Consider the following 56,164-nt stretch of genomic DNA (forward strand, 5'->3'; position numbering starts at 1 on the left):
CGCCCAGGAGTTGGGTGAGTTGAGCGTGAAGTGATGCTCATCGCTTGGGATGGCGTTCGGATCTTTCGCGCCCGGATCGAAGGCCCACAGCAGTTTACCGGTATTCACATCAAAGCCGCGGATCACGCCTGACGGCTCGCGGGTAGAGAAGTTATCGGTAACTGCGCCGGCAATGACGATGGTGTTATCGGTGATAATCGGCGGGGAAGTGGGTTCATACATGCCCGGCGTGGTCACCGGCATGTTGGTCTGCAGGTTGAGAATACCTTTGTTGGCAAAGGTTTCGCACAGCTTACCGTTGTCGGCGTTCACTGCGAACAGGCGACCATCGTTCACCGGCAGGATAATGCGGCGCGGACAGTCGGCGACGACGTCGGCAGGGGCGTTATCCGCTTTCGCTTCGTGATACGAGACACCGCGGCAGGTGACGTGCTGGAACGACGGGTCGGCGTTCAGCTGCGGGTCAAAATGCCACTTCTCTTTACCGGAGGCGGCGTCAAGCGCGAACAGACGCTGGTGGGCGGTACACAGGAAGAGCGTGTCGCCGACTTTAATCGGCGTCACTTCGTTAGTGATTTCACCCGGATCGTTCGGCTGTTTCAGGTCGCCGGTGCGGAACACCCAGGCTTCCTTCAGGTTCTTCACGTTGTCGGCGTTAATCTGCTTCAGCGGGGAGAAGCGCTGGCCTTCCTGGTTGCGGCCATAGGCCGGCCAGTCGCCGTCGGCAACGTTGGAGATCGGCGCCGCCGGGGTGGCGTCGGCGCTCAGAGTGCCGTTGATCTCCTGCGGGTCGTTAAAACCGGCCCAGGTCAGCATGCCGCCGCTGATCAGCAAGGCGACGACCAGCGCGCCTACGGCGCCAGCGGAAGGCACCGGCAGACGACGCCAGACAAAGGGCAGGATCAGCCAGATACCAAAGAAGATGAGGATATCGCTACGCGGCGTCAGCGCCCAGAAGTCGAAGCCGACTTCCCAGACGCCCCAGATCATGGTCGCCAGCAGCAGCGCGGCGTACAGCCACAGCGCAGCGCGCTTGCCGCGGAACAGCATCACGGTCACGCCCAGCATCACCAGACCGGCGACGGGGTAGTACCAGGAGCCGCCAAGCACGACCAGCCATGCTCCGCCGATTAAAAGATAGAGGCCGCAGAACGCTGCAAATAGCGCAGTCAGCGTCACCAGGAGCCTTGATTGTTGAGACTTTGTTTCAGCCATAGAAAGTTACTCATGTGTTTGTTAATTTTTTAACTGCAATTAATTATAGGATTTAACAAGTGTGATCGGAATCACAAATATGGCTTTATTAATCCCTGCACCGCAGATTTCTTTTTGCTGGTATACTGGATGGCTTGCCGGTCATCGTCGGGGCGAAAGCAGCGGCTTTGATGATTTATATTTAGAATCAAATGGTTAGTATTATGAAACATACTGTAGAAGTGATGATCCCGGAATCCGAGATCAAAGCGCGCATCGCGGAACTGGGTCGTCAAATCAACGAACATTATCAGGACAGCGGCAGCGAAATGGTGCTGGTGGGGCTGCTGCGCGGCTCGTTTATGTTCATGGCCGACCTGTGCCGTGAAGTGCAGGTGCCGCATGAAGTCGATTTTATGACCGCCTCGAGCTACGGCAGCGGCATGTCCACTACCCGTGATGTGAAAATCCTCAAAGATCTGGACGAAGACATCCGTGGTAAAGACGTTCTGATCGTGGAAGATATCATCGACTCCGGCAATACCCTGTCTAAAGTGCGTGAGATCCTCAGCTTGCGCGAGCCGAAGTCGCTGGCCATTTGTACGCTGCTGGATAAACCAAGCCGCCGTGAAGTGAATGTTCCGGTTGAGTTCGTCGGTTTCGCCATTCCGGACGAGTTCGTGGTGGGCTACGGTATCGACTACGCTCAGCGCTACCGCCATCTGCCGTATATCGGCAAAGTCACCCTGCTGGACGAGTAAGGGGATATCCCACTCTGGCGCGCGCGCCAGAGTGGCTAAGTCTGAAGGCTATTTGTGGTTGATGTGCTTGATCTTGAGGTTGGAGATCCCGTGGCGATAGCGCTGTTCAAGGGTTTCCCGGCTCACGGCGGTCACATCCAGATCGCGCAGCAGTCCGTCGTGAATGCCATATGCCCAGCCGTGGATGGTCACCTTCTGTCCGCGCTTCCACGCCGATTGCATAATCGTCGAATGTCCCAGGTTGTACACCTGCTCCATTACGTTCAGTTCACAAAGGGTATCCAGCCGGCGCTCCTCCGGCATTTCCCCCAGCAGCGAGCTGTGTTTAAACCAGATATCGCGGATATGCAGCAGCCAGTTGTCGATGAGCCCCAGCTCCGGGTTCTCCACCGCCGCCTGTACGCCGCCGCAGCCGTAGTGGCCGCAGATAATAATGTGCTCGACTTCGAGAACATCGACGGCATACTGCACCACCGACAGGCAGTTGAGGTCGGTGTGGATCACCAGATTCGCCACGTTACGATGCACAAACAGTTCGCCTGGCTCCAGGCCGGTGAGTCGCTCAGCGGGAACGCGGCTGTCAGAACAGCCAATCCACAGGAAGCGCGGTTTCTGCGTTTGCGACAGTTTCTCAAAAAAGCCGGGGTCCTCTTCCACCAGCATTTTTGACCATAGTGCATTGTTGCTGATGAGTGTATCTATATCATTCATGGACGTTATCGGCCTGTAACCAAGTAAGTGCGTTGCGCTAATATAGGGTAAGCTCACCTTTTTTAAAACCATCTTAACCCGTGATACTTCCGGCTGCAGATGCGCTGGCCGCGCCACTACAGCGCAAACGTCAGTCAGGCGGGTTAATGACGTGTCATGACACGAGAAGAGATATTTAATGACCATTGCTCTGGAATTAAAACAGCTCAAAAAAACCTACCCCGGCGGGGTTCAGGCGCTGCGGGGAATTGACCTGCAGGTTGAAGCGGGGGATTTCTATGCCCTGCTGGGCCCGAACGGGGCGGGAAAATCCACGACGATCGGCATCATCAGCTCGCTGGTGAACAAAACCTCCGGTCAGGTCAATGTCTTTGGCTACGATCTGGAGAAAGACGTCGTCAACGCCAAGCGCCAGCTTGGCCTGGTGCCGCAGGAGTTTAACTTTAACCCGTTCGAGACCGTGCAGCAGATCGTCGTTAACCAGGCGGGCTACTACGGCGTTGAGCGTAAAGAAGCCATCGCCCGCAGCGAAAAGTACTTAAAACAGCTCGATCTGTGGGAAAAACGCAGCGAACGCGCGCGGATGCTCTCTGGCGGGATGAAGCGCCGCCTGATGATCGCTCGCGCGTTGATGCATGAGCCGAAGCTGCTGATCCTCGACGAGCCGACCGCCGGCGTCGATATCGAACTACGCCGCTCGATGTGGGGCTTCCTCAAGGATCTCAACGATCGCGGAACCACCATTATTCTGACCACTCACTATCTGGAAGAGGCCGAAATGCTGTGCCGCAACATCGGCATCATCCAGCACGGTACGCTGGTGGAAAACACCTCGATGAAAGCGCTGCTGTCGAAGCTGAAATCAGAGACCTTTATTCTCGACCTCGCGCCAAAAAGCCCGGTGCCGAAGCTCGAGGGCTACCAGTATCAGCTGGTTGATACCTCGACGCTGGAAGTGGAGGTCCTGCGCGAGCAGGGGATTAACAGCGTCTTCGCGCAGCTGAGCGCCCAAGGGGTGCAGGTATTGAGTATGCGTAACAAAGCCAACCGTCTGGAAGAGCTGTTTGTCACCCTGGTGCATGAGCGAAAAGGAGAGTCAGCATGATGCAGCTTTATTGGGTCGCGCTGAAAAGCATCTGGACCAAAGAGATCCACCGTTTTATGCGCATCTGGGTGCAGACGCTGGTGCCGCCGGTGATCACCATGACCCTGTACTTCGTGATTTTCGGCAACCTGATCGGGTCGCGCATCGGCGAGATGCATGGCTTTACCTACATGCAGTTTATCGTGCCGGGCCTGATCATGATGGCGGTGATCACCAACGCATACGCCAACGTCGCCTCGTCGTTCTTCAGCGCCAAGTTTCAGCGCAACATTGAGGAGCTGCTGGTGGCGCCAGTGCCGACGCACGTGATTATCGCCGGCTACGTGGGCGGCGGGGTGGCGCGCGGGCTGTGCGTGGGTATCCTGGTGACCGCGGTGTCGCTGTTCTTTGTGCCGTTCCAGGTTCACTCCTGGCTGTTTGTCGCCCTGACGCTGCTCCTCACCGCAGTGCTGTTCTCGCTGGCCGGACTGCTGAACGCGGTGTTTGCCAAGACCTTCGATGACATCAGCCTGATCCCGACCTTTGTGTTGACGCCGCTGACCTATCTCGGCGGGGTGTTCTACTCGCTGACCCTGCTGCCGCCGTTCTGGCAGGGGCTGTCGCATCTGAACCCCATCGTCTACATGATCAGCGGCTTCCGCTTCGGCTTCCTCGGTATCAACGATGTGCCGCTGGTGACCACCTTTGCGGTGCTGGTGGTCTTCATCGTCGCCTTCTATCTTCTCTGCTGGTCGTTAATCCAGCGAGGTCGCGGCCTGCGTAGCTGATACTCATCACGGTTAGCGCTTCCGGACGCCAATACGCGAAGCGCTAACCGCTTATCTTTGACCCCCATCACCGATACGCCATCTTCCCCTTGCTACATTGTTGGCTGGCTAAGGAGGGAAGCATGCTTGGTTGGGTCATTACCTGCCACGATGAGCTGGCGCAGGAGATGCTGGATCGTCTTGAACAAAAATTTGGTCCGCTGGCCCAGTGCCGGGCGGTCAATTACTGGCGCAATCTCAGCAGCAATATGTTGAGCCGGATGATGTGCGATGCGCTGCATGCCACCGACTCCGGAGACGGGGTCATTTTCCTAACCGACAGAACCGGCGCGGCGCCTTATCGGGCCGCGGCGCTGATGAGTCACAAACATACCCACTGCGAAGTGATCTCCGGCGTCAGCTATTCATTACTTGAGCGAATGTATCTGCTGCGGGACACGTTAAGCAGCGAGGCGTTTCGCCAGGCTATCGTCAGCGCGGGCGGGCCGATGGTGAGCAGCCTGTGGCATCAGCAGCAGAAGAACCCCCCGTTCCGGTTGCGTCATGATACCTTTGGAAATTAAGCAGCGGGACAGATGCCGCTTTTGTTACAATAACCGCCGTTGATGGTTTACCGGTTCGATGCGCATGCTTGCCCGATTTTTTACTCTGCTTCTTTTACTGACCTCACTCAGCGCCTCCGCCAGTCTGCTTAGCCAGCAGGGCAAACCTGTGCGCTATATGCAAACCACCGAAGACGCGGTGATCTGGGCGCAGGTGGGGAACCATGTGGTCAGCGTGGGCAATGTGCGTGCCGGGCAGATCCTCGCGGTTGTCCCGACGGCGGCTGATTACTATGAGTTTCGCTTCGGCTTCGGCACCGGGTTTATTGACAAGGGCCATCTGGAGCCAGTGCAGGGGAAGCAGCGGGTGGAGGACCGTCTGGGGGATCTCAATAAGCCGCTGAGTAACCAGAATTTACTCACCTGGAAAGATACACCGCTCTATGACGCTCCCTCAGTGAGCAGCGCGCCGTTCGGCACGCTGGCCAATAATCTGCGCTATCCGATCCTCAGCAAGCTGAAAGACCGGCTCAATCAGACCTGGTTTCAGATCCGCATTGGCGATCGGCTGGCGTGGGTCAGCAGTCTGGATGCGCAGGAGGATAACGGGATCCCCGTGCTGACCTATCACCATATTCTGCGTGACGAAGAGAACACCCGTTTCCGCCATACCTCGACCACCACCTCGGTACGCGCATTCAATAACCAGATGACCTGGCTGCGGGATCAGGGGTATACCACGCTGACCCTGTATCAGCTGGAAGGCTACGTGCGCAATAAAATTAACCTTCCGGCGCGGGCAGTCGCCATTACCTTTGATGACGGTTTGAAATCGGTAAACCGCTACGCCTATCCGGTGTTGAAACAGTATGGCTTCCACGCCACCGCCTTTATTATCTCTTCGCGCATCAAGCGTCATCCGCAGCAATGGGATCCGAAATCGCTGCAGTTCATGAGCATTTCTGAGCTCAGGCAGATCCAGGACGTCTTTGACATTCAGTCGCATACCCACTTCCTGCACCGGGTGGACGCCGGCCGGCGGCCGATCTTATTCAGCCGCAATTACCATAATATTCTGTTTGATTTTGCCCGTTCGCGCCGGGCGCTGAGCCAGTTTAATCCACATGTGCTCTACCTTTCCTATCCCTTCGGCGGCTATAACGCCACGGCGGTGCAGGCGGCGAATGACGCCGGGTTTCATATGGCGGTGACGACAGTGCGTGGGAAGGTGAAGCCGGGGGACAATCCGTTTCTGCTAAAGCGGTTATATATCTTACGCACGGATTCGCTGGAGACGATGTCGCGGCTGATCAGTAACCAGCCGCAGGGGTAAACTTCGGCGCTGCGCCTGAGCGCTGCGCCGCGGTCATCAGGCGACCTGCACCGGAATCGCTTTCGCCTGGCGCTTCATTTCGTTGTCGCCTTCGAAGTAGGCGATGTTGGGCTGCCAGCGACGCGCCTCTTCGTCAGACATGGTGACGAAGCTGGCGATGATCAGGATATCGCCGACGCTGGCGCAGTGCGCGGCGGCGCCGTTAACGGAGATGATTCTGGAACCCCGCTCGGCGGCAATGGCGTAGGTGGAGAAACGGTTACCGTTGGTGACGTTCCAGAGGTGAATGGTCTCATTCTCCAGAATACCGGCCGCATCCAGGAAATCCTGGTCAATGGCGCAGGAACCTTCATAGTGCAGGTCAGCCTGCGTCACTTTTACGCGGTGGAGCTTGCCCTGCAGCATATTACGCATCATAACTTCTACCCTTCAACCTTAATGTAGCAGAGCGGACACGACGTCCGCCCTGAGAAAAGCCCGGGCAAGTATTGCCCGATTTTTACCCGCTGTCTACTGACCGAGCGTGACGATCTGGTTGTCGATCAGGCGGGCCTGACCGAGCCAGGCGGCCATCAGGATCACCGCGCGCTGGCTGGCGTCGGTCAGCTCAAGCAGGGTGTCGGCATCGCGGATCTGAATGTCGTCGGCACGGAAACCTTTCTCGTTCAGTTCCTGCTCGGCGATAGCGATGATCTCGTCGAGCTGACGGTCGCCGGCGGCCAGTTTTTCCGCCACCGCGCTCATCACTTTATACAGACCGGGGGCGATTTTGCGCTGGTCGGCGGTCAGATAGCCGTTACGCGAGCTCAGCGCCAGGCCATCCTTCGCGCGGACGATCGGCACGCCGATAATATCGATATCGTAGCCCATGTCGGCAACCATCTTGCGGATCAGCGCCAGCTGCTGGAAGTCTTTCTCGCCAAAGCAGGCGACGTCTGGCTGAACCAGGTTGAACAGCTTACTGACGATGGTCGACACGCCGCGAAAATGGCCCGGACGGCTGGCGCCTTCCAGCATAGTGGACAGGCCGGGGACGTCGACGTAGGTCTGGCCTTCGGTGCCCTGCGGGTAGACTTCCGCCGGCGTCGGCGCGAAGATAAAGTCGACATGACGCTTGTTCAGCTTTTCGCAATCATCCTGCAGGGTGCGCGGGTAGCGCGCCAGGTCATCGGCGCGGTCAAACTGCATCGGATTGACGAAAATACTGACCACCACCACGTCCGCGCTGGCTTTGGCTTCATCAACCAGCTTCATATGACCATCATGCAGGTTGCCCATCGTCGGGACCAGCGCGATACGCTTGCCTTCCTGACGCAGACGGCGGATATGCTGACGCAGCAGCAGCACGGATTCTATAATCAGCACAACAAGACTCCTTAATGGAAACTGTGTTCTTCGCCCGGATAGACCCCGGATTCGACTTCGGCAATATACTGCCGCACCGCGGCGCGGATGTCGCCCGCCTCGGCAAGGAAATTCTTGGCAAATTTCGGAATGTGGCCGCCGGTAATGCCGAAAGCGTCATGCATCACCAGGATCTGCCCATCGGTGACGTTGCCCGCGCCGATGCCGATCACCGGAATGGTCAGGGCTTCGGTGATGCGTTTCGCCAGGGCGACCGGGACGCACTCCAGCACCAGCAGCTGCGCGCCTGCCGCTTCCAGCGCTAACGCGTCTTCAAACAGGGTTTGCGCCGCATCGCCGCGGCCCTGCACTTTATAGCCACCGAATACGTTCACCGACTGCGGCGTCAGGCCGAGGTGGCCGCAAACCGGCACCGCGCGTTCCGCCAGCATCCTCACGGTCTCGGCCAGCCAGGCGCCGCCTTCGAGTTTGACCATATTGGCGCCGGCGCGCATCACGATGGCGGCATTTTCAAAGGTCTGTTCCGGCGTGGCGTAGGCCATAAACGGCAGGTCGGCGAGCAGCAGGCTGTTCGGCGCGCCGCGGCGGACGGCGCGGGTGTGATAGGCGATATCTTCCACGGTGACCGGCAGGGTGGAGTCGTGACCCTGCACCGTCATTCCCAGCGAGTCGCCCACCAGCAGCACATTAATGCCTTCATCGGCGAACAGCTTCGCGAAGCTATGATCGTAGGCGGTAATGGTGGCAAAGCGCTTCTTTTCCTGTTTGCATTTCTGCAGCAGGGCAATGGTGGTCGGTTTCATAACATTTCCTGATGATGAAAGTCATATTAACCGGCATTCTAACAGCAGCATTTAGAGGGGCAATGATTTTGGGCAACCGATTACGACGATCGCCGTAAATGCTAAAAAAGGAGAGGGAATTACCAGATAGCGGGCTTTGCCGCGCCGAGATCATCCAGTACGGTACGCAGCGCAGGGCCGTCAGGAAAGCGGAGGTTCGGGGCGATCTCGAACAGCGGCCAGAGCATAAAGCCGCGGTTTTTCATATCGTAGTGCGGAACGGTCAGACGCTCGCTGTTAATGACCGCATCGCCAAACAGCATAATATCGAGATCGAGGGTGCGCGGCCCCCAGCGTTCGGCTTTGCGCACCCGACCCTGCTGCAGCTCAATGCGCTGGGTGTGATCGAGCAGCGCCTCGGGGGCCAGCGTGGTTTCCAGCGCGACGGCGGCGTTGAGATAGTCCGGCTGATCCTGCGGGCCCAGCGGCGGCGTGCGGTAGAACGAAGAGACGTTCACCACGCGGCTGTAAGGTATTTCGCCCAGGGCGCGGATGGCCGCCTGCACCTGCGCCAGTGGCGAAGCGAGGTTACTGCCGAGGGCGATATAGACCAGGGTCATGCGTTACCCTGGCGCGGCGCGCGCTTGCGCGGACGGCGGTGGCGACGGCGCGGCGCCGGATCGTCCCCGAGGTCGTTGAGCATATCTTTTTGCGCCGGCGGCGCGGCGACCTGGAATTCGCCCCACCATTTGGTCAGACGCTGCAGTTCGCCGTTGTTTTCAGCGCCGGCGCGTAGCTCCAGCAGATCGTAGGCGGCGCGGAATTTCGGATGCTCCATCAGCTTCCAGGCGCGTTTGCCCTGGCGACGGGACATGCGCAGCTGCAGCTGCCAGATATCGCGGATCAGGGTGGTGATGCGCTTAGGGATCGCCAGCGTACGGCAGGCTTCGTCCAGTACGTCGTTCATCGCCAGCGCGAAGGCGTCATAGTACGCCAGACCGCTCTCCTGAGCGATTTTTTGCGCAGTTTCCAGCAGCGGATACCAGAACATCACCGAGAAGAGGAAGGCCGGATTGACGCGCATGTCGTTATGAATGCGGGTGTCGGTGTTCTTCAGCACCTGGTTGATGATCCGCTCCATCGGGCTATCGCCGCGCTCGGTAAAGTAGCGGGTGATGGTCGGGAACAGCGGCTGGAACAGGTTGTATTCCCGCAGCAGCAGGTAGGTCTGATAGCCATGCCCGGCCTGCAGCAGCTTGAGCACTTCTTCGAACAGGCGCGCCGGCGGCACGTCGTGGAGTAGGGCGGCCAGCCGCGGCAGCGGTTCGGCCGTTTCCGGGCTGATGGTCATATCCAGCTTGGCGGCGAAGCGCACCGCGCGCAGCATGCGTACCGGATCCTCGCGATAGCGGGTTTCCGGATTGCCGATCAGGCGGATCACGCCGTCCTGCAGATCCTTCATGCCGCCGACGTAGTCGCGCACGGTAAAGTCCGCCACGCTGTAATAGAGGCTGTTAATGGTGAAGTCGCGACGCTGGGCGTCCTCTTCGATCGAGCCGAAGATGTTATCGCGCAGCAGCATGCCGTTCTGGCCCCGCTGGGAGGTGACGCGATCGGTAGTGTGTCCTTCGTGATGGCCACGGAAGGTAGCGACCTCAATGATTTCCGGCCCGAACATCACGTGCGCGAGGCGGAAACGGCGCCCGACCAGACGGCAGTTGCGGAACAGCTTACGCACCTGATCCGGCGTGGCGTTGGTCGTGACGTCAAAATCTTTTGGCTTTTTGCCAAGCAGCAGGTCGCGGACGCCGCCGCCGACCAGCCAGGACTCGTAGCCCGCCTTGTTGAGGCGGTACATGACCTTGAGGGCGTTTTCACTGATATCTTTGCGGGAAATAGCATGCTGCTCACGCGGGATCACCGTCATAGGCGTTGGTTCGACGGCGGCTTCTGCCTCGCGCTCCTCACGGCTTAGCACCTTACGGCAAAAATTAGCGACTCGGGTAAAAATGGTGCACCTCGTAGTGTCAGACGGACTTCAGATCAACTGTACAGTGTAAAAATAGCGGCTAATCATAGCTCAGCGGGAGCCATTTGAGAATGCTCGATTTTCGCGGGCTGCCAGTTGGCGACGGCCTGGGCGAGTAAATCAGCGACGCTCAGGGCCTGCCACTCCCCGGCGATCTCCTGATTCAGAAAGCGGAGCGCGCGGACGATTTCGGGGCGCGGATCGCCTTCCGGCAGCGCCGGCGCGTGGTTTTGTTTAGAGAGCTTATTGCCGTCGGCATTGAGGGCCAGCGGCAGATGGAGGTAGTCCGGCGCCTGCCAGCCAAAATGCTGATACAGCGAAATCTGCCGCACCGTCGGCTCAATCAGATCGGCGCCGCGGACGATCTCGGTGATCCCCTGAAAGTGATCATCGACCACCACCGCCAGGTTGTAGGCAAACAGCCCGTCGCGACGGTGGATAATAAAATCTTCACGCGCCAGCGGCTCGTTGGCGACCAGCGTGCCGCGCAGGCGGTCGGTGAACTGCAGAACCGGACGGGTCTGGCGCAGACGCAGCGCGGCGTTTTCCGCCCCCAGGCCAAGGTCGCGGCAGTGACCATCGTAGATCCCGCCTACGGCGTGGATCCGCGCGCGGGTGCAGGTGCAGTAATAGCTCAGCCCTTGCTCCCCCAGCCAGGCCAGTGCCTCGCGGTAGGCTTCGTGCCGTTGCGACTGCCAGAGCACCTCGCCGTCCCAGTGCAGACCGTAGTGGTCGAGCTGGCGCAGGATGGTGTCGGCGGCCCCGGGGACTTCGCGCGGCGGGTCGATATCTTCAATACGAACGCGCCAGATACCCTGGTTCGCGCGGGCTTGCAGGTAGCTGCCGAGCGCGGCGATCAGAGAGCCGAAGTGGAGTTCGCCGGAGGGGGAGGGAGCAAAGCGCCCTATATAGCGTGAGTCAGTCATGATACGGACAACAGAACCAGGCGGGAGAGACTCCCGCCAGAGAGTGAGGCAGCAGGGGATTAGCCCGCCATCTGTTTTTCGCGAATTTCCGCCAGGGTTTTGCAGTCAATGCACAGATCCGCTGTCGGACGCGCTTCCAGACGGCGAATGCCGATCTCCACGCCGCAGGATTCGCAGTAGCCGAAGTCTTCATCTTCAACTTTTTTCAGCGTTTTCTCGATCTTTTTGATCAGTTTACGTTCGCGGTCGCGGTTACGCAGCTCCAGGCTGAACTCTTCTTCCTGGGCGGCACGGTCTACCGGGTCCGGGAAGTTAGCAGCTTCATCCTGCATGTGCGATACGGTGCGATCCACTTCATCCCTGAGTTGATTACGCCATGCTTCAAGAATACGCTTGAAGTGCGCCAGCTGGGCTTCGTTCATATACTCTTCGCCCGGTTTCTCTTGGTACGGCTCCACCCCAGCGATGGCGAGAATACTCAGGGACGATGTTTTACGGTTTTGCCCTTCTTGCATGTTGCTTCTCCTTAACACGCACTATCGATCCCCATGTGGGGGAAAATCAGGCCGCTATAAATAGCAGATGCTTTTCCGGATAGCAATTATCTAAACGTTACACTTGACAACCCTGTGAAGAAAAGCGTATTCGCGCTTGCGACCCGAACACTATTTAGCCACTTATTTACCGGGGTTTAACACCACGGCGATCGGCTTATTCAGAGTCATCCTCGTCGTAGAAAGTTCCGCTTTCCAGGCGAGAATTTCCACCCCCTTGTCGCGGGCTTCTGTTAACAGCTGTGCGTATCTGGCATCAATATGATGCGCGGGAGAGAAACGGTCAATTGCCGAATGCAGGACGGCAAATAAAATCACCGCGCGGTCGCCATTTGCCGCGACGGCCATCAGCTCCCGCAGGTGCTTCTGACCGCGCGTGGTCACCGCATCGGGAAAATAACCGTATTCTTTCTCCGCCAACGTAACCGATTTCACTTCAATATAGCAGTTTTGGCGATCATCTGCCTGTAACATAATATCGATACGGCTATTCTCTGCGCCGTATTTCACTTCGCTTTTCAGCTGGTTATAGCCTGAAAGTTCAGGGATTATTCCGGCGGAAATCGCCTCTTTCGCCAGCGTATTCGCGCGCAGCGTATTGACGCAAATAACGGCGCCCTGCTGCGTTTCAGTTAATTCCCAGGTGTGGGCATATTTGCGCTTCACATTGTCAGAGGTGGAATACCAGACGGTGTCGCCCGGGGCGGCGCAGCCGGTCATCGCCCCGGTATTCGGGCAGTGGAGCGTCAGCTCGCGGCCATCGGGGGTCACCACGTCGGCAAGAAATCGTTTGTAACGTTTAAGCAAAATGGCGGGCTGCAACGGCGGATCAAACTGCATCAACTTTCCTTATCAAACGGATAATGTTCCAGCGCCGTGTAGCGCGTGCGCCCCCGGCTAAAGCTGGATTCATAGAGCACGAACTCGTTCACCGGAAACGTCCAGCGAAAGCCGGGCGGCGGGATCGGCACCGCCTGGCGGGCGTCGCGCCACAGGGTAATATGCGGATGAAACGGCTGCGGACTCTGATAGCAGCCGCTGCGCGCCGCCTGAGCGCGCAGCATGCTGGCGAGCTGCAGCAGGCCGCGCGGCGGCTGACGGGTCCCGAGCCAGACCACCCGCGAGCGCAGCCACTGTCCGGCATCGTCCAGCGTCAGGGTAAAGCCCGGCGGCTGGAGGCGGCCGGCGAGGGCGGTCAGCGCCCGCTGTTTTTCCGCGCTCACCTCGCCGAGAAACGCCAGCGTGAGGTGAAGGTTATCCGCCGCGACGGGCCTGCCGGCATCCTCCGGGAAGTGCGTTGCCCGCCACTGGACAATCTGTTTGCGGATGGCAGGCGGCAGTTCAATCGCAAAAAACAGCCTTTTCGGCTCAGACATGATAGAGACTCGGTAATGAATTAGGGGGATGCTACAATGCGAGCCCCTGAATGTTAACCCCCGGAGCCTTTTGTGTCCTCATTGCCGGTTGCCGCCGTCCTCCCAGAACTGTTATCCGCCCTGCAGCATGCGCCGCAGGTTTTGCTCAACGCGCCGACCGGCGCCGGGAAGTCGACCTGGCTGCCGCTGCAGATCCTTGCCGAGGGCAACATCACGGGACGCATTATCCTGCTGGAGCCGAGGCGTCTGGCGGCGCGCAATGTCGCGCAGCGGCTGGCTGAACTGCTCGGCGAAAAGCCGGGGGAGACCGTGGGTTACCGCATGCGCGCCGAAACCTGCGTCGGACCGCAGACCCGCCTGGAGGTGGTCACGGAGGGGATCCTGACGCGCATGATCCAGCGCGATCCCGAGCTGACGGGCGTGGGGCTGGTGATCCTTGATGAGTTTCACGAGCGCAGCCTGCAGGCGGATCTGGCGCTGGCCCTGCTGCTTGATGTCCAGCAGGGGTTACGTGACGATCTCAAACTGCTGATTATGTCGGCGACCCTCGATAACGAGCGCCTGCAGCGTCTGCTGCCGGAGGCGCCGGTGGTGGTCTCGGAGGGGCGCGCTTATCCGGTGGAGCGTCGCTTCAGCCCGCTCTCCGCTCACCAGCGTTTTGATGAGGCGGTGGCGGTAGCGGCGGCGGAGCTCCTGCGGCATGAACAGGGGTCGATGCTGCTGTTTCTGCCCGGCGTCGGCGAGATCCAGCGCGTTCTCGACCAGCTGACGGAGCGCGTGGCGGAGGATGTCATCCTCTGTCCGCTGTATGGCGCGCTGCCCCTGAGCGAGCAGCGCAAAGCGATCCTCCCGGCGCCGGCCGGGAAGCGCAAAGTGGTGCTGGCCACCAACATTGCCGAGACCAGTTTGACCATCGAGGGCATCCGCCTGGTGGTCGACAGCGCCCAGGAGCGGGTTGCCCGCTTTGACCCGCGCACCGGCCTGACCCGGCTGGTGACGCAGCGCATCAGCCAGGCATCGATGACGCAGCGCGCCGGACGCGCCGGTCGTCTCTCCCCGGGGATCTGCCTGCATTTGCTTGGCAAAGAACAGGCCGAACGAGCGGCGGCGCAGAGCGAACCGGAGATCCTGCACAGCGATCTGTCGGCGCTGTTGCTGGAGCTGCTGCAGTGGGGGTGCCACGATCCGGCTGCGCTGGCCTGGCTGGATCAGCCGCCGGCGGTGAACCTGGCCGCCGCGCGCCGCCTGCTGGAGGCGCTCTCGGCGCTGGACGGCGAGCGGCTGTCGGCGTTTGGCCGCAAAATGGCGACTCTCGGCAACGAGCCCCGGCTGGCGGCGATGCTGGCCGCTGCGCAGACCGATGACGAGGTGGCGACGGCGGCCAGGCTGGCGGCGATCCTCGAGGAGCCGCCGCGCGGCGGGCTGGTGGATTTGGCCGCCGTTTTTTCCCGTCAGCAGGCCAACTGGCAGCAGCGGGCGCAGCAGCTGATGAAGCGTCTGGCCTGCCGCAGCGGACAGCCCGACGCCGGACGAATGGCCGCGCTACTGGCGTCGGCCTTCGCCGACCGCATCGCCCGTCGCCGCGGTCAGGAGGGACGCTATCAGCTGGCGAACGGCATGGGCGCGATGCTTGACGCCGACGACGCGCTGGGCCGCCATGAGTGGCTGATCGCCCCGCTGCTGCTGCAGGGCAGCGCCTCGCCGGATGCCCGCATGCTGCTGGCTCTGCCGGTGGATATCGGCGAGCTGATCGCCGCCCGTCCCGAGCTGGCGCAGCGTTCCGACACGGTGGAGTGGGATGAAGCGCAGGGGACGCTGAAAGCCTGGCGGCGGACCGTGACGGGCCAATTGGTGATCAAGACCCAGCCGCTGGCGAAGCCATCTGAGGCGGAGCTGCATCAGGCGATGCTCAACGGTATTCGTGAGAAAGGCCTTGCGGTGCTCAACTGGACGCCAGAGGCCGGGCAGCTGCGACTGCGGCTTCAGTGTGCGGCGCAGTGGCTGCCGGAAGAGGCATGGCCCACGGTGGATGACGCTTCGCTGCTGGCCTCGCTGGAGGCATGGCTGCTGCCGCAGATGAACGGCGTTCACTCGCTGCGGGCGCTGAAGGCGTTGGATCTGCGTCAGGCGCTACAGGACTGGCTGCCGTGGCCGCTGCGCCAGAAGCTGGATCGCGAGCTGCCGACGCACTATACCGTGCCGACCGGCAGCCGTCTGGCGATCCGATACCATGCGGAGAACCCGCCGGCGCTGGCGGTGCGTATGCAGGAGATGTTCGGCGAGGCCACGACGCCGGTTATCGCCGAGGGGCGGGTGCCGCTGGTGCTGGAGCTGCTGTCGCCCGCCCAGCGTCCTCTGCAGATCACTCGCGATCTCAGCGCCTTCTGGCAGGGAAGCTACCGCGAGGTGCAAAAAGAGATGAAGGGACGTTATCCGAAACACGTCTGGCCGGACGATCCGGCCAACGCCGCCCCGACCCGGCGCAGCAAAAAATATTCGTAGCCCCAGGCGCCGGGCGGCATTCTGCCCGGCCAGACGAACCACTCACGCTAGACCATCTGCTGCCAGAGAAAAACGCCCCCTCCCGCCAGCGCCAGCCAGGGGCCGAAGGCCAGCGGCTGCTGCAGCGACTGCCGGGTCCACAGGCGCTGCAGCAGGGTCCATGCCAGCCCGCTGGCCGAGGCGAGCAACAGCACCTGCGGCAGAGCCTGCCAGCCGCACCAGGCGCCCAGCGCCGCCAGCAGCTTAAAATCGCCATAGCCCAGGGCCTCTTTGCCGGTCAGCAGGCGGAACAGCCAGTAGACCGACCACAGCGCCAGATAACCGGCCATCGCCCCGGCGACCGCGTCCGGCAGCGCAATGTACACCTCGTTAAGATTAAACAGCAGTCCGGCCCACAGCAGGGGCAGGGTCAGGCGATCGGGCAGCAGCTGGGTCCGGGCGTCAATCCGCGCCAGTATCAGCAGGAAGGAGAGCAGCACCAGGCCGCCCGCCAGCGCCAGGCCCGGCGCGAGCAGCACCCCGGCGAGGATAAACAGCAGGCCGGTGGCCAGCTCGGTCAGCGGATAGCTCCACGAGATACGCGCCTGACAGCAGCGGGCGCGACGGCCTAGCCAGAGGAAGCTGAGCAGCGGGATATTGTCCCGCCAGGCTATCGGCTGGCGACACTGCGGGCAGGATGAGCCCGGCGTGCTGAGGGTTATCGGCTCGTCGTCCGCGGTTTGGGTCAGCATGCGCGGCAGACGGTAGATCACCACGTTGTAAAAGCTGCCCAGCGCCAGGCCGAACAGCAGCAGGAAACCATACCAGACAAGGGGAAAATGCAGCGATAATGCGGCTAATGTCGTCATTTTTGCTCCTTTAATCACCATTTTCCCTGCAGCTGCCACGGCGTCGGGCCCGGGGCGTTTTTCGCCATCGGGCGGGTGACCAGCAGCGCCAGCAGGGGCGGCATCCCCTGACGGGGCTGTAGCGTACCGCGAAACAGATAGCGGCCATCGGGCGACAGGGTTCCCTGGCCGCTGAGGCTCAACTGATGAGAATCCTGACGGATGGCCAGCGCCACGGCGCCGTTCGCCGTACAGCTTAAGGCGCCACTGACCTGGGCCAGCTCCAGGCTACCGACCGGAGAGTGCAGCCGGGCCTGACGCCACTGCGCGCGTCCGGCGGTGATTTGCCGGCAGCGCCCCTCGCTGAAGTGCGCTTCGGCCAGGCTGAAAGTGACCTCTCCCTCGGCGCTGACGGGCATAGTCGGCGTTAGCCAGCGACCAAGCAGGCTGGCGGGGGCGGTGAGCCGCCCCTCCTGCAGACGCAGATCGCGGATGCCCCACAGCCGGGCCTGGCCCTCCACGCCGCGGGGATCGCTGAGCGCGATCTGCCAGCCAGCCAGGGTAAGCGACCACGTCAGCCGCTCAAGCCGCACGCCGCGCCAGGAGACCGACTGCGCCGCGCCGCGCCAGATGCTGCCGCTAAGGTTGGCCACCTGTACCTCGGGCGGCAGCATCGGGACTAACAGACGCGCCGGGGCGGTGGCGGTCAACCACAGCAGATAGAGCGCCAGCAGTAGCCCACCTGCGAGCCCGTTAGCTTTCATCGTCGCGCTCCAGCAGCAGATGGTTGACCGTGACCCAGCCCGGCCGCGACGGCTGCCCGGTTACGGACAGCGAGACCGCGTTGACGCCGCGCATCGCCGGGGCGTCCAGCCAGTCCATTAGCGCCTGGAAGGCGCAGGGCTGAAGGGTGACCTGCAGACGTTTCCCCTGCGGCTGCAGACGAACGACTTCCAGCCCGTGGCTCGCCGCCTCGCGCATCACCAGCGCGGTGAGCGCCTCTTTTGCCGCCGGCGCGGGCTGCTGGCTGAGCTGCTGCAGGCGCGGACCCTGCTGCGTCATCCAGCGCAGGCTGGCCTGCTCTTTCACCAGGGTTTGCCGCCACTGCGCCTCGCGGGCCCGCCAGGGCTGCCACAGCCCGTACCAGAGGGCGCAGGCTGTCAGCAATCCCGCCAGGCCGAGCAGCAGGCGCTGCTCGGACAGCGTGCGCTGCCGCCACCAGATGAGCAGATTAGCCATCGTTTTCCTCCAGCGTCAGCTGTCCCTCAATGCCATCCGGCCTGGTGGTCATGTCGCCTGGCCGGACGCGAAACCGCGGCTGCGCTCGCTGGGTAAACTGCTCCAGCGCCCGGGAAGAGGCCGCGGCGATATCCAGCTGCAGACGGTTGCCTGCGGCATCCCAGCTCAGCGCCCGCAGGCGGATCCCCGGCGTTTCGCTGATGATGTTTTGCAACGCGCTGAGGCGGTCGACGAGGGGGGCATGCTGCGCCTGACGGGCAAGGGTTTGCAGATGCTGCTGCATCTGCAGTCGCGGGTTAATCACCTTTTTCTCCGTTGGAAACCAGCGATGATAGTAGGCCCGGCTGGCCTGCCGGGCGGCCTCGGCCTGACGCGCCAGATCGCGATGATCCAGCACGCTGTTCACCGCCAGCAGCAGCGCCAGGGCCAGCGCGGCATACCGCGCCGGACGCCAGCTCGTCTGATCAGGCCGCCGACGGCGGACGGCGAACTCCCCCTGCAGCAGACTGAGCTTCTGCGCCGCCGGATGACTTGCGGCGAGGGAGAGCAGCGTCTGCGCAGGCTGCGCCCGCCATTCTCCCGGCGCCGCGGGGGGCGGCGAATAGCTGTCGATGACGTGCTCTTCCGCCTCGCCCTGCAGCAGCTCCGCCAGCCAGGGGCTTTCCGCCGCCATGCCGGCCCATGGCTGGTGGCGGATCAGCCACTGGTCGTCCGCCTGCACCGCGCTCCACGCCGGCGGTTGCCAGGGCAGGGCCAGCACATCGGGCGTCAACGCCAGGGGCCGTAGCGAGAGCGACTCGCAGCGCGCCAGCCAGTCGCGCATTTTTTGCCGCTGCACGGCGACGATCTCGCACTGGGCCTGCTGGCGGTGGAGCAGGGCAAAATGGGTGGCTTCCACCTCGTCGGCCAGCTGCTCTTCCAGCAGGAAAGGGGCCACCTGCAGCGGCGGTTTACGCAGGCCCGCCGGCAGGGTGAGGGTGTGAAACGCGCAGTCGCTGGCCGGGATCAGCACCCAGGCCGGGTAATGCGCCGCCAGCGTCGGGAAAGGGCTGGCGTCGTCAGCCGGCCACCGGCCGCTGGCTTCGTGGTGCGGCTCGCCGGGGGCGAAGAGTTGCCAGTGCAGCGGCGCCTGCCCGGGGGCGAAGCGCACGATCAGCATGGCCTGGGGGGAAGCGTTAAACTTATTCATCAACCACCATAGAAAGTCCGTATCGCCGCTGGACGACGGTAAAGGCGCGCCCCTCCTGTTGCAGGACGCTGTGCAGCTGAAAGCGAAGGTTGCCGGTCACCACGGTGAAGGCGGCGATAAAGCGTGTGCTGTGCACCGTCAGCCAGGGACGGGCGAGCGTGGTATCGGTTTTCTGCAGCGTCGGCTGCGCGAGAAAGGCGGCGACGCTGCTCCACCCGGTTCGCGGGCGGTTGTGCAGCAGCTGTTGCGCCTCCTGCAGCGTCAGATCGCCGGGAAAGAGGGCCGCCAGCAGGGCGGCCTGGGAGGGGCGCAGGGTGTTGACATTGACCTGCAGCGCATCATCCGGCTGGACGCAGACGAAGGGGAGCAGGCGCTGATAGAGCGCGGCGTCCATTCCGGCCAGCAGGCGCAGCTCGCTGACATCCTGCATCGGCTGGTTGGCGGCGAGATAGCCCGGGGTTTGCGCCATATAGACCTCGTCTTCCGCGCCGTTCAGCCGCGGCTGGCCGTCGCTGTCCGTCCAGTCGCCGAGGGCGGCGGCTATCTGGCTGGCGCGCAGCGGCGACTCGCCGAGCAGCGCCAGCAGCCGGGCGAAGACGTCGGTCGGGTAGGGCGTACCGCCGCTGGTCTCATCCGCGCGATGGTTGATGGCATTGAGATTAAAGCAGGCGTGCCCGTCGCGGATCGTGGCGAGGATTTCGCCATCGTCGAGGGTAAAGCGGCGCCCCTCCTGCGCCCAGGTTTGCGCCAGGTTCGTTTGACTGGGCGAGTCCAGCGCGTCGCGTTGCAGTAGCGCGGCGGCCATGTTTTCCGCCGCCAGGGCGTACCATCTGGCCTGCAGATTATCGAGGGTCACGGCGGTGTGTTGATACATGACCGAGGTGCGTTCGGTCATGGCGCTGGCGAGGATCATCATCAGGGCGAGGATGAACAGCACCATCAGGAGCGCGACGCCGCGTTGCCGATTTTTCACTGGCCGCCTCCCGGGGTGAGTAAAAACAGGCGGGTTATCTCCCCGCTGTTCGCCAGCGTCAGGGTGATCTCCAGCCCCTGCGGCAGCGACTGCGAGCGGTCCCAGGTCTCCTGCCAGCGCCCGTCGGCATAAAACCGCAGGCGAAACGCCGTCACCTCGCGCAGCAGCACCCGGACCGTCGGCTGGCTGCCGGTCAGCGGATCCTGCTGATCGAAGCTGAGTCGTTCAAGCTGCTGCTGGCGCAGGCGGTAGCTGACGTTCTGGATCTCCGAGCGCGGGAGGATCCCCAGCGGATTCGGCCAGCCGCTGCGGCTGAAGGCCAGCCCCCAGTCGTCGCTCTGCAACTGGAAACGTCCGGCGAAGAAAAGCGTGTCGCTGTTTCTGGCGCGACGGGGAATGATGTGCGTGACATCATCGGCGATCTGGCGAAAGGCGCGCTGGAGGGCGGCGATCTGCTGGCTCTTCTCGCGGGTCAGGCCATCGGCGCGGATGACGTTCTGCAGCACCATCACGGCGGCGGCGCTGAGGACGGCGAGGATAGCCAGCGCCAGCAGCGTTTCAATCAGGGTGAAACCGCGCATTTTCGTTATCATGGCGACGTCACCCAGGTGCGAAGCGTCGCCAGCGGCGCGGGATCGCTTTTTTGCCGCCGGACCTCCACGTCCAGCGCCCGCAGCTGCGGCAGCGCGGTTTCCACCCCCTGCCAGCGGACGAACCAGCGCGTCCCGGCGGCCTCCACGGTGGTTTCGGACCAGCTGAGGGCGGGCCAGCGTTTCTCCAGCCGCAGCTGCACCAGCTGATTATCCGCCAGCCAGCTGGCGAGGATTTTCTCTTCCATACGCCCAAGCTGGCGCGTCTGCTGCAGGGTGGACTGCATCACCGCCAGGCCGGCGAGGGCGAAAATCACCAGCGCGACCATCACTTCGATAAGCGTCATTCCGCTCTCGCGTTTCATGGCTGCTCCCGCGCCGCCAGCGGCTGACTGTCGCCCTGGGCGTCGATGTTGATGCCCGTCGCGGTGTCAATCCGCAGCTGAAACGGCGTGACTTCGCCGCCGGGGAAGATGATCACGTCGGGCTGCTCGCCCGGCGTCCACGCCTGGCCGTCGGGAAAGCGCAGCATCAGCCTGGCCTGCGGGAGGGTTTCCGCCGTGGTGGCGCGCCCGGCCTGCAGCGGCAGCCACTGCGCGTTGCCCCAGCGGTCGTCAGCCGCCGCCGGGGCGCCTTCGTCTGCAGGCTGCAGGCGCATAAACTGCCAGCGGTCAGGGTGGATGACGATCCCGAAGAGCTGGCCGGTTTGCTGCCCGCGCTCGCGGACAAAGTCCAGCTGCGCCTGAAAGCGCGCCAGGATCTGCGCGGCCTCCTGGGTACGGGCGGAGGGAAACGCCAGCAGCACCATGCTGGCGCTGACGCCGATCAGCAGCAGGACCAGCATCATTTCCAGGAGGGTGAAACCGCGCTGAGACACTATTTCTTCCCGAGGGTCCAGTTGCCGATGTCGTCATTGGTGTCGGGCATCCCGTCCGGGCCGACGCTGAAGACGTCGATGGCGCCATGCTGACCGGGGCTTAACAGCTGATACTCATTTCCCCACGGGTCCTGCGGCAGGCGGCGGATATAGCCCCCTTCCGGGTAGTTGCGGGCATGCGGCTCGGCGGCCGGGGCGGTTACCAGCGCCTGCAGTCCCTGTTCGGTATTCGGGTAGCGGCTGTTGTCCAGCTTATACATGTCCAGCGCCCCCTCGAGCGCCACCAGATCGCTGACCACCTTCTGGCGGTCCGCTTTCTCCTTGTTGCCCATCAGGTTAGGTACCACCAGGCTGGCGAGGATGCCGAGAATGACGATCACCACCATAATTTCCAGTAACGTGAAGCCGCGTTGCCGTTGCATAGTTTTCTCCATTAATACAGTCACATACTCATAAGGGTATTCAGTTGCAGGATCGGCTGCAGGATGGCCAGCACGATAAACAGCACCATGCCGGCCATGGTGACCACCAGCAGGGGTTCAAACAGGCTGAGGGACATCTGGATCTGCGCGCTCAGCTCCCGGTCCTGGTTCTCCGCCGCGCGCTCCAGCATGGCGGTCAGCTCACCGCTCTGCTCGCCGCTGGCGATCATGTAGCGCATCATCGGCGGAAACAGCGCTGTGGCCTCCAGCGCGCGATGCAGGCTGACGCCCTCGCGCACCGATTCGCTGGCGGTCTCCAGCTGGCTGCGCGCCCAGGCATTGCTGAGGACGCCGGCGCTGATGCGCATCGACAGCAGCAGCGGTACCGCGCTGGCGTTGAGAATGCTTAAGGTGCGGGCGTAGCGCGCGCTGTTGACGCTGCGCGTCACGCGGCCGATGACCGGCAGACGCAGCAGCGCCCGGTCCCAGGCGAGCCGCCGGGCGGGCTGGCGCAGCAGATAGCGCAGCCCCAGCAGCGCCAGGAATGACAGCAGCACCAGCCAGGGGCCCGCGCTGCGCACAATGTCGCTCAGGCTCATCAGCAGCCGGGTAGAGAAGGGCAGGGCCTGTTTTAGATGGACAAACTGCTCGACGACTTTCGGCACCACGGTGGAGAGCAGAATGGCGATCACGCTGATGGCGACCAGCGTCAGCACGATGGGGTAGATCATCGCCTGTAGCAGGCGGGCGCGAAGCTGCTGGCGCTGCTCGGTATAGTCCGCCAGCCGGTTCAGCACGCCGTCGAGATGGCCGGAGGTTTCGCCGGCCGCCACCATGGCGCAGAACAGGCCATCGAAGCAGGCGGGATAGGCGCGCATCGCCTCCGCCAGCGAATGGCCTTCAAGCACTTTGCTGCGCACCCCAGCCATTAACGTTCTCAGCGACGCCTTTTCGCACTGCTGGGCGACGGCATCGAGCGCTTTTTCCAGCGGAATGCCGGCGGCGACCAGGGTGGCCAGCTGGCGAGTGAGCAGGGCTAAATCACCGGCGCTGGTGCGCCGGGCGATCAGCCCGCCGCGCCACAGCCGGCTCGCCGGGTCGGCGGCGGCCACTTCCAGCGCCAGCCAGCCCTTGTCCCGCAGCAGCTGGCGGGCGTGGCGGGCGGAGTCGGCCTGTTGAACGCCGCGGCGGGTTTTGCCCTGCGCGTCCAGCGCCTGATAGCGAAAGAGGGCCATCTCAGACGCTGTCCGCCGTTTGCTGTTCGGTGACCCGCATCACCTCCTCCCAGCTGGTGATCCCCGCCAGCGCTTTATCGCGCCCGGCATGGCGCAGGGTCTGCCAGGCTGGCCCCAGCTGCTGGATCAGGGTGATCTCATTTTCGCCGCGGTGGATGGCGGCGCGGACGCGGTCGTCAATGAGCAGCAGCTCGTGAATGCCGGTGCGTCCGCGATAGCCGGTGAAATTACACCGGGCGCAGCCTTTTGGCTGCCACAGCGGCGTACCGGCCGGGACCGCCATCTGCCGGGCGGCGTCAGCATCCGCCTGCCAGGGCTGACGACAGTGCGGGCACAGCCGACGCACCAGCCGCTGCGACATCACCGCCAGCAGCGAAGTAGAGAGTAAAAAGGGCTCCACCCCCATATCCTGCAGGCGGGAAACGGCCCCCAGCGCGCTGTTGGTGTGCAGCGTCGACAGCACCAGGTGGCCGGTCAGCGAGGCCTGGACGGCGATCTGGGCGGTTTCGCCATCGCGGATTTCGCCCACCAGCACCACGTCCGGATCCTGGCGCAGTATGGCGCGCAGGCCGCGGGCGAAGGTCATCTCGACTTTGGCGTTGACCTGGGTCTGGCCGATACCTTCCAGCTCATACTCCACCGGATCTTCAATGGTCATGATGTTGCGCTCCCGGGCGTCGAGGCGGCTGAGGGCGGCGTAGAGCGTTGTGCTTTTCCCGGATCCGGTCGGTCCGGTGACCAGAATGATGCCGTGTGGCCGGGCGATCAGCGCGTCGACCTGGTCAAGCAGGGCGGGGGGCATGCCCAGCGTCTGCAGATCCAGGTTGACGCTGTTTTTGTCCAGCAGGCGCAGCACCACGCGTTCGCCGTGGCTGGAGGGCAGGGTGGAGACGCGCACGTCTATCGCCCGCCCGCCGATACGCAGCGCCATGCGGCCATCCTGGGGCACCCGTTTTTCGGCAATGTCCAGGCTCGCCATCACCTTGATGCGCGAAATGAGCAGCGCGGCCAGCCGCCGCTGCGGGCGCAGAATTTCCCGCAGCACGCCGTCGACGCGAAAGCGAATTTGCAAATGGCGCTCATAGGTTTCGATATGGATATCGGAGGCTTTCTCTTTGATGGCCTCGGTGAGCATGGCGTTGATTAGACGGATAATCGGCGCATCGTCTTCGCTGTCGAGCAGATCGTCGGTATCCGGCAGCTCTTCGGCGAGGGTATAGAGGTCAAGCTCATTGCCGATGTCGGCCATCATCCGGTGCGCTTCCGCCGAGTCGCGCTGATAGCTGAGCACCAGCACTTTCTCGAACGCTTCCGGCGCCAGACGGCTGACGCTCATCGGTCCGTCCGCCAGGCGGCGCGCTTCCAGCAGCGCCCGGGCGGCGGTATCAGCGCGGCACAGCGCTTCGCAGCGTTCGCCGTCGCTGAGCAGCACCAGATGGTGCGCGCGGGCCCACGCGAAGGGCAACAGCGGACGGCGTTCGGCGGCTGGCGTCATGGGCGGCCTCCGAGGTTAAAGGCGTCAATGGCGGCGCTAACCTGGCGGAAGGCCTGGGTCTCCTGCTGCGGATAGATGTGCAGCAGATCGTTGCTGAGCGATGCTTCACTGCTCTCTTTGCCCCGCTGTTTGGTTTGCGCATCGTTGAAGGCGGTGTACTGGCCGGAGGAGGCCCGGCGGTACTCATCGCGGTCGCGAATAATGGTCGGGCGGATAAACAGCATCAGGTTGCGTTTCGACACTTTCTTGCTGTCGGAGCGGAACAGCGCGCCGATCACCGGGATGTCGCCGAGCAGCGGCACTTTATCGGCGCTATCGGTGACGCTTTTATCCAGCAGCCCGCCAACCACCACCGTTTCGCCGCTGCCCACCAGCACGGCGTTATTCACCGTCCGGGTATTAAAGGTCGCCCCGAGATCGCTGCTGGTGCTGGAGGCCGAATCGGCGACGCTCGATACCTCCTGCTCAATCTCCAGCAGCACGGCATCGCCTTCGTTAATCTGCGGCTTCACCTTCAGTTTAATGCCCACGGTTTTGCGCTCGACGGTATTGAAGATGTTGTCGCCGGAGGTGGTTTGCGAGCCGGTTAACACCGGGACTTCCTGGCCGACGTTGAAGGTGGCTTGCATATTGTCGAGGGTGACGATGCTGGGGGTGGCCAGAATATCGTTCTTGGTACTGCTGGAGAGGGCGGTGAGCAGCATCGCCCAGTTCCCCTGGTAGAAGCCGGCGGCGATACCGTTAAACGAGCCGAGGGCGCTGGCCAGCGAGCTGCTGATGGTACCGTCTTTGTTGTACTGGTTGGCGCCGGCGATCGCGGTGGAGATCGGCAATCCGCTGTTGGTAAACTGGGTCATGCCGGCGTTTTTATTGGCCCACTGGATACCGAGGTTGAGTCCGTCGGCATCCTGCACTTCGGCGATAATCGCCTCCACCAGCACCTGCGGGCGGCGGATATCCAACTGGGCGATCACCCGCTCCAGATCGTTCATCACGTCCGGCGCCGCGGTGACGATCAGGGCGTTGGTCTGGCCGTGGGCTTTGATAATAATATTTTTATCGATCGCGGCCACCGGCTTGGCGCTTTGCTTATCGTTCTGCAGCGAGCTGCTGATCCCGGTCAGGACCTCCACCAGATCGGCGGCTTTGGCGTACTTCAGGTAGATCACTTTGGTGTTGCCCTGCACCGCCTGCTGGCGGTCGAGCTGTTTGATCATGGCGATAATGCGCTGGCGCGAGTTTGGCTCGCCGCTCACCAGCACCGAGTTGGTGCGCTCATCGGCCACCACGTTCGCCACCATCGATCCCGGCAGCGCCGACTTGCTGGTGTCTTTATTGAGTTCGGTAACCAGTTTGACCACCTCCGCGGCGGAGGCCCAGGAGAGAGGCACGGTCACCACGCTGCGATCCCCGGCGTTGTCGACGCGTTCGACAATGGTCAGCAGGCGTTTGATCACCGCCGCGCGGCCGGTCATCAGCAGGACGTTGGAAGGTTCATAATGGACCACGCTGCCGGCGCCAGCGTTATCGTTCAGCTGGCGGAGCAGCGGCGCGAGATCGCGAGCGGCGACGTTGGTCAGGGGCACCACCCGGGTGACGACCTCATCGCCTTCGCCCGGCGCGGCCTCGCTGGCGACCGGAACGGCCGAGGTCTTGGCATCTTTGGCGCGGACCACCTTCAGCACGCCGTTATTCATATTAATCACGGCGAAGCCATATACATCCAGCACGCTGAGGAAGAATTGATAATATTGCTCTTCATTGAGCATATCGTAACTGCGCACGGTGATAGTGCCGCGTACGCTGGGATCGATAATCACCGTTTTATTCAGGTTTTTGCTGACGGTATTGATAAATTCCTGGATATCGGTGCCTTTAAAACTGGCGGAAAATTCCTCCGCGGCGGCCGGAGAAAATAGCAGCGGGGTTAATATCAGCAGCGCAGGAAGCATTTTTCGCAGGCGTTTCATGGTTGGCAATTATTCATCCCCCAGGGAGAAAGCAATATCGTGTCGTTGGCCTTCCCGCTCAACGGTTAGCGTTATTTCGGTCATATCGGCCAGATTCTGCAGCGCCTGTTGCGCTTGTTCCTGATCGCGTAAATCGATGCCATTTAAGGCGATCGCCAAATCATTTGCCTGCAGGCCGGCCTGGCGAAACAGCGAGGCGTCTTTGCCAGGGTTAAGTCGGTAGCCCTGCAGTTTGTCGCCGCTGAGTACCGGCGAAATCGTTAAATAAGTGAGGATATTTTGCGGCTGCTCACGGAGTCGCTTCATAAGGGGCGGACGGGGCGCGGCGGCGGGCGATGACGACGACGCGCGGGTATCGTTAAATAATAAAATGGCCTCCTGGCGCCCCTGATAGTTGACGATGATCCGGTCTGGCAGGATGGCAGCGATCTGTGCATCGTATCCCGGGGTGGTATCGCCGACGCTAAGGCTAACCTGCTGATTTCCTTTTTCAATAATCGCGATGGAACGCGCCGGGTTGCTGCTGGCGAGCAGCCCGGCCAGGCGTAGCTTCAGGCTGGAAACCGGCACCTGATCGAGGCTGGTGGCCTCCGCTGGCGCGGGGGGATTTTTCATCGCCAGGCCAAACAGGGTAAACGCGGGCCGCACGTTTTTTAATTCCGGTTCCGCTGCCGGAGGCGCAGTTAACGGCAGGGCGGAAATATCCTCAGAACTGACAGGGAATACCACTCGCCAGGTTAATTTCGCCAGCTGCGGAATGGCGGTTATTAATATGATGAGCGTCACAATTCGGGGTAATAATTTAATTATCCCTTTATTTATATTTGTTAACCCCATCACAGAAATTGGCATTTTAATCCCTTTGCTAATTTATTTTTCTGCACGCTGGCGTAATACCCTACCGAAACAGGTAGGTGATTATTGGCTTTTGAATGAATTATTGCCGGAGAGTGGCGATAAGCGTGGCGAATCATAATCAGTTTGCGGTTTGCGGTCGTCATTCCCTTTATTCATTTACTCCCCCGGCTTCCTACGCCCCCCTCTCATTTGTGGGGGATGATTGCGCCTGAGAAAGCAAAAATATCTAATTAGCGCGCTGTAAAGATATTCATCCTTTCTTACCTTTTATAATTTAATAAGCATATTAGGGACTATCGAATGCTCAGATATACCTGTCATGCCCTATTTCTTGGATCGTTAGTATTATTGAGTGGCTGTGATAACAGCTCTTCCTCCTCTTCCTCTGGCTCACCTGGCGAACCCGGTAATCCTGGCACGCCCGACCCGCAGGATGTCGTCGTCCGTTTACCGGACGTTGCCGTCCCTGGCGAAGCGGTACAGGCCTCTGCCAACCAGGCTGTCATTCACCTCGTCGATATCGCCGGCATCACCAGCAGCACGCCGGCCGACTATGCCAGCAAAAACCTCTATCTGTGGAATAACGAAACCTGTGATGCGCTGAGCGCGCCGGTGGCGGACTGGAATGATGTCAGCACCACGCCGACCGGCAGCGACAAATATGGCCCTTACTGGGTGATCCCGCTGACTAAAGAGAGCGGGTGTATCAACGTGATCGTCCGCGATGGCACCAATAAGCTTATCGACAGCGACCTGCGCGTCTCTTTCAGTGATTTCACCGATCGGACGGTATCGGTCATCGCCGGCAACAGCGCGGTCTATGACTCCCGCGCCGACGCCTTCCGCGCCGCCTTTGGCGTGGCGCTGGCCGATGCGCACTGGGTCGATAAGACCACTCTGCTGTGGCCGGGCGGGGAAAATAAACCCATTGTGCGTCTCTATTACAGCCACAGCAGTAAGGTGGCCGCCGACAGTAACGGCGAATTTACCGATAAGTATGTCAAGCTGACCCCGACCACCGTCAGCCAGCAGGTGAGCATGCGCTTCCCGCATCTCGCCAGCTATCCTGCCTTTAAGCTGCCGGATGACGTCAACGTCGAGGAATTGCTGCAGGGCGAGACGGTGGCGATATCCGCCGAAAGCGACGGGATACTGAGCTCCGCCACCCAGGTGCAGACCGCCGGCGTGCTGGATGATACCTATGCCGCCGCCGCTGAGGCGCTGAGCTATGGCGCCCAGCTAACTGATAGCGGCGTAACCTTCCGCGTCTGGGCGCCCACGGCGCAGCAGGTCGAGCTGGTGCTCTACAGTGCGGACAAGAAAGTGGTTGCCAGTCACCCGATGACCCGCGACAGCGCCTCCGGCGCCTGGTCCTGGCAGGGAGGGAGCGACCTGAAAGGCGCGTTCTACCGCTACGCGATGACGGTCTACCACCCGCAGTCGCGTAAAGTCGAGCAGTACGAAGTGACCGATCCCTACGCCCACAGTTTGTCGACCAACTCGGAGTACAGCCAGGTGGTCGATCTGAACGACAGCGCGCTGAAGCCGGAAGGCTGGGACGGGCTGACGATGCCGCACGCCCAGAAAACCAAAGCTGACCTGGCGAAGATGACGATCCACGAATCGCATATTCGCGATCTCTCCGCCTGGGATCAAACCGTTCCTGCGGAGCTGCGCGGTAAGTATCTGGCGCTCACCGCCCAGGAGAGCAATATGGTTCAGCATCTGAAGCAGCTGTCGGCCTCGGGCGTGACCCATATTGAGCTGCTGCCGGTCTTCGATCTGGCGACGGTCAATGAGTTCAGCGACAAAGTCGCCGATATTCAGCAGCCGTTCAGTCGCCTGTGCGAGGTCAACAGCGCGGTGAAGAGCAGCGAGTTCGCGGGTTATTGCGACAGCGGTTCGACGGTTGAAGAGGTGCTGACTCAGCTGAAGCAGAACGACAGTAAGGATAACCCGCAGGTGCAGGCGTTGAATACGCTGGTGGCGCAGACCGACTCCTATAACTGGGGCTACGATCCGTTCCACTACACAGTACCGGAAGGATCCTACGCCACCGACCCGGAAGGCACGGCGCGCATTAAAGAGTTCCGCACCATGATTCAGGCGATCAAGCAGGATCTGGGAATGAACGTCATTATGGACGTGGTGTACAACCACACCAACGCCGCCGGCCCGACCGACCGCACCTCGGTGCTGGATAAGATCGTCCCCTGGTACTATCAGCGTCTGAACGAAACCACCGGCAGCGTGGAATCAGCCACCTGTTGCTCCGACTCGGCGCCAGAGCACCGGATGTTCGCCAAGCTTATCGCCGATTCACTGGCGGTATGGACCACCGATTATAAGATCGATGGCTTCCGCTTCGACCTGATGGGCTACCACCCGAAAGCGCAGATCCTCTCGGCCTGGGAGCGCATTAAAGCGCTGAACCCGGATATCTACTTCTTTGGCGAAGGCTGGGATTCCAACCAGAGCGATCGCTTTGAAATTGCCTCGCAAATCAATCTCAAAGGCACCGGGATCGGCACGTTCTCCGATCGTCTGCGCGACGCCGTGCGCGGCGGCGGGCCGTTCGACTCCGGCGATGCATTGCGCCAGAACCAGGGCGTGGGCAGCGGGGCCGGCGTTCTGCCGAATGAGCTGACCACCCTGACCGACGATCAGGCGCGCCATCTCGCCGATCTGACCCGTCTCGGCATGGCCGGTAACCTTGCGGACTTCGTGCTGATCGACAAAGACGGCGCGGTGAAGAGAGGCAGCGAGATTGATTATAACGGCGCGCCTGGCGGCTACGCGGCTGATCCGACGGAAGTCGTGAACTATGTGTCAAAACACGACAACCAGACGCTGTGGGACATGATCAGCTACAAAGCCGCTCAGGAGGCGGATCTCGACACCCGCGTCCGGATGCAGGCGGTGTCGCTGGCCACGGTCATGCTCGGCCAGGGGATCGCCTTTGACCAGCAGGGCTCGGAGCTGCTGCGCTCCAAATCCTTTACCCGCGACTCGTATGATTCCGGCGACTGGTTTAACCGCGTGGATTACTCCCTCCAGGACAACAACTACAACGTCGGTATGCCGCGCAGCAGCGATGATGGCAGCAACTATGACATCATCGCCCGCGTGAAGGACTGGGTGGCCACCCCGGGTGAAGCCGAGCTCAAGCAGATGACTGCGTTTTATCAGGAGCTGACCGCGCTGCGTAAGTCATCTCCGCTGTTTACCCTCGGCGACGGCGCGACGGTGATGCAGCGTGTGGACTTCCGCAATACCGGCGCCGATCAGCAGACCGGTCTGCTGGTGATGACCATCGATGACGGGATGCAGGCTGGCGCCAGTCTGGACAGCCGCGTCGACGGCATCGTGGTGGCGATTAACGCCGCCCCGGAAAGCCGGACGCTGCAGGATTTCGCCGGCACATCGCTCCAGCTGAGCGCCATCCAGCAGGCGGCGGGCGACCGTTCGCTGGCCAGCGGCGTGCAGATTGCCGCTGACGGCTCGGTCACGCTGCCGGCCTGGTCGGTTGCTGTTCTCGAATTGCCGCAGGGCGAATCGCAGGGCGCCGGCCTGCCGGTGAGCAGTAAATAACGTGACGTGGGGCGCCCGTAAGGGCGCCTCTGGCTGATGACAAACCTGGTTTGATACTGTGCCGACTTTCTGCCGGGTGGCGGCTTTCGCCTTACCCGGCCTACGAAGGACTGCAATATCAAACCGTTATGCAGTTAGCTGTAGGCCCGCGCAAGCGCAGCGCCGCCGGGCAATCCCTGAAGATTGCGCTTTGTCAGCCGTTTGGGGCGCCCGTAAGGGCGCCTTCTCGTTATCGTGAGGGAACAGGAGATCGTGGTGATTGTTCGTGATGACAGTGAAAGAGGGATCCCCCCGCTGGTGGCGCATCAGCCGCCTTCCGCGCAGGCGGACGCGCCGGTGATCCGCGGCCGGATGGTGCAGATCCCAGGCTGGATTATCCCGCTGTATGCCGGATTATTATTCGCGCTCGGCTGGTTTGGCGGCGAGCAGTGGCGTCATCCGGCACCGCCGCAAACGCTGTCCTTGCCGGTGGCGCATGCGGCGCTTCTGCCGTTAACCGCTGCCGGAGAGGCCACGCCAAAGACGCCGCCGCCGGCGACAAAACCCAGCGCGCCCGCCGCGCCGGTGGTGGACAGCGATACGCTGCCGCCTCTGCGCTATAGCGCGCATGTCTACGCCTCGTTAGCGGAAAAGCGCAGCATTGTGTTAAATGGCAAAGCGTGGACGGAGGGCGACTCCCCGCTGCCCAATCTGGTGGTGGAGCAGATCCAGCAGGATGTGACGATCTTTAGCTTCAACGGCACGACCTTTACCCTCGCGGCGCTGGAGGACTGGCCCGGCGGGAAAATTGACGAGGAGCCGAAAGGCGAATAAGGGGCACGCGCAATAAAATGCGCGTTGAAGATATTTTGTTTAGTCGCCGCGCAGGCTGGCAATAAAGGGTGCAAGCTGGCGATTAAATTGACTGCACTGCGCGGCTTCCGGGGTGCTGTCCTGTAAAAGCTGTTGGTAAAGCCGGTCGCTATTTTGGCTTAACGTTGCCGGGTCAATATTTCCCCAGCCGCGCGCTTTGCCGACATTCACCGCCGCGCGATAAATAGCTTCATCGGCGGGCAGATCGCTACGATTACATTTATTCTTGAGATAGCGCGTTCCTGCCGCCACGGACGAGAGCTGCTCGAGCTGCGCCTGGCTACTGATGGCCGGACTGAGCGTTGAGGCGGGTTTCTGTTGGCAGCCAGAGAGCACTGCCACCACGCAAAGCGGAAATATAAGCGGAATGCGCATAGTAGAGTAATCAAAATAATGAATCACTGGCCGCTAGTTTAACAAATATTTCCCTGGTGTCATCATAAAATATGATTCTGCATAAATGTTAACAGGCTCTCATTTTTATTGGCAGAAACTCGATTAATCCCCTTTACTTCTTTCAGTAATAAACATTGGCGGCCGGAAAATATATTTTCTGCGGCAGATGATGTCGCCGCATTTGGCGTCAGGGCGAGCGTCATTTTTTATGTTATTAAAAAACATACTCTTTCCCATCTTGTTACGTGAGCACGAGGTAAAATGCTGGTTAAGAATGTCGCATTTTAGTGCTATCCTGTATGCCCTGAACATTACGTGCTATGTTCTGACTCATTCTGCCAATGATGCGTTTAACACAATGATTTTATGGTGAATTTTTATTGTTAGTATCATGTGAAACGAAGCAAACCAACCCTTTGAAAGGTGGGCGGCGCGTTCAGCCCGCCAGCAGGTTGTCGTCCCCAGGGTAAGCAGCCAGGACGTTAATTTGAGAGATTTCTTCTTCCTCTGAACAGGGGAAGTATTGAGAATCAGGCCTTTGCGCCTGAACGTTGCGGAGAAAAAGCATGGCGGGAGATGACCGCGAGCCTATCGGACGTAAGGGAAGACCCTCACGTCCGACAAAACAGAAAGTCACCCGTCGCCGGGTCCGGGAAGAGGACTACGACGACGAGTATGATGACGATGATTATGAGGATGAGAAACCGGTGCCGAGAAAAGGCAAAGGCAAAGGTGGCAAGCCTCGTCGTAAGCGCAGCTGGCTGTGGCTGCTGGTCAAGCTGGGGATTGTCTTCGCGGTGTTGATTGCCGCCTATGGCGTCTACCTCGACCAGAAAATCCGCAGCCGCATTGACGGTAAAGTCTGGGAGCTGCCGGCCGCGGTCTATGGCCGAATGGTGAACCTTGAGCCGGACATGCAGATCAGCAAAAACGAGATGGTGCGTCTGCTGAACGCCACCCAGTATCGTCAGGTCAGCGCGATGACGCGTCCCGGCGAATATACGGTGCAGGCCAACAGCATCGAGATGATCCGCCGTCCGTTCGATTTCCCGGACAGTAAAGAAGGGCAGGTGCGCGCGCGTCTGACCTTCGATGGCGACCATCTGGAAACCATCGAGAATATGGATAACAACCGCCAGTTCGGTTTCTTCCGCCTCGATCCGCGGCTTATCACCATGCTGCAGTCGCCGAACGGCGAGCAGCGTCTGTTCGTGAAGCGCAGCGGCTTCCCCGACCTGCTGGTGGATACGCTGCTGGCGACCGAAGACCGCCACTTCTACGAGCACGATGGTATCAGCCTCTATTCCATCGGCCGTGCGGTGCTGGCGAACCTGACGGCAGGCCGGACGGTGCAGGGGGCAAGTACCCTGACCCAGCAGCTGGTGAAAAACCTGTTCCTCTCCAGCGAACGCTCCTACTGGCGTAAAGCCAACGAAGCGTACATGGCGCTGATCGTCGACGCCCGCTACAGCAAGGATCGTATCCTTGAGCTGTATATGAACGAGGTGTACCTCGGTCAGAGCGGCGATAACGAAATTCGCGGCTTCCCGCTGGCCAGCCTGTACTACTTTGGCCGTCCGGTGGAAGAGCTGAGCCTCGACCAGCAGGCGCTGCTGGTGGGGATGGTGAAAGGGGCCTCGGTCTATAACCCGTGGCGCAACCCGAAACTGGCCCTTGAGCGACGCAATCTGGTGCTGCGTCTGCTGCAGCAGCAGCAGGTCATCGACCAGGAGCTGTACGACATGCTGAGCGCGCGTCCGCTGGGCGTGCAGCCGCGCGGCGGGGTGATTTCACCACAGCCGGCGTTTATGCAGATGGTGCGTCAGGAGCTGCAGGCGAAGCTGGGCGATAAAGTGAAAGATCTCTCCGGCGTGAAGATCTTCACGACCTTCGACTCGGTGGCGCAGGATGCCGCGGAAAAAGCGGCCACTGAAGGGATCCCGGTACTGAAGAAACAGCGCAAGCTGGCAGATCTGGAAACCGCCATGGTGGTGGTGGACCGCTTTACCGGTGAAGTGCGGGCGATGGTCGGCGGCGCGGAGCCGCAGTTCGCCGGCTACAACCGTGCGATGCAGGCCCGCCGGTCGATTGGTTCTCTGGCCAAGCCGGCGACCTATCTGACCGCGCTGAGCCAGCCGAACCAGTATCGCCTGAATACGTGGATCGCCGATGCGCCAGTGACCATTCGCCTGTCCAACGGCCAGACCTGGTCGCCGCAGAACGACGATCGTCGCTTCAGCGGCCAGGTGATGCTGGTGGATGCCCTGACCCGTTCGATGAACGTGCCGACGGTTAACCTCGGGATGGCGCTGGGCTTGCCGGCGGTGGTCGATACCTGGACCAAACTGGGGGCGCCGAAGAATCAGCTCAACGCCGTGCCGGCGATGCTGCTTGGCGCGCTGAACCTGACGCCAATTGAAGTGGCCCAGGCCTTCCAGACCATCGCCAGCGGCGGCAACCGTGCGCCACTCTCCGCCCTGCGGTCAGTGATTGCGGAAGATGGCACGGTGCTGTATCAGAGCTACCCGCAGGCGGAGCGCGCGGTGCCTGCCCAGGCGGCCTACATGACGCTGTGGACCATGCAGCAGGTGGTGCAGCGCGGGACGGGGCGTCAGCTGGGCGCGAAGTATCCGGGCCTCCATCTGGCGGGGAAAACCGGGACCACCAACAATAACGTCGATACCTGGTTTGCCGGGATCGACGGTAGCCAGGTGACCATCACCTGGGTGGGTCGCGATAATAACCAGCCAACCAAACTGTACGGCGCCAGCGGTGCGATGTCGATTTACCAGCGTTATCTGGCGAACCAGACGCCAACGCCGCTGGTGCTGACGGCGCCTGAAGACGTGGTCGACATGGGCGTGGACAGCAACGGCAACTTCGTCTGCAGCGGCGGTATGCGTTCGCTGCCGGTGTGGACGACGCAGCCGGATGCGCTGTGCCGCCAGGGCGAGATGATGCAGCAGCAGCAGTTGCAGCAGCAGGAAGCGAACAACCCGTTCAATCAGTCCGGGCAGCAGCCTCAGCAGCAACAGCAACAGCAGCAGCAGCAACAGCAGCCGCCGAAGCAGCAGGAGAAGAGCGACGGCGTCGCGGGCTGGATCAAGGATATGTTCGGCAGTAACTGATTTAAGCCCTAAGACCAGACCCCTTAAGACGAAAGTATTAAGGGGTTTTTTTATGCCTGTAAAAAAGTTAACGGCTCTTTAACTCCATAATAACTATCTGGTTATTAATTCAGCCTTCAACCCGCAGCGACAGGCATATCGCTTGCCTTGCCTTCAACGTTTCGCCTATTATATCGCCCGTCATAATAATAATTCTCGTTTACGTTATCATTCACTTTCATCAGAGATATATCCATGGCGCGTCCAAAAACTGCTCAGCCAAACCACTCGCTGCGTAAAGTCGCAGCTGTAGTAGCCACGGCGGTTAGCGGCATGTCTGTCTACGCACAGGCAGCAGAACAACCGAAGCAAGAAGAAACCATTACCGTCGTTGCCGCCCCGGCCGCCCAGGAAAGCGCCTGGGGACCGGCGCCGACCATCGCGGCGAAACGTTCCGCCACGGCGACGAAAACCGATACCCCGATTGAAAAAACGCCGCAGTCTGTGTCGGTGGTGACGCGCCAGGAGATGGAGATGCGCCAGCCGACGACGGTAAAAGAGGCGCTCTCCTATACGCCAAGCGTCTTCTCCACCCGCGGCAGTTCGACCACCTATGACGTGGTCACCATTCGCGGCTTCACCACCTCGACGACCGTCAACACCAACCAGTATCTGGACGGCATGAAGCTGCAGGGGAATAACTACTCTGAAGTCTCCATGGATCCTTACTTCCTGGAGCGCGTGGAAGTGATGCGCGGGCCAACCTCGGTGCTGTACGGCAACAGCAACCCGGGCGGTATCGTCAGCATGGTCAGCAAACGCCCGACCACCGAGCCGCTGAAAGAAGTGCAGTTTAAGATGGGCACCGACAATCTGTGGCAGACCGGGTTTGACTTCAGCGACGCCATTGATGATGCCGGCGTCTGGTCCTACCGCCTGACCGGCCTGGGCCGCAGCCAGGATGCCCAGCAGCAGATGGCGAAATCGACCCGCTACGCGGTGGCGCCCTCCTTTAGCTGGCGTCCGGATGATAAAACCGACTTCACCTTCCTGAGCAACTTCCAGAATGATCCGGATGCGGGCTACTACGGCTGGCTGCCGCGCGAAGGCACCGTGGTGCCGTATTACGACGCCAACGGTAAGGCGCACAAGCTGCCGACCGATTTCAACGAAGGCGAGGCGGATAATAAGATCTCCCGCCGCCAGAAGATGGTGGGCTACAGCTTCTCCCATCAGTTCGATGACACCTTTACCGTGCGGCAGAACCTGCGCTATGCCGATGTGCATACGCTCTATCGTTCGGTGTACGGCAACGGCTATGTCGCGCCGGGCTACATGAATCGCGCCTATGTACGCTCCGACGAGCACCTGAACACCTTCACCGTCGATACTCAGCTGCAGTCTGATTTCGCCACCGGCGCGGTTAGCCATACCCTGCTGACCGGCGTGGACTACTCGCGGATGCGTAACGATGTGGATGCCGACTACGGGACGGCTGATCCCATCAGCATGAACAATCCGCAGTACGGCAACCCGAATATTCAGGTCACCTTCCCGTACGCGGTGCTCAACCGGATGGAGCAGACTGGCCTGTACGCGCAGGATCAGATGGAGTGGGATAAATGGGTGATGACCCTGGGCGGCCGTTACGATTACGCCACGACCTCAACGTTAACCCGCGCCACCAACAGCCTGGCGGAGAACCACGACCAGCAGTTCAGCTGGCGCGGCGGCATCAACTACCTGTTCGATAACGGTATCTCTCCGTACTTCAGCTACAGCGAATCGTTTGAACCGGTATCGGGCGCCAGCAGCAGCGGTAAGCCGTTCGATCCGTCGCGCGGTAAGCAGTATGAAGCCGGCGTGAAATATGTGCCGAAAGATATGCCGGTGGTGGTCACCGCGGCGGTCTATCAGCTGACCAAAGACAAGAACCTGACGGCGGATCCGGCTAACCAGGCGTTCAGCATCCAGACCGGCGAAATCCGCTCCCGCGGCCTTGAGCTGGAGGCGAAGGCGGCGGTGAACGCCAATATTAACGTCACCGCAGCCTACAGCTACACCGATGCGGAGTACACTCACGATACGGTGTTCAACGGCAAACGTCCGGCGGAAGTGCCGCGTAACATGGCCTCCCTGTGGGCGGATTATACCTTCCACGAAACCGCGCTGAGCGGTCTGACGATTGGGGCCGGGGCGCGCTATATCGGTTCAACGGTCAGCTACTACAAAAATGACACCAGCACCGGTAAGAAAAATGATGCCTTTAGTGTGGCCGGTTATGCGCTGATGGATGCGACGGTGAAATACGATCTGGCGCGCTTTGGCCTGCCGGGCTCGTCGGTCGGCGTCAACGTCAACAACCTGTTCGACCGCGAATATGTCTCCAGTTGCTACAGCGAATACGCCTGCTACTGGGGGGCCGGACGTCAGGTCGTCGCCACCGCCACCTTCCGTTTCTAACCACCTACGGGCGCGGTTCGCCGCGCCCTTTATCAGGTTATCGCTATGCAGGAACAGACTCCGCACGCAGAAACCACCTTCGCGCTGGATCGCGTCACTTTCCGTGTGCCTGGCCGCACGTTGCTCCATCCGCTCTCGCTCACCTTCCCGGCCGGAAAAGTCACAGGCCTGATCGGCCATAATGGCTCCGGCAAGTCGACGTTACTGAAAATGCTTGGCCGCCATCAGCCGCCTTCCGCAGGCGATGTGCTGCTGGACGGCCAGCCGCTGGAGAGCTGGGGCAGCAAAGCCTTTGCCCGCAAAGTGGCCTATCTGCCGCAGCAGCTGCCGCCGGCCGAAGGTATGACGGTGCGCGAGCTGGTGGCGATCGGCCGCTATCCGTGGCACGGCGCGCTGGGTCGCTTTGGCGCGGCGGACCGCGAGAAAGTGGAAGAGGCGATTGCGCTGGTAGGGCTGAAGCCGCTCGCCCATCGTCTGGTGGACAGCCTCTCCGGCGGCGAACGTCAGCGGGCGTGGATCGCCATGCTGGTGGCGCAGGATAGCCGCTGTCTGCTGCTCGATGAACCCACCTCGGCGCTGGATATCGCCCATCAGGTTGATGTCCTCGCGCTGGTGCATCGTCTCAGCCAGCAGCGCGGCCTGACGGTGATCGCCGTCCTGCACGACGTTAATATGGCGGCCCGCTACTGCGACTATCTGGTGGCCCTGCGCGGCGGGGAAATGATCGCCCAGGGGACGCCGGCGGAACTGATGCGCAGCGACACCCTGGAACAAATCTACGGCATCCCGATGGGGATCCTGCCGCACCCGGCCGGCGCGGCGCCGGTAAGCTTTGTCTATTAATGATGACCCCGACTCAGATAACCCGACGTCGCCTGCTGACCGCGATGGCGCTCTCGCCGCTGCTGTGGCAGATGCGCGGCGCGCAGGCGGCGAACGTTGACCCGCAGCGTGTGGTCGCCCTGGAGTGGCTGCCGGCGGAGCTGCTGCTGGCGCTGGGCGTCACGCCTTACGGCGTGGCCGATATCCCTAACTATCGCCTGTGGGTGAACGAGCCCGCGCTGCCCGACTCGGTGATCGATGTCGGTCTGCGCACTGAACCCAATCTTGAGCTGCTGACGCAGATGAAACCGTCGTTTATCGTCTGGTCAGCAGGCTACGGCCCGTCGCCGGAGAAGCTGGCGCGTATCGCCCCCGGCCGCGGATTCACCTTTAGCGACGGCAAACGCCCGCTGGCGATGGCTCAGCGCTCGCTGCTGGAGATGGCTGACCTGCTGGGCAAACCGCAGCAGGCTCAGCGCCACCTGGCGGAGTTTGAGGCGCTGATGGCGAGCCTGAAGCCGCGTTTTGCCGGGCGCGGCGACCGTCCGCTGCTGATGATCTCCCTGCTCGATCCGCGCCACGTTCTGGTGTTTGGCGAAAACTCCCTGTTCCAGGAGGTGCTTGACCGCTTTGGTATTAAAAACGCCTGGCGCGGCGAAGCGGCGTTCTGGGGCAGCGTCAGCGTTGGCATCGACCGGCTGGCGGCGTTTAACGAGGCCGATGTGATCTGTTTTGATCATGGTAACGAGCGGGAGATGACCCAGCTGCTGGCGACCCCGCTGTGGCAGGCGATGCCGTTCGTGCGCGCGGGGCGCTTCCAGCGCGTTCCGGCGGTGTGGTTCTATGGCGCGACGCTGTCGGCGATGCATTTTGCCCGCGTGCTGGCCGAGGCCCAGGGGAGTCCGGCATGAATACGCGTATTTCACCGTTAGCCAGTATCCTGCTGGCCGCGCTGCTGGTCGCCGCCTTCGCGTTGAGTATCGTCAATCTCAATGTCGCCTTGCCCTATGCGCAATGGCGGCAGGCGCTGCGGCAGCCGGATAGCGATCAGATTGCCCAGATGCTGTTTCATTACAGCCTGCTGCCGCGGGTGGCCGTTTCACTGCTGGTGGGGGCCGGGCTGGGACTGGTCGGCGTACTGTTCCAGCAGGTGCTGCGCAATCCGCTGGCGGAGCCGACCACCCTTGGCGTCGCCACCGGCGCGCAGCTGGGGATAACGGTCACCACGCTGTGGGCCATCCCCGGCGTGCTGGCGTCGCAGTTTGCCGCGCTGGCCGGGGCCTGTCTGGTGGGTGCGCTGGTGTTTGGCGTCTCCTGGGGCAAGCGTCTGTCGCCGGTAACGCTGATCCTGGCGGGCCTGGTGGTCAGCCTCTACTGCGGGGCGCTTAACCAGCTGATGGTGATTTTCCATCACGACCAGCTGCAGAGCATGTTCCTGTGGAGCACCGGGACGCTGACGCAAACCGACTGGAGCGTGGCGCAGCGCCTGTGGCCGCAGCTGCTGGGCGGGGCGATACTCACCCTGCTGCTGCTGCGTCCGCTGACTCTGATGGGGCTCGATGACGGGGTGGCGCGCAACCTGGGGCTGGCGCTGTCTCTGGCGCGCCTCGGCGCCCTGACGCTGGCGATCGTGATGAGCGCGCTGCTGGTCAACGCGGTCGGGATTATCGGCTTTATCGGCCTGTTCGCGCCGCTGCTGGCGAAAATGCTCGGCGCCCGTCGACTGCTGGCCCGGCTGCTGCTGGCGGCGCTGATCGGCGCGCTGCTCCTGTGGCTTTCCGATCAGGTGATCCTCTGGCTGAGCCGGGTATGGCGGGAAGTCTCCACCGGCTCGGTCACCGCCCTGATTGGCGCGCCGCTGCTGCTGTGGCTGCTGCCGCGGCTGCGCAGCATCAGCGCCCCGGTGATGAACGGCGGCGATAATGTGCAGCCTGAGCGCTATCACGTGCAATGGTTTGTTCTCGGGGGCGTCGCGTTGCTGCTGCTGGCGATGAGCGTGGCGCTGGCCTTTGGTCGCGATGCCCACGGCTGGCTGTGGGCTCACGGCGATCTGCTGGAGCAACTGCTGCCCTGGCGCTGGCCGCGGGTGCTGTCGGCGCTGTTCGCCGGGGTGATGCTGGCGGTCGCCGGCTGTATTATCCAGCGCCTGACCGGCAACCCGATGGCCAGCCCGGAAGTGCTGGGCATCAGCTCCGGCGCCGCCTTTGGCGTGGTGCTGATGCTGTTCTTCGTGCCTGGCGACGCCTTTGGCTGGCTGCTGCCGGCCGGGAGCCTTGGCGCGGCGGCCACTTTGCTGATCATTATGCTGGCCGCCGGGCGGGGCGGTTTCTCGCCGCATCGGATGCTGCTGGCGGGGATGGCGCTCAGTACCGCCTTCACTATGCTGCTGATGATGCTGCAGGCCAGCGGCGATCCGCGCATGGCGCAGATCCTGACGTGGATCTCGGGGTCGACCTACAGCGCGACGCCGGAGAGGGTGGTACGCAGCGGCGCGGTGATGCTGGTCCTGCTGGCGCTGTCGCCGCTCTGTCGCCGCTGGTTAACCATCCTGCCGCTGGGCGGGGAGGCGGCGCGGGCGGTGGGCATGGCGCTGACGTCATCGCGGATTGTTCTGCTGCTGCTGGCGGCCTGCCTGACGGCGGCGGCGACGCTGACCATCGGCCCGCTGAGCTTCGTCGGGCTGATGGCGCCGCATATTGCGCGCATGATGGGCTTCCGGCGAACGCTGCCGCATATGGTGATCTCCGGACTGACTGGCGGGCTGCTGCTGGTCTTCGCCGACTGGTGCGGACGGATGATCATGTTCCCGTACCAGATCCCGGCGGGGCTGCTGTCGACCTTTATCGGCGCGCCGTACTTTATCTATTTGCTGAGGAAGCAGAGCCGCTAACGATCCCGGATGGCCTCAACATCCCCGGTGGCGCTAGTGCTTACCGGGGCTACAGTGCTGTGCGATTTGGTAGCCCGGATAAGGCGCAATGCGCCGCATCCGGGAAACTCCCCGGTGGCGCTATCGCTTACCGGGGCTACAGCGCTGTGCGATTTGGTAGCCCGGATAAGGCGCAATGCGCCGCATCCGGGAAAATCCCTGCGTCACCAGGCATTCAAGCACCTTACAGTTTGGCAAATACCCGACGCGCAGCGTCGATGGTATTGTCGATATCTTCTTCGCTGTGGGCGACGGACATAAAGCCAGCCTCAAACGCTGACGGCGCCAGGTACACGCCTTCCTCCAGCATCAGATGGAAGAAGCGCTTGAAGCGTTCGACATCGCACTTCACCACGTCCTGATAGCAGGTGACGGTTTCGGCATCGGTAAAGAAGATGCCGAACATGCCGCCGACGTTATTGACCACCAGCGGGATCCCGGCGTCACGCGCCGCATCCAGCAGGCCTTGCGCCAGCTGGTTGGTCAGCTCGGTGAGGGTTTCATGCACGCCCGGCTGCGCCACTTCGCTTAAGCAGGCGAAGCCGGCGGCCATGGCGATCGGGTTACCGGAGAGGGTTCCGGCCTGGTAGACCGGACCGGTGGGCGCCAGCGCGTCCATCACCTCGCGACGGCCGCCGAAGGCGCCTACCGGCATCCCGCCGCCGATGATTTTCCCGAGACAGGTCAGATCCGGCTCCACGCCGTAATAAGCCTGCGCGCCCGCCAGCGCTACGCGGAAGCCGGTCATCACTTCGTCGATGATCAGCAGGGCGCCAAATTCGTCGCACAGCGCGCGCAGGCCCGGCAGGAACTCCGGCTGCGGCGGAATGCAGTTCATGTTCCCGGCGACCGGCTCGACGATGATGCAGGCGATATCCTGCGGATACTGCTCGAACGCCGCGCGCACGGAGGCGAGGTCGTTATAGGTGCAGGTCAGGGTATGTTTGGCGAAATCAGCCGGCACGCCCGGCGAGTTCGGCTGGCCGAGGGTCAGCGCGCCGGAACCGGCTTTCACCAGCAGGCAGTCGGCATGGCCGTGGTAGCAGCCTTCGAACTTGATGATCTTGTCGCGGCCGGTGAAGCCGCGCGCCAGGCGAATCGCGCTCATGGTGGCTTCGGTACCGGAGTTCACCATGCGCACCATATCCATGGTCGGCACCAGCTCGGTCACCAGCGCCGCCATTTTTACTTCCATTTCGGTCGGCGCGCCAAAGCTCAGGCCGCGGGACGCCGCCTCGATCACCGCGTTGCGGATCGCCGGATGGTTGTGGCCCAGCACCATCGGACCCCAGGAGCCGACATAATCGATATAGGCTTTCCCATCCACGTCATAAAGGTAAGCGCCATCCGCGCGTTCGATAAACAGCGGGGTGCCGCCGACGCCGGTGAAGGCGCGGACCGGCGAGTTAACGCCGCCGGGGATCAGTTCACGCGCAGCGTGGTACAGATTTTCAGATTTGCTCATGGCCAGGGTCCTGGTTCGTGAAAAATGTTTTATCGGCTATTCTAAGTTATTCCAGGATGGTTATGAAAGTTTTGCCCAATTGAAACAATGTGCCGCAAGGGCATTTTTTTGACGACGCAGCGCGCCGGGGCGGCTAAAATGCCTCTCTCTTCATTTGTATTACCAATAATTGATAATGGCATGAAAGCAGAAACTCCCTCTTTTGAAGCACATCAGTTCGTGCGGGTGCGTCGCGGCGATGCGGTGCGCCGGTTGATTCAGCGCGATAAAACGCCGCTGGCGGTGCTGTTTATGGCGGCGGTGGTCGGCACGCTGGCCGGGCTGGTGGGCGTGGCGTTTGAAAAGAGCGTGAACTGGGTGCAGAACCAGCGGATCGGCGCGCTGGCGCAGGTGGCGGATCACTGGTATCTGGTCTGGCCGCTGGCGTTTATCTTGTCGGCGCTGCTGGCGATGGTCGGCTATTTCCTCGTGCGCCGTTTTGCGCCGGAGGCTGGCGGATCGGGGATCCCGGAAATCGAAGGGGCGCTGGAGGAGCTGCGGCCGGTGCGCTGGTGGCGCGTGCTGCCGGTGAAATTCATCGGCGGCATGGGGACCCTGGGCGCCGGAATGGTGCTGGGACGCGAGGGGCCGATGGTGCAACTTGGCGGCAACATTGGACGCATGGTGCTGGATATTTTCCGCATGCGCAGTCCGGAAGCGCGGCACACGCTGCTGGCGACCGGTGCAGCGTCGGGGCTCTCAGCGGCCTTTAACGCGCCGCTGGCCGGTATCCTGTTTATCATCGAAGAGATGCGCCCGCAGTTCCGCTACAACCTGATCTCCATTAAAGCGGTATTTACCGGCGTGATCATGTCGAGCATTGTGTTTCGCATTTTCAACGGCGAGGCGGCAATTATAGAGGTGGGCAAGCTGAGCAATGCCCCGGTGAATACCCTGTGGCTGTACCTGGTGCTGGGGATGCTGTTTGGCTGCTTTGGCCCGTTGTTTAATTTTCTGGTGCTACGCACCCAGGATCTGTTCCAGCGCATTCACGGCGGCCACATCAAAAAATGGGTGTTAATTGGCGGGGTCATCGGCGGGCTTTGCGGCCTGCTGGGGCTGATGCAGCCCTCCGCGGTGGGCGGTGGCTTTAACCTGATCCCCATCGCCGCCGCCGGTAACTTCTCCGTCGGTTTGCTGCTGTTCATCTTTATTGCCCGCGTGGTGACCACGCTGATCTGCTTCTCTTCCGGCGCGCCGGGCGGCATTTTCGCCCCGATGCTGGCGCTTGGCACGCTGCTGGGCACGGCGTTCGGCATGGCGGCTATTCCGCTGTTTCCATCCTACCATCTCGATGCCGGCACCTTCGCCATCGCCGGTATGGGGGCGCTGCTCGCCGCCTCGGTGCGCGCGCCGCTGACCGGGATTGTGCTGGTGCTGGAGATGACCGATAACTATCAGCTCATTTTGCCAATGATTATTACCTGCCTTGGCGCAACACTACTGGCGCAATTCCTCGGCGGTAAGCCTTTGTATTCGACCATTCTGCAACGTACTCTGGCGAAGCAGGAGGCCGAGCAGGCGGCAAAAGCGCAGCAGGCACCCCGGGAGAATACTTGAACGATTTACCAGGGTATTAGATAATGGCTCAAAAGGTCCGGTTATTCTTTAACCGGCCGGAAGTATCAATGGGAGCAAAAAATGAGTGATGACGTAGCGTTGCCGCTGGAGTTTACCGAAGCCGCAGCCAATAAAGTAAAACACCTGATTGCGGATGAAGATAATCCGAACCTGAAACTGCGCGTGTATATCACCGGCGGCGGTTGCAGCGGTTTCCAGTATGGCTTCACCTTCGACGATCAGGTGAACGAAGGGGATATGACCATTGAGAAACAGGGTGTCGGCCTGGTGGTTGACCCGATGAGCCTGCAGTACCTGGTCGGCGGCTCTGTCGACTATACCGAAGGGCTGGAAGGTTCGCGCTTTATCGTGACCAACCCGAACGCGAAAAGCACCTGCGGCTGCGGGTCCTCGTTCAGCGTTTAAAGCGAGCGCGGCAGGGGGCTTTTTCTCGCAGCGAGAGGGCGCCAATGCTAAAAACGGTAACCTCAGGGTTACCGTTTTGCTTTTATGACCGTCCGTTATCGTCCAGGGCAAACGTCGGCAGCTTCAGATGCCAGCGGATCGCCGCCAGCCGGATCGCCAGGGTCACCACCATCCCCATCATCGCCGAATTCTCCAGCGGGAGATGGAAGGTGTCGTGCGCGGTGGCGTGGACAATGCCGCCGACAATACAGGCGGTGGCGTAGATCTCGGTGCGCAGAATCATAGGAATTTCGCGCGCCAGCACGTCGCGGATTATCCCGCCGCCAACGCCGGTCACCACCCCCATGCATACCGCTACCAGCGGGCCGCTGCCGGCGAGAAAGGCTTTATTCACGCCGATGCCGACAAACACCGCTAAACCGACGGCGTCGAGCACCGGCAGGATCCATTTCGGCAGCCGGCGCGGCTGGCGGACCAGCAGGATGGTCAGCATGCTGGTGACCATCGCCACCACCAGATCGGTGGGATCTTTGACCCAGAATACCGGGCCATTCGCCAGCGCCATGTCGCGGATGGTTCCGCCGCCCACCGCCGTCACCACGCCTAACACCAGCACGCCAAACGGGTCCATGCGTAACTTTCCGGCTAGCAGAACGCCGGAGATCGCGAAAACGGCCGTGCCAATAATATCCAGCCAATAGACAAGCATCGTTGATTCCCACTGAACATCCGCTTTACCGGATGGTTATTTTACCTGGTCGAGCGCCGCACAAAGTTGTTTGGCGGCGAGGATAATACGTGGGCTTGCGCGTTCAAACCAGTCGCTGTGTAACGCAATCAACGAAATGGTGAGCTGATGTTGCCAAAAGCGCTGCGCCTCGGCGATGCGGCTGGCGTCGCCGGTCACCACAATCGCCTGCGGCTGACGGGCCAGCACCTGTTCGCGGCTCACCTGCGGCCAGGGAACACGGCTGGCGGCAAAGATATTCTCGCCGCCGCACAGCCTCAGCACCTGATCCTGAATCGAGCCGGGGCCGCTGGTGAACAGCGGGGCGGAACCGAACTGCAGGAAGACGCGTTTCTTCGGCGCGCTGGCATAGCGCGCTTTCAGCGCATCGTATTCCTGCTGCATCGCCTGCGCCGCCTGCTGCGCTTTTTCCGGCTGCGGGCTCCACTTCGCCAGTTGACGCAGGGTGGCGATGATCTCTTCGATGGTCGAAGTCTGCACCCAGAGGACGTGGATCCCCAGGGACTGCAGCTGGTTAACCTGACGTTCGGCATTACCGCCGCGCCAGGCCAGCACCAGGTCTGGCTTTAACGCTACGATGCGCTCCAGGTTCATCCCCTGCCAGCTGGCAACCTGCTCAATCGTTTTGGCCTGCGGCGGATAATCGGAATAGCTACTGACGCCGACCGGCGTGATCCCGGCGGCAAAGGCCAGTTCGGTATTGGCGGGGGAGAGGGTGATCACCCGCGGCGCGGCCAGCAGCCACGCCGGGGCGAGTAACAGCAGCGCGGCAAGCGCGAAGGAGAGCGACTTAGCCACGTGCCAGGTTCTGGACCAGATTCTCCACCATCAGGGTGGACTGTCGGGCGGCGACCGCAAGGAACTCCTCAAAGCTGAGGTGAGACTGCTGGTCGGCCACATCGGAGATGGCGCGAACCACCACGAAGGGAACCTTAAAGTTATGGCAAACGTGAGCGATAGCGGTCGCTTCCATTTCCACAGCGATCGCCTGCGGGAAATTATGGCGGATCTTCGCCAGACCGACAGAGCCGTTAATGAAGGCATCACCGCTGACGATCAGGCCGCGAACGGCATTGAGATCTAACGCGTTAATGCAGCTCTCCGCGGCGGCCACCAGTTTTTCGTCCGCTTTAAAGCCCGCCGGGCAGCCAGGCAGCTGGCCGTACTCATAACCGAAGGCGGTGACGTCGGCGTCGTGGTAGCGCGCTTCATCGGAGACGACGATATCGCCGACCTTCAGCGTCGACGCCAGGCCGCCGGCTGAGCCGGTATTAATGATCACGTCAGGCTGGCAACGCTCCAGCAGCAGGGTCGCGCCCATCGCCGCCGCCACTTTCCCGATACCAGACTTCAGCAGCGCGACGTCAACGCCGTGAAGTTGGCCGGTATAGATTTCGCTCCCGCCAATAGTGATAGTCTGGCGGTTTTCGATTTTGTCGCGCAGAAGGGTAACTTCCTCTTCCATAGCGCCAATAATGCCAATTTTCATAGATTTACTCGCGATGTGTCAGGTTTAGTTGCATAGTCTATCATGCGCTTAAGGGGAAGCGTATTGCTCGCGCGGGAGAGGCTATGGCAAAGATTGATTTTCGCAACAAGATAAACTGGCGTCGACGCTTCCGTTCGCCGCCGCGTGTCGAGACGGAGCGCGACATCCTGCGGATCTTCGAAAGCGATCGGGGACGGATCGTCAACTCGCCGGCCATCCGTCGCTTACAGCAAAAAACTCAGGTCTTCCCGCTGGAGCGCAACGCGGCGGTGCGTACCCGTCTGACCCACTCGCTGGAGGTGCAGCAGGTGGGGCGTTATATCGCCAAAGAGGTACTGAGCCGGCTGAAAGAGCAGAGGCTGCTGGAAGAGTATGGCCTGGAAGAGCTGACCGGGCCATTCGAGAGCGTCGTGGAGATGGCCTGCCTGATGCACGATATCGGCAACCCGCCGTTTGGCCATTTTGGCGAGGCGGCGATTAACGACTGGTTCCGCCAGCGTCTGGCGCCCGGCGATGCGCTCGGACAGCCGCTGACCGACGATCGCTGTGAAGTGCAGGCATTACGCCTGCAGGAGGGGGAAACGTCGCTTAACGCGCTGCGCCGCAAAGTGCGCCAGGATCTCTGCTGCTTTGAGGGCAACGCCCAGGGCATTCGTCTGGTCCATACGCTGATGCGCATGAATCTGACCTGGGCGCAGGTCGGCTGTATTCTGAAATATACTCGTCCGGCGTGGTGGTCCGAGGCGACGCCAGCCAGCCACAGTTATTTAATGAAGAAGCCTGGCTACTATTTAGCCGAAGAGGAGTATGTGGCGCGCCTGCGTAAAGAATTGGATCTGGCGCCTTACAATCGGTTCCCATTAACCTGGATTATGGAAGCCGCGGATGACATCTCATATTGCGTCGCGGATCTCGAGGACGCGGTGGAAAAACGTATTTTCAGCGCTGAGCAGCTTTATCAGCATCTTTACGACGCCTGGGGCAGCCATGAAAAAGGATCGTTATTCTCGCAGGTGGTGGAAAATGCCTGGGAGAAATCACGAGCCAATTCCCTGAAGCAGAGCGCGGAAGATCAGTTTTTTATGTATTTGCGGGTGAACACGCTGAATAAGCTGGTGCCCTACGCGGCGCGCCGATTTATTGACAACCTGCCGGCCATCTTTACGGGCGACTTTAATCATGCGCTGCTCGAGGACGACAGCGATTGCAGTCAGCTGCTGGAGCTTTATAAAAATGTGGCGATGAAACAGGTGTTTAGCCATCCGGATGTCGAGCAGCTGGAATTGCAGGGCTACCGGGTGATCAGCGGCCTGCTGGATATCTATCAGCCGCTGCTGAAATTATCACTGGAGGATTTCAGCGAATTAGTGGCGCAGGAGCGGGTACGGCGTTTACCCATTGCCTCCCGACTGTATCAGAAACTTTCAACCCGCCACCGGCTGGCCTATGTGGAAGCGGTAAATAAGCTCGCGCGCACAGCGCCTGAATTTGCGCTGATGGAATACTATTATCGCTGCCGTCTGATTCAGGATTATATCAGCGGGATGACGGATTTATATGCGTGGGATGAATATCGACGACTGATGGCGGTGGAATAGGCTGGAGTTTTGTAAAGATGGACAATAAATTTTTACTTTTTCCAGAAACTTAATTCCGGAACTTAGCGCTATAAAATGACTCTGATAGTCACGTACACAGCAACTTTCGTTTTCTGATATTGAGATTGAAACTGATGAAAAAAACCACGTTAGCAATGAGTGCACTGGCTCTGAGTTTAGGTCTGGCATTGTCCCCGCTCTCTGCGAGCGCGGCGGAAACGGCATCTTCGGCCACTAACGCGCAGCAGATGCCAAGCCTGGCCCCGATGCTGGAGAAAGTGATGCCGTCGGTGGTGAGCATTAACGTTGAAGGTAGCACTACCGTTAATACCCCACGGATGCCGCGTAACTTCCAGCAGTTCTTTGGCGATAACTCGCCGTTCTGCCAGGATGGTTCTCCATTCCAGAGTTCGCCGTTTTGCCAGGGCGGCGGACAGGGCGGTCAGCCTGACGGCGGCCAGCAGCAGAAATTCATGGCGCTGGGCTCCGGCGTGATTATTGATGCGGCCAAAGGGTATGTGGTGACCAACAACCACGTCGTGGACAACGCCACCACGATTAAGGTCCAGCTGAGCGATGGTCGTAAGTTTGATGCCAAAGTCGTGGGTAAAGACCCGCGCTCTGATATCGCGCTGATTCAGATTCAGGATCCGAAAAACCTGACGGCAATTAAGCTTGCCGACTCTGACGCGCTGCGCGTCGGCGACTACACCGTGGCTATCGGTAACCCGTTCGGTCTGGGCGAAACCGTGACCTCCGGGATTGTTTCCGCGCTGGGTCGTAGCGGCCTGAACGTGGAAAACTACGAAAACTTTATCCAGACCGATGCGGCGATTAACCGCGGGAACTCCGGCGGCGCGCTGGTGAATCTCAACGGCGAGCTGATCGGCATCAACACCGCCATTCTGGCGCCGGACGGCGGCAACATCGGTATCGGTTTTGCTATCCCGAGCAACATGGTGAAAAACCTGACCGAACAGATGGTGAAATATGGCCAGGTGAAACGCGGCGAGCTCGGCATCATGGGCACCGAACTGAACTCTGAGCTGGCGAAAGCGATGAAAGTCGACGCCCAGCGCGGCGCCTTCGTCAGCCAGGTGATGCCGGGGTCGGCGGCCGCGAAAGCGGGCATTAAAGCCGGCGACGTGATCACCTCTCTCAACGGGAAGGCGATCAGCAGCTTCGCCGCGCTGCGTGCTCAGGTCGGCACCATGCCTATCGGCAGCAAGGTTGAGCTTGGCCTGCTGCGCGATGGCAAACCGGTGACCGTCACCGTCGAACTGCAGCAGAGCAACCAGACCCAGGTTGACTCCAGCACCATCTTCAACGGGATTGAAGGGGCGGAAATGAGCAACAAGGGTCAGGACAAAGGCGTGGTGGTCAATAATGTGAAAGCCGGCACCCCGGCGGCGCAGATTGGCCTCAAGAAAGGCGACATCATTGTCGGGGCCAACCAGCAGCCGGTGAAAAATATCGCCGATCTGCGGAAAATCTTCGACGCCAAACCGTCCGTGCTGGCGCTGAACATTCAGCGCGGCGACGCCTCTATCTACCTGCTGCTGCAGTAATCGTCAGCGCTTGATCCCAGCCCCTTCCCTCGCCGAGGGCAGGGGCTTTTTTTCGTTCTGTGACCGCTTCCACAACTCCACATATCTCATCCGGGCTTCGGGCATATGCACAATGCGGCAGGGCGACGACTCTTTTATGCTGGTGCCCTGCAAAGGGGAGGATTACATGGCTGGCTGGCATCTCGATACCAAAATGGCGCAGGATATTGTGGCGCGGACGATGCGCATCATCGATACCAACATCAACGTGATGGATGCCCGCGGGCGGATTATCGGCAGCGGCGATCGGGAAAGGATTGGTGAATTGCACGAAGGCGCGCTGCTGGTGCTTTCCCAGGGGCGGGTGGTGGATATCGACGACGCGGTGGCTCGCCATCTGCACGGGGTGCGCCAGGGCATTAACCTGCCGCTGCGCCTGGAGGGGGAGATCGTCGGGGTGATCGGCCTGACCGGCGAGCCGGAGTCGCTGCGAAAATATGGCGAGCTGGTGTGCATGACGGCAGAGATGATGCTGGAGCAGTCGCGACTGATGCATCTCCTGGCGCAGGACAGCCGTCTGCGCGAAGAGCTGGTGATGAACCTGATTCAGGCGGAAGAGCATACCCCGGCGCTGAACGAATGGGCTCAGCGATTAGGCATCGACCTGAATCAGCCGCGCGTGGTGGCGATGATTGAGGTGGACAGCGGCCAGCTCGGCGTAGACAGCGCGATGGCGGAACTACAGCAGCTGCAGAACGCGCTGACCACGCCCGATCGCCATAATCTCGTGGCCATTGTCTCGCTCACGGAAATGGTGGTGCTGAAACCGGCGCTGAACAGCTTTGGCCGCTGGGACGCCGACGATCACGTCCGGCGCGTCGAGCAGCTTATCGCCAGGATGAAAGAGAATGGCCAGCTCCGTTTCCGCGTGGCGTTGGGCAACTTCTTCACCGGTCCCGGGAGTATCGCCCGCTCTTACCGTACCGCTCGCACGACGATGATGGTGGGCAAGCAGCGGATGCCGGAGAGCCGCTGCTATTTCTATCAGGATCTGATGCTGCCGGTGCTGCTTGACAGCCTGCGCGGCGGCTGGCAGGCCAATGAGCTGGCTCGTCCGCTGGCGCGTCTCAAGGCGATGGATAACAACGGGCTGCTGCGGCGAACGCTGCAGGCGTGGTTTCGCCATAACGTGCAGCCGCTGGCGACGTCGAAGGCCCTGTTTATTCATCGCAATACGCTGGAGTACCGGTTGAATCGTATCTCGGAGCTGACGGGGCTGGATCTTGGCAGCTTTGACGACCGGCTGCTGCTGTATATCGCGCTGCAGCTGGATGAACAACGCTAAGGCGTGGAGGTAAAAAATGCCGGGTAGCGACTCGCCATACCCGGCCTGGACGATGCATGCTGTCGGTAGCGGTTTGATACCGCCAGCCCGGTCAGGCGACGCGCCGCCGGGGATGCGCTTACTTACGGGTGAGCTTTTCCAGATCGGCTTCGATTTCGCTGATCTTATTGGTGACCACGCTTTCCAGATGGCGTAAATCGTCGAGGATTTTACGCTTGAGATCGATTTCAGTGCGATCGCGCTGGCAGATCTGATCCAGCTCATCGATGACGTAGCGCAGATTGGGGCTGATCTCCTGGACCTCTTTGTAGCCCTGGCCGACGCCGTCGGCGACGACGGTTTTGCGCTGACGCGGATATTTGAACTTCACGCTCTTGGCGAAGAATTCGCCTTTGTCTTTCTGAAAATAGATTTTCAGAATGTCGTTGTTAGCTTCCTGCCGCAGGCTATAGCGATCGATCTCATCAGGGTTGGTAATGCCAAGACTTTTCAGATTATCGTACATAACGGTACCTTTGATAGCATCATAACCATTGAATAATTAACGAAAAAATCCATTCTCGCCAGCATCAAATATAAAAAAAGCGGGATATCTCCCGCTTTTTATTTGCTTTAGTCGATGGTGCGCAGCAGTTCGTTAATGCCGACCTTGCCGCGAGTTTTAGCATCGACTTTCTTCACGATCACTGCGCAGTACAGACTGTATTTACCATCTTTCGACGGCAGGTTGCCTGACACCACTACCGAGCCAGCCGGCACGCGGCCGTAGAAGACTTCGCCGGTTTCGCGATCGTAGATTTTGGTGCTCTGACCCAGGTAAACGCCCATGGAGATCACGGAGCCTTCTTCGACAATCACCCCTTCAACTACTTCAGAGCGCGCGCCGATGAAGCAGTTATCTTCGATGATGGTCGGGTTCGCCTGCAGCGGCTCCAGTACGCCACCGATGCCGACGCCGCCGGACAGGTGAACGTTTTTACCGATCTGCGCGCAGGAGCCGACGGTGGCCCAGGTGTCAACCATGGTGCCTTCGTCAACGTAGGCGCCGATGTTAACGTAGGACGGCATCAGCACGGTGTTACGGGCGATGAACGCGCCCTGGCGCACCGCTGCCGGCGGCACCACGCGGAAACCTTCTTTCTGGAAACGCGCTTCGTCATAGTCAGCGAATTTCATCGGTACTTTATCGAAGTAGCGGCTTTCCGCACCATCGATAACCTGGTTATCGTTAATACGGAAAGAGAGCAGTACCGCCTTCTTCAGCCACTGATGCGTCACCCACTGACCGTCGATCTTCTCAGCGACGCGCAGCGCGCCGGAATCCAGAAGGGCAATAACCTGGTTAACCGCTTCGCGGGTCACGGTATCCACATTGGCCGGCGTGATGTCGGCGCGACGCTCAAAGGCGGACTCAATAACGTTCTGTAACTGCTGCATTGTTTCTTTCCATTCACTAAAAAAAATACGTCACCCTTTATCGTTTGGATTGAGGGCCGCTGTCAACCGTTGTTGCACTTCTTGTTGCAGCTCATTATTAAGGGCACGCCGGTCGGCGGTAGCGATTATAAATAAATCTTCTACTCGCTCACCAATTGTCGTAATTCGCGCCCCGTGAAGCGAAATTCCGAGGTCGGCGAACACCTGACCGACGCGGGCGAGCAGCCCGGGCTGGTCAAGGGCAATCAGCTCGAGAAACGATTTGCGATCGGTATGGGTCGGCAGGAAATTCACCTCGGTGTCCACCGAAAAATGACGCAGCTTTGCCGCCTGACGACGGGGCGCCGGGGGCTCCCAACTGCGCTGGGTGATGGTCTGTTCCAGACCCTGGCGGATCGCCTCGTGGCGGTCGGCGGACAGCGGACTGCCGTCAGGCTCAAGGACGATAAAGGTATCCATCGCCATGCCGTCGCGGGTGGTGAAGATCTGCGCGTCGTGGACGCTGAGGTTGCGACGGTCCAGTTCGCCACACACCGCGGCGAACAGGTAAGGGCGATCCGGGCTCCAGATAAAAATCTCCGTTCCGCCGCGAGTGGCCTGCGAGCTCAGGAGGATCATCGGCTTATTCAGATCGTGGCGCAGCAGGTTGCGGGCGTGCCAGGCGAGCTGCGTCGGCGTATGTCGCACGAAATAGTTGGCGCGGCAGCGGTTCCAGATTTGATGCAGCGCCTCTTCATTAATATTGTCCATCCGCAGCAGGGCCAGCGCCTGCAGCTGATGGTGACGCACCCGTTCGCGCATGTCCGGGGTGCTTTGCATGCCGCGACGCAGCTGTTTTTCAGTGGCGAAATAGAGTTCGCGCAGCAGGCTCTGCTTCCAGCTGTTCCACAGGGTTTCGTTGGTGGCGCAGATATCGGCGACGGTCAGGCACACCAGATAGCGCAGGCGATTTTCCGTTTGCACCTCCTCGGCGAACTGCTTAATCACTTCCGGATCCTGAATATCGCGCCGCTGGGCGGTGACCGACATCAGCAGGTGGTGACGCACCAGCCAGGCGACCAGCTGCGTTTCACGGGAGTTCAGCCCGTGCAGTTCGGCAAATTTCAGCACATCCTGTGCGCCGAGGATCGAGTGGTCGCCGCCGCGCCCTTTGGCGATGTCGTGGAACAGGGCGGCGATTAAAATCAGCTCCGGGTGCGTTAAGCGCGGCCACAGTTCCACGCACAGCGGGTGGCGGCTACGGGTCTCTTCTTTAGCAAAGCTCTCCAGCTTGAGCATCACGCGGATGGTGTGTTCATCGACGGTGTAGGCGTGAAACAGGTCGAACTGCATCTGGCCGACGATATGAGACCACTGCGGCATATAGGCCCACAGCACGCTGTGACGATGCATCGGCAGCAGTCCGCGACTCACTGCCCCCTGATGGCGCAGCATGCTGAGAAAGAGCGTGCGCGCCTCCGGGATATAGCACAGCGGCTGGGTCAGATGGCGGCGGGCGTGACGCAGATGGCGCAACGTCGTGGAGTAGATGCCGGTGATGGTGCTGTTGCGCACCATGATATAAAACATGCGCAGAATGGCCTGCGGCTCGCGAATAAACAGCGTATCGTCACGCAGATCGATCAGCGTGCCGCGCAGCTGGAAATCATCATCGATCGGGCGCGGTTTTTCATCCTCGGTCAGGGCGAGGATGGCCTCTTCAAACAGCTGCAGCAGCATCTGGTTCAGCTCACTCACCCGGCGGGTGACGCGGAAGAAGTCCTTCATCATATGCTCAATCGGCTGGTTGCCGTCGCCTTCATAGCCGAGCCGGCGGGCGACGCTGAGCTGGCGGTCGAAAAGCAGGCGGTTGTCATAGCGAGTGAGTTCGAGATGCAGCGCGAAGCGGATACGCCACAGCTGGTGCAGACACTCGTTGAGCTCATTGCGCTCGGCTTCGGTCAGAAAGCCGAAGCCGACCATCTCATCCATCGAGGTGGCGCCGAAATGGCGGCGAGCCACCCACTGTAGCGTATGGATATCGCGCAGGCCGCCGGGGCTGCTTTTCACGTCCGGCTCGAGGTTATAGCTGGTGCCGTGATAGCGCTGATGACGGACGTTCTGCTCTTCGACTTTCGCGGCGAAGAACTTTTCTGATGGCCAGAAGCCGTCGCTAAAAATATGTTTTTGCAGTTCAAGGAACAGCGCGACGTCGCCGATCAGCAGGCGCGATTCGATTAAGTTGGTGGCGACGGTGAGATCCGAAAGCCCTTCCAGCAGACACTCTTCGAGAGTGCGCACGCTGTGGCCTACCTCCAGTTTGACGTCCCACAGCAGCGTCAGCAGTTCGCCGACCTTTTGCGCCTGGTCGTCCGGCAGCTTTTTGCGGCTGAGGATCAGCAGATCGACGTCAGAGAGCGGATGCAGCTCGCCGCGGCCATAGCCGCCGACGGCCACCAGCGCCAGGTCGCAGACGGATTCAAAGCCGCAGGCGATCCACAACCGCTGCAGCAGCTGGTCGATAAATTCGGTGCGCGCCGCAATGAGCTGCTCCGCGGCGATACCGGCGTCAAACGCCTCGCCCAGCCAGTGCTGAAAGGTATCGATGTGCGCCTTAATTGCAGCACAGTTCAGATCGCCCTGCGGCCAGCTCACCGGATGTTCCGGCGGGATGGGCAGAAGGGGGGAGGCTGTGTCAGGTAATGAGTTGCTCATCGCGTCACCATAAGAAAAAACTATCTAATAAAAA

53 protein-coding genes (1 of these 53 only partly in view) are annotated in these 56,164 nt (G+C 60.9%); 19 read left to right on the forward strand and 34 right to left on the reverse strand.

Going from position 1 to position 56,164, the window contains the following annotated elements; translation table 11 throughout:
- Positions 1-1,215, reverse strand: the 5' portion of a protein-coding gene (locus ACLH1U_RS14155) for a glucose/quinate/shikimate family membrane-bound PQQ-dependent dehydrogenase (RefSeq protein WP_411299307.1). Its footprint begins 1,176 nt before the window's first position; only the first 1,215 of its 2,391 coding nucleotides appear in the window; its start codon is at positions 1,213-1,215; the stop codon falls past the left edge of the window.
- A gap of 79 nt (positions 1,216-1,294) precedes the next feature.
- Here ACLH1U_RS14155 and ACLH1U_RS14160 point away from each other — a divergent pair, with 79 nt between their 5' ends.
- On the forward strand, positions 1,295-1,414 hold the full coding sequence (locus ACLH1U_RS14160) for a hypothetical protein (protein WP_032426021.1): 120 nt from the start codon (positions 1,295-1,297) through the stop codon (positions 1,412-1,414).
- 4 nt (positions 1,415-1,418) lie between these two features.
- Positions 1,419-1,955, forward strand: coding sequence for a hypoxanthine phosphoribosyltransferase (gene hpt, locus ACLH1U_RS14165; protein WP_004204384.1), 537 nt, complete (start codon positions 1,419-1,421; stop codon positions 1,953-1,955).
- Positions 1,956-2,003: 48 nt separating this feature from the next.
- On the opposite strand, the gene can is transcribed toward hpt, so the two are convergent.
- Positions 2,004-2,666 (reverse strand): carbonate dehydratase, encoded by a 663-nt coding sequence (gene can / locus ACLH1U_RS14170; RefSeq protein WP_004204385.1) that lies wholly within the window; start codon positions 2,664-2,666, stop codon positions 2,004-2,006.
- Positions 2,667-2,844: 178 nt separating this feature from the next.
- Between can and ACLH1U_RS14175 the strand changes: the two genes are divergently transcribed.
- From ACLH1U_RS14175 to ACLH1U_RS14190, 4 genes are all read left to right on the forward strand, one after another.
- The gene (locus ACLH1U_RS14175; protein ID WP_004204387.1) at positions 2,845-3,771 is read left to right on the forward strand and encodes an ABC transporter ATP-binding protein; all 927 of its coding nucleotides are present in this window, start codon (positions 2,845-2,847) and stop codon (positions 3,769-3,771) included.
- Positions 3,768-4,538 carry an ABC transporter permease gene (locus ACLH1U_RS14180; protein ID WP_004204389.1) on the forward strand — a complete coding sequence of 257 codons (771 nt, stop codon included), beginning with the start codon at positions 3,768-3,770 and terminating at the stop codon, positions 4,536-4,538. Before ACLH1U_RS14175 ends, ACLH1U_RS14180 begins: the two co-directional genes overlap by 4 nt.
- A 122-nt stretch (positions 4,539-4,660) precedes the next feature.
- Complete coding sequence (locus tag ACLH1U_RS14185) at positions 4,661-5,101, forward strand: PTS sugar transporter subunit IIA (protein WP_023292007.1); 441 nt, start codon at positions 4,661-4,663, stop codon at positions 5,099-5,101.
- Between the two features lie 58 nt (positions 5,102-5,159).
- On the forward strand, positions 5,160-6,413 hold the full coding sequence (locus tag ACLH1U_RS14190) for a polysaccharide deacetylase family protein (RefSeq protein ID WP_065804799.1): 1,254 nt from the start codon (positions 5,160-5,162) through the stop codon (positions 6,411-6,413).
- Between the two features lie 36 nt (positions 6,414-6,449).
- Here the strand turns inward: ACLH1U_RS14190 and panD are convergent, their stop codons facing one another.
- The 9 genes from panD to thpR form a co-directional block, all read right to left on the reverse strand.
- Positions 6,450-6,830 carry an aspartate 1-decarboxylase gene (gene panD, locus ACLH1U_RS14195; RefSeq protein ID WP_004204397.1) on the reverse strand — a complete coding sequence of 127 codons (381 nt, stop codon included), beginning with the start codon at positions 6,828-6,830 and terminating at the stop codon, positions 6,450-6,452.
- 93 nt (positions 6,831-6,923) lie between these two features.
- Complete coding sequence (gene panC, locus ACLH1U_RS14200) at positions 6,924-7,778, reverse strand: pantoate--beta-alanine ligase (RefSeq protein ID WP_065804798.1); 855 nt, start codon at positions 7,776-7,778, stop codon at positions 6,924-6,926.
- Positions 7,779-7,789: 11 nt separating this feature from the next.
- Positions 7,790-8,581 (reverse strand): 3-methyl-2-oxobutanoate hydroxymethyltransferase, encoded by a 792-nt coding sequence (gene panB / locus ACLH1U_RS14205; protein WP_023292010.1) that lies wholly within the window; start codon positions 8,579-8,581, stop codon positions 7,790-7,792.
- 119 nt (positions 8,582-8,700) lie between these two features.
- Entirely contained in the window at positions 8,701-9,180 is a 480-nt protein-coding gene (folK, locus tag ACLH1U_RS14210; protein ID WP_101862349.1) for a 2-amino-4-hydroxy-6-hydroxymethyldihydropteridine diphosphokinase, read from the reverse strand.
- The gene (gene pcnB / locus ACLH1U_RS14215; RefSeq protein WP_071787251.1) at positions 9,177-10,571 is read right to left on the reverse strand and encodes a polynucleotide adenylyltransferase PcnB; all 1,395 of its coding nucleotides are present in this window, start codon (positions 10,569-10,571) and stop codon (positions 9,177-9,179) included. The genes folK and pcnB overlap by 4 nt, the downstream gene beginning before the upstream one ends.
- A gap of 62 nt (positions 10,572-10,633) precedes the next feature.
- Entirely contained in the window at positions 10,634-11,515 is an 882-nt protein-coding gene (gene gluQRS, locus ACLH1U_RS14220; RefSeq protein ID WP_048296709.1) for a tRNA glutamyl-Q(34) synthetase GluQRS, read from the reverse strand.
- Between the two features lie 59 nt (positions 11,516-11,574).
- The gene (gene dksA, locus ACLH1U_RS14225; RefSeq protein ID WP_002888845.1) at positions 11,575-12,030 is read right to left on the reverse strand and encodes an RNA polymerase-binding protein DksA; all 456 of its coding nucleotides are present in this window, start codon (positions 12,028-12,030) and stop codon (positions 11,575-11,577) included.
- Positions 12,031-12,192: 162 nt separating this feature from the next.
- Positions 12,193-12,909 carry a DNA/RNA nuclease SfsA gene (gene sfsA / locus ACLH1U_RS14230; RefSeq protein ID WP_023292014.1) on the reverse strand — a complete coding sequence of 239 codons (717 nt, stop codon included), beginning with the start codon at positions 12,907-12,909 and terminating at the stop codon, positions 12,193-12,195.
- Positions 12,909-13,445 carry an RNA 2',3'-cyclic phosphodiesterase gene (gene thpR / locus ACLH1U_RS14235; protein ID WP_023292015.1) on the reverse strand — a complete coding sequence of 179 codons (537 nt, stop codon included), beginning with the start codon at positions 13,443-13,445 and terminating at the stop codon, positions 12,909-12,911. The genes sfsA and thpR overlap by 1 nt, the downstream gene beginning before the upstream one ends.
- Before the next feature lie 72 nt (positions 13,446-13,517).
- Here thpR and hrpB point away from each other — a divergent pair, with 72 nt between their 5' ends.
- The gene (gene hrpB, locus ACLH1U_RS14240; protein ID WP_309319509.1) at positions 13,518-15,947 is read left to right on the forward strand and encodes an ATP-dependent helicase HrpB; all 2,430 of its coding nucleotides are present in this window, start codon (positions 13,518-13,520) and stop codon (positions 15,945-15,947) included.
- Between the two features lie 47 nt (positions 15,948-15,994).
- Here hrpB and ACLH1U_RS14245 read toward each other — a convergent pair whose 3' ends face one another.
- Genes ACLH1U_RS14245 through ACLH1U_RS14310 form a run of 14 tightly spaced genes read right to left on the reverse strand, consistent with a single transcriptional unit; the run spans position 15,995 to position 27,738 of the window.
- Positions 15,995-16,795, reverse strand: coding sequence for a prepilin peptidase (locus tag ACLH1U_RS14245; protein WP_411299308.1), 801 nt, complete (start codon positions 16,793-16,795; stop codon positions 15,995-15,997).
- Between the two features lie 14 nt (positions 16,796-16,809).
- Positions 16,810-17,538, reverse strand: coding sequence for a type II secretion system protein N (locus ACLH1U_RS14250; protein WP_023292018.1), 729 nt, complete (start codon positions 17,536-17,538; stop codon positions 16,810-16,812).
- Positions 17,528-18,013 carry a type II secretion system protein M gene (locus ACLH1U_RS14255; protein ID WP_023292019.1) on the reverse strand — a complete coding sequence of 162 codons (486 nt, stop codon included), beginning with the start codon at positions 18,011-18,013 and terminating at the stop codon, positions 17,528-17,530. The genes ACLH1U_RS14250 and ACLH1U_RS14255 overlap by 11 nt, the downstream gene beginning before the upstream one ends.
- The gene (gene gspL, locus ACLH1U_RS14260) at positions 18,006-19,202 is read right to left on the reverse strand and encodes a type II secretion system protein GspL (RefSeq protein ID WP_048296714.1); all 1,197 of its coding nucleotides are present in this window, start codon (positions 19,200-19,202) and stop codon (positions 18,006-18,008) included. Before gspL ends, ACLH1U_RS14255 begins: the two co-directional genes overlap by 8 nt.
- Positions 19,195-20,175 carry a type II secretion system minor pseudopilin GspK gene (gene gspK / locus ACLH1U_RS14265; RefSeq protein ID WP_077259115.1) on the reverse strand — a complete coding sequence of 327 codons (981 nt, stop codon included), beginning with the start codon at positions 20,173-20,175 and terminating at the stop codon, positions 19,195-19,197. Before gspK ends, gspL begins: the two co-directional genes overlap by 8 nt.
- Positions 20,172-20,768 carry a type II secretion system minor pseudopilin GspJ gene (gspJ, locus tag ACLH1U_RS14270; protein ID WP_023292022.1) on the reverse strand — a complete coding sequence of 199 codons (597 nt, stop codon included), beginning with the start codon at positions 20,766-20,768 and terminating at the stop codon, positions 20,172-20,174. Before gspJ ends, gspK begins: the two co-directional genes overlap by 4 nt.
- The gene (gene gspI / locus ACLH1U_RS14275; protein ID WP_032452553.1) at positions 20,765-21,130 is read right to left on the reverse strand and encodes a type II secretion system minor pseudopilin GspI; all 366 of its coding nucleotides are present in this window, start codon (positions 21,128-21,130) and stop codon (positions 20,765-20,767) included. The genes gspJ and gspI overlap by 4 nt, the downstream gene beginning before the upstream one ends.
- The gene (gspH, locus tag ACLH1U_RS14280) at positions 21,127-21,642 is read right to left on the reverse strand and encodes a type II secretion system minor pseudopilin GspH (RefSeq protein WP_285203299.1); all 516 of its coding nucleotides are present in this window, start codon (positions 21,640-21,642) and stop codon (positions 21,127-21,129) included. Before gspH ends, gspI begins: the two co-directional genes overlap by 4 nt.
- Positions 21,642-22,064, reverse strand: coding sequence for a type II secretion system major pseudopilin GspG (gene gspG, locus ACLH1U_RS14285; protein ID WP_002889054.1), 423 nt, complete (start codon positions 22,062-22,064; stop codon positions 21,642-21,644). The genes gspH and gspG overlap by 1 nt, the downstream gene beginning before the upstream one ends.
- 20 nt (positions 22,065-22,084) lie before the next feature.
- The gene (gene gspF / locus ACLH1U_RS14290) at positions 22,085-23,299 is read right to left on the reverse strand and encodes a type II secretion system inner membrane protein GspF (RefSeq protein ID WP_023292025.1); all 1,215 of its coding nucleotides are present in this window, start codon (positions 23,297-23,299) and stop codon (positions 22,085-22,087) included.
- 1 nt (position 23,300) lies between these two features.
- Positions 23,301-24,794 (reverse strand): type II secretion system ATPase GspE, encoded by a 1,494-nt coding sequence (gspE, locus tag ACLH1U_RS14295; RefSeq protein ID WP_044521064.1) that lies wholly within the window; start codon positions 24,792-24,794, stop codon positions 23,301-23,303.
- The gene (gene pulD / locus ACLH1U_RS14300) at positions 24,791-26,764 is read right to left on the reverse strand and encodes a GspD family T2SS secretin variant PulD (RefSeq protein WP_023292027.1); all 1,974 of its coding nucleotides are present in this window, start codon (positions 26,762-26,764) and stop codon (positions 24,791-24,793) included. Before pulD ends, gspE begins: the two co-directional genes overlap by 4 nt.
- A 9-nt stretch (positions 26,765-26,773) precedes the next feature.
- On the reverse strand, positions 26,774-27,616 hold the full coding sequence (gene gspC / locus ACLH1U_RS14305; protein WP_279763287.1) for a type II secretion system protein GspC: 843 nt from the start codon (positions 27,614-27,616) through the stop codon (positions 26,774-26,776).
- The gene (locus ACLH1U_RS14310) at positions 27,601-27,738 is read right to left on the reverse strand and encodes a hypothetical protein (protein ID WP_032429281.1); all 138 of its coding nucleotides are present in this window, start codon (positions 27,736-27,738) and stop codon (positions 27,601-27,603) included. Before ACLH1U_RS14310 ends, gspC begins: the two co-directional genes overlap by 16 nt.
- Positions 27,739-27,922: 184 nt before the next feature.
- Here ACLH1U_RS14310 and pulA point away from each other — a divergent pair, with 184 nt between their 5' ends.
- Positions 27,923-31,213 carry a pullulanase-type alpha-1,6-glucosidase gene (gene pulA / locus ACLH1U_RS14315; protein ID WP_044521070.1) on the forward strand — a complete coding sequence of 1,097 codons (3,291 nt, stop codon included), beginning with the start codon at positions 27,923-27,925 and terminating at the stop codon, positions 31,211-31,213.
- 255 nt (positions 31,214-31,468) lie between these two features.
- Positions 31,469-32,026: a type II secretion system assembly factor GspB gene (gspB, locus tag ACLH1U_RS14320; protein ID WP_285203298.1), complete on the forward strand. Its 558-nt coding sequence runs from the start codon at positions 31,469-31,471 to the stop codon at positions 32,024-32,026.
- A gap of 39 nt (positions 32,027-32,065) precedes the next feature.
- On the opposite strand, the gene gspS is transcribed toward gspB, so the two are convergent.
- The gene (gene gspS, locus ACLH1U_RS14325) at positions 32,066-32,440 is read right to left on the reverse strand and encodes a type II secretion system pilot lipoprotein GspS (protein WP_023292031.1); all 375 of its coding nucleotides are present in this window, start codon (positions 32,438-32,440) and stop codon (positions 32,066-32,068) included.
- 62 nt (positions 32,441-32,502) lie between these two features.
- Positions 32,503-32,664, reverse strand: a complete 162-nt coding sequence (locus ACLH1U_RS14330) for a hypothetical protein (RefSeq protein WP_048336420.1) — start codon at positions 32,662-32,664, stop codon at positions 32,503-32,505.
- Between the two features lie 363 nt (positions 32,665-33,027).
- Between ACLH1U_RS14330 and mrcB the strand changes: the two genes are divergently transcribed.
- The 5 genes from mrcB to fhuB all read left to right on the forward strand — a co-directional run bounded on the left by mrcB (position 33,028) and on the right by fhuB (position 41,743).
- Complete coding sequence (gene mrcB, locus ACLH1U_RS14335) at positions 33,028-35,589, forward strand: bifunctional glycosyl transferase/transpeptidase (RefSeq protein ID WP_032452783.1); 2,562 nt, start codon at positions 33,028-33,030, stop codon at positions 35,587-35,589.
- A gap of 234 nt (positions 35,590-35,823) precedes the next feature.
- Positions 35,824-38,031, forward strand: coding sequence for a ferrichrome porin FhuA (fhuA, locus tag ACLH1U_RS14340; RefSeq protein ID WP_032452784.1), 2,208 nt, complete (start codon positions 35,824-35,826; stop codon positions 38,029-38,031).
- 45 nt (positions 38,032-38,076) lie between these two features.
- Positions 38,077-38,874 (forward strand): Fe3+-hydroxamate ABC transporter ATP-binding protein FhuC, encoded by a 798-nt coding sequence (fhuC, locus tag ACLH1U_RS14345; protein WP_032452785.1) that lies wholly within the window; start codon positions 38,077-38,079, stop codon positions 38,872-38,874.
- The gene (gene fhuD / locus ACLH1U_RS14350; RefSeq protein WP_411299309.1) at positions 38,874-39,764 is read left to right on the forward strand and encodes a Fe(3+)-hydroxamate ABC transporter substrate-binding protein FhuD; all 891 of its coding nucleotides are present in this window, start codon (positions 38,874-38,876) and stop codon (positions 39,762-39,764) included. Before fhuC ends, fhuD begins: the two co-directional genes overlap by 1 nt.
- Positions 39,761-41,743, forward strand: coding sequence for a Fe(3+)-hydroxamate ABC transporter permease FhuB (gene fhuB, locus ACLH1U_RS14355; RefSeq protein ID WP_049014302.1), 1,983 nt, complete (start codon positions 39,761-39,763; stop codon positions 41,741-41,743). Before fhuD ends, fhuB begins: the two co-directional genes overlap by 4 nt.
- A gap of 223 nt (positions 41,744-41,966) precedes the next feature.
- On the opposite strand, the gene hemL is transcribed toward fhuB, so the two are convergent.
- Entirely contained in the window at positions 41,967-43,247 is a 1,281-nt protein-coding gene (hemL, locus tag ACLH1U_RS14360) for a glutamate-1-semialdehyde 2,1-aminomutase (protein WP_017900647.1), read from the reverse strand.
- A gap of 180 nt (positions 43,248-43,427) precedes the next feature.
- Here hemL and clcA point away from each other — a divergent pair, with 180 nt between their 5' ends.
- Both clcA and erpA read left to right on the forward strand, forming a co-directional pair.
- Positions 43,428-44,846, forward strand: a complete 1,419-nt coding sequence (gene clcA, locus ACLH1U_RS14365; RefSeq protein WP_032452788.1) for a H(+)/Cl(-) exchange transporter ClcA — start codon at positions 43,428-43,430, stop codon at positions 44,844-44,846.
- A gap of 81 nt (positions 44,847-44,927) precedes the next feature.
- Complete coding sequence (gene erpA, locus ACLH1U_RS14370; protein ID WP_002889275.1) at positions 44,928-45,272, forward strand: iron-sulfur cluster insertion protein ErpA; 345 nt, start codon at positions 44,928-44,930, stop codon at positions 45,270-45,272.
- A gap of 82 nt (positions 45,273-45,354) precedes the next feature.
- On the opposite strand, the gene ACLH1U_RS14375 is transcribed toward erpA, so the two are convergent.
- Genes ACLH1U_RS14375 through mtnN form a run of 3 tightly spaced genes read right to left on the reverse strand, consistent with a single transcriptional unit; the run spans position 45,355 to position 47,509 of the window.
- Positions 45,355-45,981: a TRIC cation channel family protein gene (locus ACLH1U_RS14375; protein WP_023292038.1), complete on the reverse strand. Its 627-nt coding sequence runs from the start codon at positions 45,979-45,981 to the stop codon at positions 45,355-45,357.
- A gap of 36 nt (positions 45,982-46,017) precedes the next feature.
- Positions 46,018-46,818: a vitamin B12 ABC transporter substrate-binding protein BtuF gene (btuF, locus tag ACLH1U_RS14380; protein ID WP_023292039.1), complete on the reverse strand. Its 801-nt coding sequence runs from the start codon at positions 46,816-46,818 to the stop codon at positions 46,018-46,020.
- Complete coding sequence (gene mtnN / locus ACLH1U_RS14385; protein ID WP_023292040.1) at positions 46,811-47,509, reverse strand: 5'-methylthioadenosine/S-adenosylhomocysteine nucleosidase; 699 nt, start codon at positions 47,507-47,509, stop codon at positions 46,811-46,813. The genes btuF and mtnN overlap by 8 nt, the downstream gene beginning before the upstream one ends.
- Positions 47,510-47,592: 83 nt before the next feature.
- Here mtnN and dgt point away from each other — a divergent pair, with 83 nt between their 5' ends.
- From dgt to cdaR, 3 genes are all read left to right on the forward strand, one after another.
- Positions 47,593-49,107: a dGTPase gene (gene dgt / locus ACLH1U_RS14390; protein ID WP_049013573.1), complete on the forward strand. Its 1,515-nt coding sequence runs from the start codon at positions 47,593-47,595 to the stop codon at positions 49,105-49,107.
- Between the two features lie 134 nt (positions 49,108-49,241).
- Complete coding sequence (degP, locus tag ACLH1U_RS14395; RefSeq protein WP_023292042.1) at positions 49,242-50,675, forward strand: serine endoprotease DegP; 1,434 nt, start codon at positions 49,242-49,244, stop codon at positions 50,673-50,675.
- A gap of 166 nt (positions 50,676-50,841) precedes the next feature.
- Positions 50,842-51,999 carry a DNA-binding transcriptional regulator CdaR gene (cdaR, locus tag ACLH1U_RS14400; RefSeq protein ID WP_023292043.1) on the forward strand — a complete coding sequence of 386 codons (1,158 nt, stop codon included), beginning with the start codon at positions 50,842-50,844 and terminating at the stop codon, positions 51,997-51,999.
- A gap of 118 nt (positions 52,000-52,117) precedes the next feature.
- Here cdaR and ACLH1U_RS14405 read toward each other — a convergent pair whose 3' ends face one another.
- From ACLH1U_RS14405 to glnD, 3 genes are all read right to left on the reverse strand, one after another.
- Entirely contained in the window at positions 52,118-52,504 is a 387-nt protein-coding gene (locus ACLH1U_RS14405; RefSeq protein WP_002889292.1) for a DUF3461 family protein, read from the reverse strand.
- Between the two features lie 107 nt (positions 52,505-52,611).
- Positions 52,612-53,436, reverse strand: a complete 825-nt coding sequence (dapD, locus tag ACLH1U_RS14410; protein ID WP_002889295.1) for a 2,3,4,5-tetrahydropyridine-2,6-dicarboxylate N-succinyltransferase — start codon at positions 53,434-53,436, stop codon at positions 52,612-52,614.
- A gap of 30 nt (positions 53,437-53,466) precedes the next feature.
- A complete protein-coding gene (gene glnD / locus ACLH1U_RS14415) occupies positions 53,467-56,130 on the reverse strand; it encodes a bifunctional uridylyltransferase/uridylyl-removing protein GlnD (RefSeq protein WP_023292044.1) in 2,664 nt (887 codons plus the stop codon).
- Between the last annotated feature and the right edge of the window lie 34 nt (positions 56,131-56,164).

It is taken from the genome of Klebsiella sp. 1SOBk5mer, from assembly GCF_046603115.1.
Taxonomy (GTDB): domain Bacteria; phylum Pseudomonadota; class Gammaproteobacteria; order Enterobacterales; family Enterobacteriaceae; genus Klebsiella; species Klebsiella quasipneumoniae.

What these genes read in the sequence shown, in the direction of transcription:
- can (WP_004204385.1), bottom strand. Translation starts at nt 2,666, where the DNA reads ATGAATGATATAGATACACTCATCAGCAACAATGCACTATGGTCAAAA.
- fhuA (WP_032452784.1), top strand. Translation starts at nt 35,824, where the DNA reads ATGGCGCGTCCAAAAACTGCTCAGCCAAACCACTCGCTGCGTAAAGTC.
- ACLH1U_RS14330 (WP_048336420.1), bottom strand. Translation starts at nt 32,664, where the DNA reads ATGACGCTCGCCCTGACGCCAAATGCGGCGACATCATCTGCCGCAGAA.
- gspG (WP_002889054.1), bottom strand. Translation starts at nt 22,064, where the DNA reads ATGCAACGGCAACGCGGCTTCACGTTACTGGAAATTATGGTGGTGATC.
- ACLH1U_RS14375 (WP_023292038.1), bottom strand. Translation starts at nt 45,981, where the DNA reads ATGCTTGTCTATTGGCTGGATATTATTGGCACGGCCGTTTTCGCGATC.
- clcA (WP_032452788.1), top strand. Translation starts at nt 43,428, where the DNA reads ATGAAAGCAGAAACTCCCTCTTTTGAAGCACATCAGTTCGTGCGGGTG.
- folK (WP_101862349.1), bottom strand. Translation starts at nt 9,180, where the DNA reads ATGACCCTGGTCTATATCGCCCTCGGCAGTAACCTCGCTTCGCCACTG.
- sfsA (WP_023292014.1), bottom strand. Translation starts at nt 12,909, where the DNA reads ATGCAGTTTGATCCGCCGTTGCAGCCCGCCATTTTGCTTAAACGTTAC.
- gluQRS (WP_048296709.1), bottom strand. Translation starts at nt 11,515, where the DNA reads ATGACTGACTCACGCTATATAGGGCGCTTTGCTCCCTCCCCCTCCGGC.
- panB (WP_023292010.1), bottom strand. Translation starts at nt 8,581, where the DNA reads ATGAAACCGACCACCATTGCCCTGCTGCAGAAATGCAAACAGGAAAAG.
- dgt (WP_049013573.1), top strand. Translation starts at nt 47,593, where the DNA reads ATGGCAAAGATTGATTTTCGCAACAAGATAAACTGGCGTCGACGCTTC.
- fhuD (WP_411299309.1), top strand. Translation starts at nt 38,874, where the DNA reads ATGATGACCCCGACTCAGATAACCCGACGTCGCCTGCTGACCGCGATG.
- glnD (WP_023292044.1), bottom strand. Translation starts at nt 56,130, where the DNA reads ATGAGCAACTCATTACCTGACACAGCCTCCCCCCTTCTGCCCATCCCG.
- ACLH1U_RS14255 (WP_023292019.1), bottom strand. Translation starts at nt 18,013, where the DNA reads ATGGCTAATCTGCTCATCTGGTGGCGGCAGCGCACGCTGTCCGAGCAG.
- gspS (WP_023292031.1), bottom strand. Translation starts at nt 32,440, where the DNA reads ATGCGCATTCCGCTTATATTTCCGCTTTGCGTGGTGGCAGTGCTCTCT.
- fhuB (WP_049014302.1), top strand. Translation starts at nt 39,761, where the DNA reads ATGAATACGCGTATTTCACCGTTAGCCAGTATCCTGCTGGCCGCGCTG.
- dksA (WP_002888845.1), bottom strand. Translation starts at nt 12,030, where the DNA reads ATGCAAGAAGGGCAAAACCGTAAAACATCGTCCCTGAGTATTCTCGCC.
- panD (WP_004204397.1), bottom strand. Translation starts at nt 6,830, where the DNA reads ATGATGCGTAATATGCTGCAGGGCAAGCTCCACCGCGTAAAAGTGACG.
- gspJ (WP_023292022.1), bottom strand. Translation starts at nt 20,768, where the DNA reads ATGATAACGAAAATGCGCGGTTTCACCCTGATTGAAACGCTGCTGGCG.
- fhuC (WP_032452785.1), top strand. Translation starts at nt 38,077, where the DNA reads ATGCAGGAACAGACTCCGCACGCAGAAACCACCTTCGCGCTGGATCGC.
- dapD (WP_002889295.1), bottom strand. Translation starts at nt 53,436, where the DNA reads ATGCAGCAGTTACAGAACGTTATTGAGTCCGCCTTTGAGCGTCGCGCC.
- erpA (WP_002889275.1), top strand. Translation starts at nt 44,928, where the DNA reads ATGAGTGATGACGTAGCGTTGCCGCTGGAGTTTACCGAAGCCGCAGCC.
- ACLH1U_RS14405 (WP_002889292.1), bottom strand. Translation starts at nt 52,504, where the DNA reads ATGTACGATAATCTGAAAAGTCTTGGCATTACCAACCCTGATGAGATC.
- hpt (WP_004204384.1), top strand. Translation starts at nt 1,419, where the DNA reads ATGAAACATACTGTAGAAGTGATGATCCCGGAATCCGAGATCAAAGCG.
- ACLH1U_RS14245 (WP_411299308.1), bottom strand. Translation starts at nt 16,795, where the DNA reads ATGACGACATTAGCCGCATTATCGCTGCATTTTCCCCTTGTCTGGTAT.
- degP (WP_023292042.1), top strand. Translation starts at nt 49,242, where the DNA reads ATGAAAAAAACCACGTTAGCAATGAGTGCACTGGCTCTGAGTTTAGGT.
- ACLH1U_RS14190 (WP_065804799.1), top strand. Translation starts at nt 5,160, where the DNA reads ATGCGCATGCTTGCCCGATTTTTTACTCTGCTTCTTTTACTGACCTCA.
- ACLH1U_RS14175 (WP_004204387.1), top strand. Translation starts at nt 2,845, where the DNA reads ATGACCATTGCTCTGGAATTAAAACAGCTCAAAAAAACCTACCCCGGC.
- gspI (WP_032452553.1), bottom strand. Translation starts at nt 21,130, where the DNA reads ATGAAACGCGAGAGCGGAATGACGCTTATCGAAGTGATGGTCGCGCTG.
- pulA (WP_044521070.1), top strand. Translation starts at nt 27,923, where the DNA reads ATGCTCAGATATACCTGTCATGCCCTATTTCTTGGATCGTTAGTATTA.
- cdaR (WP_023292043.1), top strand. Translation starts at nt 50,842, where the DNA reads ATGGCTGGCTGGCATCTCGATACCAAAATGGCGCAGGATATTGTGGCG.
- ACLH1U_RS14160 (WP_032426021.1), top strand. Translation starts at nt 1,295, where the DNA reads ATGGCTTTATTAATCCCTGCACCGCAGATTTCTTTTTGCTGGTATACT.
- mrcB (WP_032452783.1), top strand. Translation starts at nt 33,028, where the DNA reads ATGGCGGGAGATGACCGCGAGCCTATCGGACGTAAGGGAAGACCCTCA.
- gspF (WP_023292025.1), bottom strand. Translation starts at nt 23,299, where the DNA reads ATGGCCCTCTTTCGCTATCAGGCGCTGGACGCGCAGGGCAAAACCCGC.
- ACLH1U_RS14185 (WP_023292007.1), top strand. Translation starts at nt 4,661, where the DNA reads ATGCTTGGTTGGGTCATTACCTGCCACGATGAGCTGGCGCAGGAGATG.
- ACLH1U_RS14180 (WP_004204389.1), top strand. Translation starts at nt 3,768, where the DNA reads ATGATGCAGCTTTATTGGGTCGCGCTGAAAAGCATCTGGACCAAAGAG.
- thpR (WP_023292015.1), bottom strand. Translation starts at nt 13,445, where the DNA reads ATGTCTGAGCCGAAAAGGCTGTTTTTTGCGATTGAACTGCCGCCTGCC.
- mtnN (WP_023292040.1), bottom strand. Translation starts at nt 47,509, where the DNA reads ATGAAAATTGGCATTATTGGCGCTATGGAAGAGGAAGTTACCCTTCTG.
- hemL (WP_017900647.1), bottom strand. Translation starts at nt 43,247, where the DNA reads ATGAGCAAATCTGAAAATCTGTACCACGCTGCGCGTGAACTGATCCCC.
- pulD (WP_023292027.1), bottom strand. Translation starts at nt 26,764, where the DNA reads ATGAAACGCCTGCGAAAAATGCTTCCTGCGCTGCTGATATTAACCCCG.
- gspE (WP_044521064.1), bottom strand. Translation starts at nt 24,794, where the DNA reads ATGACGCCAGCCGCCGAACGCCGTCCGCTGTTGCCCTTCGCGTGGGCC.
- ACLH1U_RS14310 (WP_032429281.1), bottom strand. Translation starts at nt 27,738, where the DNA reads ATGATTCGCCACGCTTATCGCCACTCTCCGGCAATAATTCATTCAAAA.
- gspL (WP_048296714.1), bottom strand. Translation starts at nt 19,202, where the DNA reads ATGAATAAGTTTAACGCTTCCCCCCAGGCCATGCTGATCGTGCGCTTC.
- ACLH1U_RS14250 (WP_023292018.1), bottom strand. Translation starts at nt 17,538, where the DNA reads ATGAAAGCTAACGGGCTCGCAGGTGGGCTACTGCTGGCGCTCTATCTG.
- gspC (WP_279763287.1), bottom strand. Translation starts at nt 27,616, where the DNA reads ATGCCAATTTCTGTGATGGGGTTAACAAATATAAATAAAGGGATAATT.